The organism is Cognatazoarcus halotolerans, assembly GCF_009800965.1.
Lineage (GTDB): Bacteria > Pseudomonadota > Gammaproteobacteria > Burkholderiales > Rhodocyclaceae > Cognatazoarcus > Cognatazoarcus halotolerans.
In genome coordinates, this window is record NZ_WUAF01000019.1 from 1 (window position 1) to 56361 (window position 56361).

At 65.5% G+C, this 56361-nt stretch carries 52 protein-coding genes and 1 pseudogene (1 of these 53 only partly in view); 21 read left to right on the top strand and 32 right to left on the bottom strand.

What is annotated here, in order from left to right:
• From GQB03_RS18710 to GQB03_RS18725, 4 genes and pseudogenes are all read left to right on the top strand, one after another.
• Positions 1-181 (top strand): annotated as a pseudogene (locus tag GQB03_RS18710) (IS21 family transposase); the annotation flags it as partial.
• Complete coding sequence (gene istB / locus GQB03_RS18715) at positions 174-959, top strand: IS21-like element helper ATPase IstB (RefSeq protein WP_159692606.1); 786 nt, start codon at positions 174-176, stop codon at positions 957-959. The pseudogene GQB03_RS18710 and the gene istB, both read left to right, overlap by 8 nt.
• A gap of 13 nt (positions 960-972) precedes the next feature.
• The gene (locus GQB03_RS18720; protein ID WP_159692608.1) at positions 973-1647 is read left to right on the top strand and encodes a hypothetical protein; all 675 of its coding nucleotides are present in this window, start codon (positions 973-975) and stop codon (positions 1645-1647) included.
• The gene (locus GQB03_RS18725) at positions 1640-2362 is read left to right on the top strand and encodes a class I SAM-dependent methyltransferase (protein WP_159692610.1); all 723 of its coding nucleotides are present in this window, start codon (positions 1640-1642) and stop codon (positions 2360-2362) included. Before GQB03_RS18720 ends, GQB03_RS18725 begins: the two co-directional genes overlap by 8 nt.
• An 86-nt stretch (positions 2363-2448) precedes the next feature.
• Here GQB03_RS18725 and GQB03_RS18730 read toward each other — a convergent pair whose 3' ends face one another.
• The 13 genes from GQB03_RS18730 to GQB03_RS18790 all read right to left on the bottom strand — a co-directional run bounded on the left by GQB03_RS18730 (position 2449) and on the right by GQB03_RS18790 (position 14338).
• Positions 2449-2964, bottom strand: coding sequence for a hypothetical protein (locus GQB03_RS18730; RefSeq protein WP_200832310.1), 516 nt, complete (start codon positions 2962-2964; stop codon positions 2449-2451).
• On the bottom strand, positions 2961-3923 hold the full coding sequence (locus tag GQB03_RS18735) for a branched-chain amino acid ABC transporter permease (RefSeq protein WP_159692612.1): 963 nt from the start codon (positions 3921-3923) through the stop codon (positions 2961-2963). Before GQB03_RS18735 ends, GQB03_RS18730 begins: the two co-directional genes overlap by 4 nt.
• Positions 3924-3944: 21 nt before the next feature.
• Entirely contained in the window at positions 3945-4826 is an 882-nt protein-coding gene (locus GQB03_RS18740; protein ID WP_159692614.1) for a branched-chain amino acid ABC transporter permease, read from the bottom strand.
• A gap of 55 nt (positions 4827-4881) precedes the next feature.
• Positions 4882-6096 (bottom strand): ABC transporter substrate-binding protein, encoded by a 1215-nt coding sequence (locus tag GQB03_RS18745; RefSeq protein ID WP_159692616.1) that lies wholly within the window; start codon positions 6094-6096, stop codon positions 4882-4884.
• A 32-nt stretch (positions 6097-6128) separates the two neighbouring features.
• A complete protein-coding gene (locus GQB03_RS18750) occupies positions 6129-6851 on the bottom strand; it encodes an ABC transporter ATP-binding protein (RefSeq protein WP_159692618.1) in 723 nt (240 codons plus the stop codon).
• 12 nt (positions 6852-6863) lie between these two features.
• The gene (locus GQB03_RS18755; RefSeq protein ID WP_159692620.1) at positions 6864-7631 is read right to left on the bottom strand and encodes an ABC transporter ATP-binding protein; all 768 of its coding nucleotides are present in this window, start codon (positions 7629-7631) and stop codon (positions 6864-6866) included.
• A gap of 390 nt (positions 7632-8021) precedes the next feature.
• Positions 8022-10601, bottom strand: a complete 2580-nt coding sequence (locus tag GQB03_RS18760) for a TRAP transporter permease (RefSeq protein ID WP_159692622.1) — start codon at positions 10599-10601, stop codon at positions 8022-8024.
• Positions 10602-10734: 133 nt separating this feature from the next.
• Entirely contained in the window at positions 10735-11778 is a 1044-nt protein-coding gene (locus GQB03_RS18765) for a DUF5924 family protein (RefSeq protein WP_159692624.1), read from the bottom strand.
• Positions 11779-11864: 86 nt separating this feature from the next.
• Positions 11865-12743 (bottom strand): spermine/spermidine synthase domain-containing protein, encoded by an 879-nt coding sequence (locus GQB03_RS18770; RefSeq protein ID WP_159692626.1) that lies wholly within the window; start codon positions 12741-12743, stop codon positions 11865-11867.
• 104 nt (positions 12744-12847) lie between these two features.
• The gene (locus tag GQB03_RS18775; RefSeq protein ID WP_159692628.1) at positions 12848-13171 is read right to left on the bottom strand and encodes a hypothetical protein; all 324 of its coding nucleotides are present in this window, start codon (positions 13169-13171) and stop codon (positions 12848-12850) included.
• A 48-nt stretch (positions 13172-13219) separates the two neighbouring features.
• The gene (locus GQB03_RS18780) at positions 13220-13498 is read right to left on the bottom strand and encodes a hypothetical protein (RefSeq protein WP_159692630.1); all 279 of its coding nucleotides are present in this window, start codon (positions 13496-13498) and stop codon (positions 13220-13222) included.
• Between the two features lie 122 nt (positions 13499-13620).
• On the bottom strand, positions 13621-14043 hold the full coding sequence (locus tag GQB03_RS18785) for a hypothetical protein (RefSeq protein WP_159692632.1): 423 nt from the start codon (positions 14041-14043) through the stop codon (positions 13621-13623).
• Positions 14044-14104: 61 nt separating this feature from the next.
• Positions 14105-14338 carry a hypothetical protein gene (locus GQB03_RS18790; RefSeq protein WP_159692634.1) on the bottom strand — a complete coding sequence of 78 codons (234 nt, stop codon included), beginning with the start codon at positions 14336-14338 and terminating at the stop codon, positions 14105-14107.
• A gap of 174 nt (positions 14339-14512) precedes the next feature.
• Here GQB03_RS18790 and GQB03_RS18795 point away from each other — a divergent pair, with 174 nt between their 5' ends.
• The gene (locus GQB03_RS18795) at positions 14513-14914 is read left to right on the top strand and encodes a carboxymuconolactone decarboxylase family protein (protein WP_159692636.1); all 402 of its coding nucleotides are present in this window, start codon (positions 14513-14515) and stop codon (positions 14912-14914) included.
• Here the strand turns inward: GQB03_RS18795 and GQB03_RS18800 are convergent, their stop codons facing one another.
• Together GQB03_RS18800 and GQB03_RS18805 are read right to left on the bottom strand one after the other, a co-directional pair.
• Entirely contained in the window at positions 14915-15565 is a 651-nt protein-coding gene (locus GQB03_RS18800) for a class I SAM-dependent DNA methyltransferase (protein ID WP_159692638.1), read from the bottom strand.
• Positions 15566-15587: 22 nt separating this feature from the next.
• Positions 15588-17096, bottom strand: coding sequence for a protein adenylyltransferase SelO (locus GQB03_RS18805; RefSeq protein WP_159692640.1), 1509 nt, complete (start codon positions 17094-17096; stop codon positions 15588-15590).
• A gap of 185 nt (positions 17097-17281) precedes the next feature.
• On the opposite strand from GQB03_RS18805, the gene GQB03_RS18810 reads away from it, so the two are divergent.
• Positions 17282-17758: a tellurite resistance TerB family protein gene (locus GQB03_RS18810; protein ID WP_159692642.1), complete on the top strand. Its 477-nt coding sequence runs from the start codon at positions 17282-17284 to the stop codon at positions 17756-17758.
• A gap of 147 nt (positions 17759-17905) precedes the next feature.
• Positions 17906-18805, top strand: coding sequence for an LOG family protein (locus GQB03_RS18815; protein ID WP_159692644.1), 900 nt, complete (start codon positions 17906-17908; stop codon positions 18803-18805).
• Between the two features lie 3 nt (positions 18806-18808).
• Here the strand turns inward: GQB03_RS18815 and GQB03_RS18820 are convergent, their stop codons facing one another.
• From GQB03_RS18820 to GQB03_RS18830, 3 genes are all read right to left on the bottom strand, one after another.
• Positions 18809-20143, bottom strand: a complete 1335-nt coding sequence (locus GQB03_RS18820; RefSeq protein WP_159692646.1) for a DUF2254 domain-containing protein — start codon at positions 20141-20143, stop codon at positions 18809-18811.
• 93 nt (positions 20144-20236) lie between these two features.
• On the bottom strand, positions 20237-21088 hold the full coding sequence (gene fghA / locus GQB03_RS18825; RefSeq protein WP_159692648.1) for an S-formylglutathione hydrolase: 852 nt from the start codon (positions 21086-21088) through the stop codon (positions 20237-20239).
• Between the two features lie 8 nt (positions 21089-21096).
• Positions 21097-22215: an S-(hydroxymethyl)glutathione dehydrogenase/class III alcohol dehydrogenase gene (locus GQB03_RS18830; RefSeq protein WP_159692650.1), complete on the bottom strand. Its 1119-nt coding sequence runs from the start codon at positions 22213-22215 to the stop codon at positions 21097-21099.
• A 137-nt stretch (positions 22216-22352) separates the two neighbouring features.
• On the opposite strand from GQB03_RS18830, the gene GQB03_RS18835 reads away from it, so the two are divergent.
• Positions 22353-23264 (top strand): LysR substrate-binding domain-containing protein, encoded by a 912-nt coding sequence (locus GQB03_RS18835; RefSeq protein WP_159692652.1) that lies wholly within the window; start codon positions 22353-22355, stop codon positions 23262-23264.
• Between the two features lie 77 nt (positions 23265-23341).
• On the opposite strand, the gene GQB03_RS18840 is transcribed toward GQB03_RS18835, so the two are convergent.
• The 10 genes from GQB03_RS18840 to GQB03_RS18880 form a co-directional block, all read right to left on the bottom strand.
• Complete coding sequence (locus GQB03_RS18840) at positions 23342-23866, bottom strand: BON domain-containing protein (RefSeq protein WP_159692654.1); 525 nt, start codon at positions 23864-23866, stop codon at positions 23342-23344.
• A 37-nt stretch (positions 23867-23903) separates the two neighbouring features.
• Positions 23904-24077: a DUF1328 domain-containing protein gene (locus GQB03_RS18845; RefSeq protein ID WP_159692656.1), complete on the bottom strand. Its 174-nt coding sequence runs from the start codon at positions 24075-24077 to the stop codon at positions 23904-23906.
• Between the two features lie 191 nt (positions 24078-24268).
• The gene (locus tag GQB03_RS18850; protein ID WP_159692658.1) at positions 24269-25564 is read right to left on the bottom strand and encodes an acetyl-CoA hydrolase/transferase family protein; all 1296 of its coding nucleotides are present in this window, start codon (positions 25562-25564) and stop codon (positions 24269-24271) included.
• A gap of 112 nt (positions 25565-25676) precedes the next feature.
• On the bottom strand, positions 25677-26741 hold the full coding sequence (locus tag GQB03_RS23505; RefSeq protein ID WP_327517110.1) for a toll/interleukin-1 receptor domain-containing protein: 1065 nt from the start codon (positions 26739-26741) through the stop codon (positions 25677-25679).
• 497 nt (positions 26742-27238) lie between these two features.
• A complete protein-coding gene (locus GQB03_RS23325; RefSeq protein ID WP_235027134.1) occupies positions 27239-28141 on the bottom strand; it encodes a hypothetical protein in 903 nt (300 codons plus the stop codon).
• Between the two features lie 46 nt (positions 28142-28187).
• Positions 28188-29675, bottom strand: a complete 1488-nt coding sequence (locus GQB03_RS18860; RefSeq protein WP_235027135.1) for a c-type cytochrome — start codon at positions 29673-29675, stop codon at positions 28188-28190.
• Between the two features lie 15 nt (positions 29676-29690).
• A complete protein-coding gene (locus GQB03_RS18865; RefSeq protein ID WP_159692662.1) occupies positions 29691-31217 on the bottom strand; it encodes a c-type cytochrome in 1527 nt (508 codons plus the stop codon).
• Entirely contained in the window at positions 31214-33268 is a 2055-nt protein-coding gene (locus GQB03_RS18870) for a hypothetical protein (RefSeq protein WP_159692664.1), read from the bottom strand. Before GQB03_RS18870 ends, GQB03_RS18865 begins: the two co-directional genes overlap by 4 nt.
• 31 nt (positions 33269-33299) lie before the next feature.
• Positions 33300-34193: a hypothetical protein gene (locus tag GQB03_RS18875; RefSeq protein ID WP_159692666.1), complete on the bottom strand. Its 894-nt coding sequence runs from the start codon at positions 34191-34193 to the stop codon at positions 33300-33302.
• A 13-nt stretch (positions 34194-34206) separates the two neighbouring features.
• Positions 34207-36795: a c-type cytochrome gene (locus tag GQB03_RS18880; RefSeq protein WP_235027136.1), complete on the bottom strand. Its 2589-nt coding sequence runs from the start codon at positions 36793-36795 to the stop codon at positions 34207-34209.
• A 505-nt stretch (positions 36796-37300) separates the two neighbouring features.
• On the opposite strand from GQB03_RS18880, the gene GQB03_RS18885 reads away from it, so the two are divergent.
• Positions 37301-38119, top strand: a complete 819-nt coding sequence (locus GQB03_RS18885) for a hypothetical protein (protein WP_159692668.1) — start codon at positions 37301-37303, stop codon at positions 38117-38119.
• Positions 38120-38266: 147 nt separating this feature from the next.
• Here GQB03_RS18885 and GQB03_RS18890 read toward each other — a convergent pair whose 3' ends face one another.
• A complete protein-coding gene (locus GQB03_RS18890) occupies positions 38267-39865 on the bottom strand; it encodes a hypothetical protein (protein WP_159692670.1) in 1599 nt (532 codons plus the stop codon).
• A gap of 449 nt (positions 39866-40314) precedes the next feature.
• Positions 40315-42675 (bottom strand): toll/interleukin-1 receptor domain-containing protein, encoded by a 2361-nt coding sequence (locus GQB03_RS18895; RefSeq protein WP_159692672.1) that lies wholly within the window; start codon positions 42673-42675, stop codon positions 40315-40317.
• 178 nt (positions 42676-42853) lie between these two features.
• On the opposite strand from GQB03_RS18895, the gene GQB03_RS18900 reads away from it, so the two are divergent.
• Positions 42854-44524, top strand: coding sequence for a thiamine pyrophosphate-binding protein (locus tag GQB03_RS18900; RefSeq protein ID WP_159692674.1), 1671 nt, complete (start codon positions 42854-42856; stop codon positions 44522-44524).
• Between the two features lie 27 nt (positions 44525-44551).
• On the opposite strand, the gene paaY is transcribed toward GQB03_RS18900, so the two are convergent.
• A complete protein-coding gene (gene paaY / locus GQB03_RS18905) occupies positions 44552-45160 on the bottom strand; it encodes a phenylacetic acid degradation protein PaaY (protein WP_159692676.1) in 609 nt (202 codons plus the stop codon).
• A 113-nt stretch (positions 45161-45273) separates the two neighbouring features.
• Positions 45274-46938, bottom strand: coding sequence for a phenylacetic acid degradation protein PaaN (paaN, locus tag GQB03_RS18910; protein WP_159692678.1), 1665 nt, complete (start codon positions 46936-46938; stop codon positions 45274-45276).
• A gap of 291 nt (positions 46939-47229) precedes the next feature.
• Here paaN and paaG point away from each other — a divergent pair, with 291 nt between their 5' ends.
• The 11 genes from paaG to pcaF form a co-directional block, all read left to right on the top strand.
• A complete protein-coding gene (paaG, locus tag GQB03_RS18915; protein ID WP_159692680.1) occupies positions 47230-48036 on the top strand; it encodes a 2-(1,2-epoxy-1,2-dihydrophenyl)acetyl-CoA isomerase PaaG in 807 nt (268 codons plus the stop codon).
• A 3-nt stretch (positions 48037-48039) separates the two neighbouring features.
• Entirely contained in the window at positions 48040-49563 is a 1524-nt protein-coding gene (paaH, locus tag GQB03_RS18920) for a 3-hydroxyacyl-CoA dehydrogenase PaaH (RefSeq protein WP_159692682.1), read from the top strand.
• Positions 49556-50005 carry a hydroxyphenylacetyl-CoA thioesterase PaaI gene (gene paaI, locus GQB03_RS18925; protein ID WP_159692684.1) on the top strand — a complete coding sequence of 150 codons (450 nt, stop codon included), beginning with the start codon at positions 49556-49558 and terminating at the stop codon, positions 50003-50005. Before paaH ends, paaI begins: the two co-directional genes overlap by 8 nt.
• Before the next feature lie 77 nt (positions 50006-50082).
• Positions 50083-51405 carry a phenylacetate--CoA ligase PaaK gene (gene paaK / locus GQB03_RS18930; RefSeq protein WP_159692686.1) on the top strand — a complete coding sequence of 441 codons (1323 nt, stop codon included), beginning with the start codon at positions 50083-50085 and terminating at the stop codon, positions 51403-51405.
• A 60-nt stretch (positions 51406-51465) separates the two neighbouring features.
• Positions 51466-52461, top strand: a complete 996-nt coding sequence (paaA, locus tag GQB03_RS18935) for a 1,2-phenylacetyl-CoA epoxidase subunit PaaA (RefSeq protein ID WP_159692688.1) — start codon at positions 51466-51468, stop codon at positions 52459-52461.
• Between the two features lie 63 nt (positions 52462-52524).
• A complete protein-coding gene (paaB, locus tag GQB03_RS18940) occupies positions 52525-52812 on the top strand; it encodes a 1,2-phenylacetyl-CoA epoxidase subunit PaaB (protein WP_159692690.1) in 288 nt (95 codons plus the stop codon).
• An 11-nt stretch (positions 52813-52823) separates the two neighbouring features.
• Positions 52824-53594: a 1,2-phenylacetyl-CoA epoxidase subunit PaaC gene (gene paaC, locus GQB03_RS18945; protein ID WP_159692692.1), complete on the top strand. Its 771-nt coding sequence runs from the start codon at positions 52824-52826 to the stop codon at positions 53592-53594.
• Positions 53595-53733: 139 nt separating this feature from the next.
• A complete protein-coding gene (paaD, locus tag GQB03_RS18950; RefSeq protein WP_159692694.1) occupies positions 53734-54225 on the top strand; it encodes a 1,2-phenylacetyl-CoA epoxidase subunit PaaD in 492 nt (163 codons plus the stop codon).
• 33 nt (positions 54226-54258) lie between these two features.
• Positions 54259-55326 carry a 1,2-phenylacetyl-CoA epoxidase subunit PaaE gene (gene paaE, locus GQB03_RS18955; RefSeq protein WP_159692696.1) on the top strand — a complete coding sequence of 356 codons (1068 nt, stop codon included), beginning with the start codon at positions 54259-54261 and terminating at the stop codon, positions 55324-55326.
• 54 nt (positions 55327-55380) lie between these two features.
• On the top strand, positions 55381-56004 hold the full coding sequence (locus GQB03_RS18960) for a TetR/AcrR family transcriptional regulator (protein WP_159692698.1): 624 nt from the start codon (positions 55381-55383) through the stop codon (positions 56002-56004).
• Positions 56005-56069: 65 nt separating this feature from the next.
• On the top strand, positions 56070-56361 hold the 5' portion of the coding sequence (gene pcaF, locus GQB03_RS18965; protein WP_159692700.1) for a 3-oxoadipyl-CoA thiolase. It continues 911 nt past the right edge of the window; only the first 292 of its 1203 coding nucleotides appear in the window; it begins with the start codon at positions 56070-56072; its stop codon lies off the right edge, out of view.

The window sequence follows — 56361 nt, forward strand, 5'->3', positions numbered from 1 at the left end:
CGTCGAACTGGTGCTCGAATCTGGCCAGGTCAGCGTCGAGCACGTGCTCAACGTGATCAATCGGCTGCAGCAGGCGCCGATGCCGCAAAGCGTGGAAACCGCGCTGACGATCAAGACTGCGCCGACTGCCGATACCGGGCGCTACGACCGGCTGCGCAGGAAGGAGACCGGCCATGCGTGATCTCGTCACCGAGTTGAAGGCGCTGCGCCTGTACGGCATGGCAACGGCCTGGGGAGAATGGGTGGCGCGGGACGAAGCCGATCTGTCGCACAGCCGGCAGTGCCTCGAACAGTTGCTCGAAGCGGAACGCACGGACCGTGCGATGCGTTCGGTCCGCTACCAGATGCATGCCGCGCGCTTCCCCGTGCACCGGGATCTGGCCGGATTCGACTTTGCCCAGTCACCGGTGGAGCGCAAGCTGATCCTTGAACTGGCCGACTGCCACTTCGCCGACGAGGCCCACAATGTCGTGTTCATCGGCGGGCCTGGCACGGGCAAGTCGCACCTGGCCACGGCGATCGGCGTCTCGGGCATCACCCGCCACGGTCGGCGCGTGCGCTTCTATTCCACGGTTGATCTGGTCAATGCGCTCGAACAGGAGAAGGCCGCGGGTCGCGCCGGCCGGATGGCCCAGTCGTTCAAGAACATCGATCTGCTGATCCTGGACGAACTGGGCTACCTGCCATTCAGTCAGGCCGGTGGCGCGCTGCTCTTCCACCTGCTCTCCAAGCTCTACGAGCACACCAGCGTGCTGATTACGACCAATCTCGCCTTCGGCGAATGGGCCAGCGTATTTGTCGATGCCAAGATGACCACGGCGCTGCTCGACCGCCTCACCCACCATTGCCACATAGTCGAGACCGGGAACGACTCCTACCGCTTCCAGCACAGTACGGGCGTCGCCAAGGCGCGGATCCGTTCCCGCGAGAGCGCCCGGCACGAGCCCGTACCTGGGTAAGCACGCCGTCGCCGTGTCCGCCGCTTCGGGCTACGCCCTTCGCGGCGGACACGGCGAAACCAATTCATCTGAACACTCAGAAAAGGAGGACCCACAGGGCGCTGAAGCGATACACTTATCCACAGCTGCCGTCATGACAGGCAGCTATCGCCCCTGGTCAAAATTCAATCGGCACCCCTGGTCAAATTTGGATCGGCGCGGACATCGCAGGGCCATCGAAGCCTTGAAGGCATTCGGCGAGGTCAATTTGTTCCTGCGCGGGATGGTCCCGTTGGTGGGGTTCAAGTCCGCCATCGTCTACTACGATCGGGCTCAGAGGTTCGCGGGGGTATCAAAATACCCGCTTCGCAAGATGCTTGCTCTTGCGCTGGACGCGGTCACTTCGTTCTCGACCGTTCCGCTTCGCATGATTACTGTCACAGGGTTTCTGGTCTTCGCGGTCAGCGTGGTGATGAGTGCATGGACGCTATGGATAAAGTTGTTCACTGACCTGGCCCTACCCGGATGGACGTCGACGTTGCTCCCGATCTACTTGCTCGGAGGCGTGCAGATCCTGTGTCTCGGGGTCATCGGCGAATATCTCGGGAAGGCCTATAAAGAGGTGAAGGCACGACCCCGCTACATCATTGAAACGATGACGCGAAACGCATCCCCCATTGATCCGGGGGCGGAGTGTGAGCGTGGATAAGTCGGAGTTCGATCGGTTTGCCGAAGAGTATCGACAGATCCATGCCCGCAATATTGGACTCTCGGGCGAAAGCCCCGAGTTTTTCGCCCGATACAAAGTGCAGGATGTCGCGAATCTCGTTTGTGAGCTTGGGCTCCCCGGGCCTTCACGAATCCTTGACTTTGGAGCTGGCGTCGGGAACTCCATCCCGCACTTCAGGCAGCAGTTCCCAGAAGCCTCCATCTATTGCGCCGATGTTTCTCACGCGAGCCTGAAGATCGCGGCAGAGCGATTCGCTGGGTCAGCCGCCTTGATCCAGTTCGATGGGGAAACGCTCCCAATGCCGGCCGGCAGTTTTGAGCTGATTTTCTCGGCATGCGTGTTTCACCATATTCCCAAGTCGGGCCATGAAGGGCTGCTGCGCGAATTACTCCGGGTGTTGGCACCCGGGGGGGTGCTGATCATATTCGAACACAACCCGTTTAACCCGCTTACCCTGCATGCAGTGAACACTTGCCCGTTTGATGAGAATGCCGTGCTCTTGCGCCCCCGAGAGCTTTGCGACGCGCTCCGTCAGGGTGGATTTACGCGGGTTATTCGCCATTACAGGCTCTTCTTTCCGGGGGCGCTCCGCAGACTCAGAGCGTTTGAGCGTTTCCTGACTTGGCTGCCTCTGGGAGCCCAATATTTCGTCGCGGCGCGTAAACCGTCAGCGTCTGGGCCTGATCTGGCATAGTCGGACCCTAACCGACGATTCGGCAATGCGTGCTATCACTGGTCGGCAGCGAGATCGCGGGCAAACGCTGAGCATCGTCTTTTCAATCACTCGGCCCGAGCGTCTGCGCCATGCTCGGACAACTGGGCACCGAACCAGCGGTGAATCGCGGTGAGCAGCGCGAGGTCGGTGGTTTCGAAACGGATCTCGGCGCCGTCGGCCAGTGGCGAATACGTTACCTTGATCCGTGCGGCGCCGGCCTGCAGTTCTTTCAGGCCCGGCATGTTCTCGCCATGCAGGGTGGCCGGGTCGTTGTAGTCGCCGCGCTGGAAGGCGTGGGCCTCGTGTTGAAGATGCTGCTGGATCTTGGCGATCTGCTCGCTTGCATCCCGATCGCGCGAGAGGACTCGCTGGATGCCGCCGGTTTCGGTCATGCGGAAGACGTGAACGGTACGTGCGAGATCGAAGGGCATGACCTGCCCGCCCATGTGATGTACATGTTCCTGTCGACTCTGCGACAGCGTGCTGCCACAGCCGGCGATGGAGAGCGTGGCAAGGAGCGCCGCGCCCGCGCGTGCCGCACGGGCGTACCGGTCGGGGGCCGCGTTTCCGCGCGCCATCATTGCATGCCCGCGCGCTTGAGCAGCGCCTGGATCTCGCCGACGATCCCTCGCCGGAACAGCAGTACGCACGCCACGAAGATCGCGCCCATGATGACGGTGACCCAGGAACCCACCGATTCGGCAAGCTGGTTCTCGATGGTGACGATGGTGGCACCCCCCACGGCCGGACCAAGGATGGTGCCGAGGCCGCCGAGCAGGGTCATGAGCACGACCTCCCCCGACATGTGCCAATGCACGTCGGACAGCGAGGCGAGCTGGAAGACCAGGGTCTTGGTGGCGCCCGCGGTGCCCGACAGCGCGGCCGAGATCGCGAAGGCCAGCAGCTTGAACTTGTCCACGTCGTAACCGAGCGAGATGGCGCGGGGCTCGTTCTCGCGGATCGCCTTGAGAATCTGCCCGAAGGGTGAGTGGATGGTGCGGTAGATGATGAAGAAGCCAAGGCAGAACACCGCGTACACCGTGTAGTACATGGCCATGTTGTTGGACAGGTCGATCAGGCCGAAGAGGTGCCCGCGCGGTACGCCCTGCAGACCGTCCTCGCCGCCGGTGGCCTTTATCTGAAGCACCAGGAAGTAGACCATCTGAGCGAGTGCCAGGGTGATCATGGCGAAATAGATGCCGGTGCGGCGGATCGCCAGCGTGCCGAAGAGCCAGCCCATCAGCCCGGCCACGACGGTACCGGCAAGGATGCCAAGTTCGGGCGTGACGCCGACGTCCCGCATCATCAGGCCACAGACGTAGCCGGCCGAGCCGAGGAAGGCGGCATGGCCGAAGGACAGCAGCCCGGCAAAGCCGAGCAGCAGGTTGAAGGCCGAGGCAAAAAGCGCGAAGCACAGCACCTTCATGAGGAAGGTCGGGTAGAGCGTGAAGGGGGCGACCAGGCCGAGTACGAGCAGGGTGGTGTAGAGCACCGCGGGATTGAGCAGCGCGGACTGCGAGGCGAGGGTGGTGGGGCGCATGTACGGGTTCCTTTGTCGGGCTCAGGTCCTGCCGAAGAGGCCGGCGGGTCGTACCAGCAAGACGATGACCATGATCACGAAGACGATCACCGAGGAGGCTTCCGGGTAGAACACCTTGGTCAGGCCCTCGATCAGGCCCAGTCCGAGTCCCGTGACGATGGAGCCCATGATCGAGCCCATGCCACCGATCACCACCACCGCGAAGACGACGATGATGAGGTGCGAGCCCATCAGCGGATTGACCTGGAACACCGGGGCGGCGAGCACGCCGGCAAAGGCGGCGAGCGCGACGCCGTAGCCGTAGGTGAAGGTGATCAGCAGCGGCACGTTGATGCCAAGCGCCTGCACCATCTGCGGGTTTTCGGTGCCGGCGCGCAGGTAGGCGCCGAGCTTGGTCTTCTCGATCATGAACCAGGTGCCGAAACACACCGTCAGGGCGGCGACGATGATCCAGCCGCGATAGATCGGCAGGAACATGAAGCCCAGGCTCACGCCGCCGGCAAGCAGTTCCGGCACGTCGTAGCTCTGGCCCGAGATGCCGAACTGGTCGCGGAAGATGCCTTCGATGATCAACGCGATGCCGAAGGTCAGGAGCAGGCCGTAGAGGTGGTCCAGCTTGTAGAGCTTGCGCAGCATGGTGCGCTCGAGGAATACGCCGAAGGCGCCGACGATGATCGGCGTGGCGATCAGTGCGACCCAGTAGTTGATGCCGAACTTGGTGAGCGCGAGCCAGGCGATGAAGGCGCCCATCATGTACTGCGCACCATGGGCGAAGTTGATGATGTTGAGCAGGCCGAAGATGATCGCCAGACCCAGGCTGAGGATCGCGTAGAACGAGCCGTTGATCAGGCCGATCAGCAACTGGCTGCCGAGCAGCGCGGACGGGATTCCGAAAATTTCCATCAAGGGCTCCACGCCCGGGCTGGCAGCGCCCGCCCGGGCCTGTCAGTGGATCGACTTATTTCTTGACCAGCGGGCAGCGCGACTGGGAAAGCGGCTGGAACGCCTGGTCGGCCGGGATGGTCTGGCGGATGGTGTAGTAGTCCCACGGATACTTGGAATCCGCCGGCTTCTTGACCTGTACCAGGTACATGTCATGCACCATGCGGCCATCGGCACGGATCACGCCATTCTTGGCGAAGAAGTCGTTGATCGGGGTCTTCTTCATCGCCGCCATGACCTTGCCGGTATCGTCGGTGCCGGCCGCCTTGACCGCCTGCAGGTAGTGATAGATGGACGAGTACTGGCCGGCCTGGACCATTGTCGGCATGCGCTTCTGCTTGTCGAAGAAGCGCTTCGACCAGGCGCGGGTCTCGTCATTGCGATCCCAGTAGAAACCAGTGGTCAGATACATGCCCTGGGTCGGCTTGAGTCCGAGCGAATGTATGTCGGTGATGAACATCAGCAGGCCGGCCAGCGACTGCTTGGGCGTGATGCCGAATTCGGCCGCCTGCTTGATGGCGTTGGTGGTGTCGGCGCCGGCGTTGGCCAGGCCGATCACCTGGGCGCCCGAGGCCTGCGCCTGGAGCAGGAAGGACGAGAAGTCCGAGCCTGGGAACGGGTGGGCGACCGAGCCGAGCACCTTGCCGCCATTGGCGGTGATGACCGCGGTGGCGTCCTTTTCGAGTGCATGGCCGAAGGCATAGTCGGCAGTCAGGAAGAACCAGGTCTTGCCGCCCTGCTGGGTGACCGCCTTGGCGGTGCCGTTGGACAGCGCGTAGGTGTCATAGGTGTAGTGCACCGAGACGTCGTTGCACTGCTCGTTGGTGATCGGCGTGGAGGCGGCGCCGTTGATCAGCGCGATGCGGTCCTTTTCCTTGGCGATCTTCATGACCGCCAGTGCGGTCGAGGTGGTGACCAGTTCGGTGGCGGTGTCGACACCCTCGCGCTCGAACCATTCGCGGGCCTTGTTGGCGGCGATGTCGGCCTTGTTCTGGTGATCCGAGCTGACCATCTCGATCTTGAAGGCGGGTTTTTCCTTGGCGATGAAATCGTCGATGGCCATCTGGGTCGCGACCACCGCGCCCGAGCCGGCGAGGTCGGAATAGGTGCCCGACAGGTCGGTGAGCACGCCGATCTTGACCACGTTGCCGGAATACTGGGCCTGGACGCCGGCCGACAGCGTGACGAAGGCGGCAGCGCAGGCGACCGTCAGCAGTTTCTTGTGAGTCATGTATCTCCTCCTCGAGCGATGTGGTCCCCGGCTCAGACACCGAGGGTCTGATGCAGCCAATCCATTTTTTCCGGCAGTTCTTCCCTGGAAATGGTGGCGATGATCTCCCCGTGTTCCAGCACGTAGTGCCGGTCGGCGAGGGGTGCGGCAAAGCGGAAGTTCTGTTCGACCAGCACGATGGTGAAGCCGCGGGTCTTGAGTTCGGTGATGACCTCGCCGAGCTTCTTGACGATGACCGGGGCAAGGCCCTCGGTGATTTCGTCCAGCAACAGCAGTTTGGCGCCGGTGCGCAGCACACGGGCCATCGCCAGCATCTGCTGCTCGCCGCCCGAGAGCTTGGTGCCGGGGCTGCTGCGGCGCTCGGCGAGGTTCGGGAACATCTCGTAGATCTCGGCGATGCTCATGCCGCCGCTGGCGACCTGCGGCGGCAGCATGAGATTTTCCTCGGCGCTCAGCGAGGCGAAGATCGCGCGCTCTTCGGGAACGTAGCCGATACCGTGGCGGGCCATGCGGTGGGTCGGCTCGGCAATGATCTCCTTGCCGTTGAGCATGATCGAGCCGGTGCGCCGGCCGACCAGACCGAGAATGGACTTTAGCGTGGTGGTGCGGCCCGAGCCGTTGCGGCCCAGCAGGGTCGCGCACTCGCCGCGGCCTATCCTGAGGTCGATGCCGTGAAGGATGTGGGATTCGCCGTAGTAGGCATGCAGATCGGTGATCCGCAGCATCTCGCGATTGGGGCTGGCAGGTGTGCTCATGCTGTCGTGCGCTCAGTGGTGTGCATCGGCCATGTCGTCGGAACCGACGTAGGCTTCAAGCACCTGCGGGTTCTTGGAGACCTCGTCGTAGCTGCCTTCGGCGAGCATGCTGCCGCGCTGCAGGACGGTAATCCGGTCGCACAGGTTGGCGACAACCGAGAGGTTGTGCTCGACCATCAGGATGGTGCGATTGGCGGAGACCTTGCGGATCAGGTCCACGACCCGGGCGATATCTTCCTGGCCCATGCCCTGGGTGGGTTCGTCGAGCAGCATCATCGTCGGCTCGAGCGCCAGAGTCGTCGCGATCTCAAGCGCGCGCTTGCGTCCGTAGGGCATTTCGCCGGTGACGGTGTCGGCGAAGCCGGCCAGGTCGACATCCTCGAGCAGGGCCATGGCGCGGTCGTTGAGCACGTCGAGGCTCTTGTCCGAACGCCAGAAATGGAAGGCGGTACCGAGCTTGCGCTGCAGGCCGATGCGCACGTTTTCCATCACCGTGAGGTGGGGGAAGGTGGCCGATATCTGGAAGGAGCGCACCAGCCCGCGGCGGGCGGTGGCGGCGGGCGCCTCGTGGGTGATGTCCTTGCCCTCGAAGCGGATCGTGCCGCGGGTCGGAGGCAGAAATTTGGTAAGCAGGTTGAAGACCGTGGTCTTGCCCGCACCGTTCGGGCCGATCAGCGCATGGATGTGTCCGCGCCGGATCTTCAGATTGACGTCCGAGACGGCCGCAAAGCCCTTGAACTCTTTGGTCAGGTCGACGGTTTCGAGGATGAAGTCGCTCATTGCGGGCCCCGGATCGGATGCGTGTGGCGATATGAGGGTAAACCCTCGGTGTGTGGTGCTGCCGTTGACGGCCGTCCGGTGGTGGCGGCCGGGATTGGGGCGGATTGGCACTGCCGGGGCGGAAAGCGGACGAGCGCGCTGCGTGGCCAGAATGACGCCCTTACTGTGGGCAGGCTCTTGCCGTTTCGGCCCTTGCGCATTCGTCCCCCTCGATCCGCGTGGTCTTGTGGTGTGTTGCCGTGGGGTGTGCCGTTATCGCCGGCGTTTTCCCCGAAATCCGCAGCCGGCCTAGCGGCGGCGCCTGCGGAAGTAAGCCCATTAGGGGAGTTTTCCCGGCCTGTGCGCCATAAGGGAATACCCTTACAAGAGGCAAGTCAGGGCCGCGTCGGGTCAAGCCGGCGCGGGGGCGTACCTCAGGCGCTGCCGGCGGAGCACCCAGGCGATCAACATCAGCGCCGGCAGGAACATCCACTCCCGCGCGATCCGGTTGCCGGGGACCTCGACAGCGATGACCCGAAATCCGGCCTCTACACCGAGCTTGGCCGCCTGGCTGCCGAATTCGACGCGGGTGACGGTGAAGCCCGCCTCGCTGATGACCGTGCCGATACCATTGTCTGCAAGACGCCGGGTGGCGGTGGCCGCAGGTTTGCCCAGGGGCAGCAGGATGCCGCGCTCGACCGCGTCGCCCTCCAGCGTGGTGCCAGCGAACAGCACCCGCATGCGCGTGTCGGCCGGCGCCTCGACGATCGCCTGCTCGGCGGCGGTCCCGGTGAGCTGCGTGTAGGGCGGACTGAGCGGGTCCATGAACATGCCCGGATTGAACAGCATGAACACCGCGAGCAGCATCGCCAGCCGCTCGGTTCCGGTGCTGCGCACCAGCAGCCAGCCCTGGTTCACCGAGATGAAGGCAAAACCCGCGAGCGTCGCGCTAGCGAGGGTGATGAAGGTATGGCCAAGTCCGTCCACGCCGATCAGCAGCAGCTTTGGATTCAGCACGAACATGAAAGGCAGCAACGCCATGCGCATCGAATAGCGGAAGGCGATGATGCCGGTGCGGATCGGGTTTGCAATCGCGATGCTCGCCGCGGCGTAGGAGGCCAGCCCGACCGGCGGGGTGATATCGGCCATGAGGCCGAAATAGAAGACGAACAGGTGTGCCGCGATGAGCGGGACGAAGAGGCCGTTCTGAGCGCCGATGGCGACGATTACCGGTGCCATCAGCGATGACACCACGATGTAGTTGGCAGTGGTCGGCAGGCCCATGCCCAGTACCAGGCAGATCAGCGCCACCAGCGCCAGCATGACGATGATGTTGCCGCCCGACAGGGCCGTCACGAGTTCGGTCATGACCAGGCCGACACCGGTCAGCGTGACGGTGCCGACGATGATCCCGGCGGTGGCGGTGGCGATTGCCACGGCCACCATGTTGCGGGCGCCCGCGGCAAGCCCGTCGATGAGGTCCTGCAGGCCGCGCCGTGATGCGTCACCGATGCCGTGTTCGCCGCGAAACCAGGCCAGCAGCGGGCGCTGGGTGAGCACGATGAAGGCCAGGAAAAGCGTCGCCCAGAAGGCTGCTCGTGTCGGGGCGAGCTGCTCGACCACGAGGTTCCAGACCAAGGCACCGACCGGCAGCAGAAAATGCATGCCCGAGCGCAGTGTGGGTCCGAAAGGTGGCAGCGCGGTGATCGGCGCGTCCGCTGGCGAGACTTCGCCGGCGTGCGGCAGGCTCATGCGCAGCAGGACAACGTAGGCCGCGAGCAGCAACAGCGCCATCACCAGGAAGGAGAGCTGGGGGAGCGCCGCGTGAACCAGGCTGCCGATCACCGAAACCACGGTCAGCACCAGCGCGATGCCGAGAAAGCCGAGTGCAAAGCTGGCCATGGCTCGATGCCAGCGCCTCGAGCGCTGCCGTGGCAGGCCACGCAGGTCGGCCTTTACTGCCTCGAGGTGGACGATGTAAAGGAGGCCGAGATAGGACACCATGGCCGAGATCAGCGCGTGCTTGAGAACCTGCACATAGGGCACGCCTACGTATTCGACCATGAGGAAGGCGGCAGCCCCCATCACCGGTGGCATCACCTGACCGTTGACCGAGGCGGCGCATTCGATCGCGGCGGCCTTCTCCGCCGGGTAGCCGACCCGCTTGATCAGCGGAATCGTGAGCGGCCCGGTGGTGACCACGTTGGTGATCGACGAACCCGAGATCAGACCGGTTGCGGCCGATGCGACCACCGCGGCCTTGGCCGGACCGCCCCTCATGTGGCCGAGCAGCGCCACCGCACTGCGGATGAAGTAGCTGCCGGCACCGGCGGTTTCGAGCAGGGCGCCGAACAGCACGAAGAGGAAGATGAGGCCGGCCGAAACGCCCAGTGCCACGCCGAAGACTCCTTCGGTGGTGAGCCACATGTGGCTCATGGTGCGGCCGAACGAGGCGCCCTTGTGGGCGATCAGCTCCGGCATCCGCTCGCCGAAGAAGACATAGCCGAGCAGCACCAGCGCCATGACCACCATCGGCAGTCCGAGCACGCGCCGGGTGGCTTCGAGGAGCAGTGCGAGGCCGCATGCCGCAACCGCGATTTCGAGCCCGGTGGGATCGCCGGTATGGGCGCTTACCGAATCGTAGAAAACCGACAGATAGGCGGCGCTGAGCGCCGCCAGCACGGCGAGCACGAGGTCGATGCGCGGTGGTGGGCCGCTTGCGCCGCGTCGCGCCGGGTAGGCAAGAAAGGCGAGCAGCACCGCGAAGGCAAGATGCAGTGAGCGGACCTTCGTTTCGTTGAGGACGAGCACGCCGAAGAGTTCGGGCAGCGGCGAGGCGACCCACAACTGCAGCGCCGACCAGCCCACCGCGGCGAAAGCCAGCAGCCGCGCCATCGAGTCGCCGGCGTGTCGCAGCCCTGTCGCATTGTCCGTGGTGCGCCGGCGTGCATCGTTTGCGGCGTCGGTTCCGGTGGTGCTGGCGTCGCTCATGCGGCTTGCCCGGGGTCGGTTGTCGGTGTCCGGCGGCGATGACGGCGTGATCCAGGGGGCGGCCGCCGGCCTACGCCCGCAGTATCTTTGCGGGCATGTGGATGGGTCAAGCCGTGTTCGCCGGGTGACGTGCTCAGCGCTTCGTGGGCGCTGCCTCGTCCGTGACCCGGAAGCGCAGCGTGCCGATCAACTGGCCACCGGCCGTTACCACCCGCACTTCCCATCGACCGGCAGGGGTGTCCGGGAAATGCGTCTTGTGGGTCCATGCCCGATAGCCGGCTTCGCGACCGCCGAGAATCTCGAGGTCGATGCTGTCCACGATGGTGCCGTTGTGTATCCAGTGATGGAAAACCTGCTCGCTCAGACCGAGTGGTGCGTTGATCGCGGTGAATGCATAGACGCCCTTGTCGCGCAGCTGCGCGACGCTCAATCGCCTGACCGCCGGGCCCGGCTCGCGCGATGCTTGGTCCAGTTCGAGGCTGATCGCGCCGCGGCCGAGCCAGAGCGTTGCCGGTGGCACCGCCGAGCGTGCGAACCAGCCGCATGTTGCGAGCAGCGTCAGCAGGGCTGCGACCGCGAGGCCCCGGCGTGGGAGCTGCCGCGGAACCGTTGCAGCGAGGCTGGGGAACGAAAGCAGGGCCGCACTGACGAGCGCGATCGAGTAGCTCCGTGCGGTCGGCAGATGAACGATCAGTGGCAGCGCCACGAGTAACACCGCGAACAGCGTGAGGCTGTGGTACGCCAGGTAGAGCCAGCGTCGCGGCGCCAGTCGGTGGTAATAGAGCGGGTCGGTGATCGCGATCAGCGCAGCGATGACGAGGAGCGCGGTGAACGCGGCCTGGGTAGTGTTCCACGCGGTGGACACGATGAAGAAGGGCAGCGTGAAGAACAGGCTTTCCTGGTGGATCAGCTGCATGGCGTAATTGAGCAGGACCTGTGGCAGCGCGATCCCGAAGCGGCGTTTCAGCCGGGTGCGCAGCAGGCGCTCGAGGACCAGCCAGACCCAGCTCGCCAGCAACAGCAGCGCGATCACGCGGACCGAGCCGCGGTGACGCTCGATGAGAAAGAAGCTGGCGAGGCCCGAGACGAAACCGAACACCGCGACCGAGCCCGGATGACGCCGGAGCACTTCGGCAAGCTGGTGCCCGCGGGCAATGAGTGGGGAAAGGGGCGTCATCCGGGCCGCTGCACCGCAGTGGTGCGCAGTATTCGTCGTGACGTCGAGTGTAAGGCCGTTGCGTGGTGTCCGCGCAGCGATGTGTGCTAGCCGCCGCGCAGCGCCTCGCGCCTCGCCAGCCCGAGCTTGTCGGAACGTTCGAGCTTGTCGACGAAGGACGGAAAGTCCAGCCCGTAGCGTTCGGAGAGCTGGCGCGCGATATTTCGCAGCCGTCGCCAGTCCGGCGAAAAGGCGGGATTGCGGAAGGCAAGCAGCACATGGTTGCCATCCTCGGGAACCGACATCACGATCACCCGATCGTCGAATGCGGTCATTGCCGCACCGATGAAGCCGGCGTAGCTGCTGCGATCGCCTGCCAGGTTGACCACCAGCACGCCGCCGCCGGAGAGTCTCGCGACGACGTCCTCGAAGAATGCGTGGCCGGCGAGTTCGGGGGCGAGGCCGGTCCGGTCGAATGCATCGACCAGCAGGACGTCGATGCGGTCGCGACAGATGGCGAGATAGTCCACCCCATCCCCTTGGCGGATCTCCTGTCGATCACCGTCCGGCGGTATCGCGAAGGCTTCGCGCAGCGCGATCACGTCAGGGTCGAGTTCGACCGCCACCAATCGGGTGTGGGTGAGGTGATGGCGGCAGAACTTGAGCAAGGAGCCACCGCCGAGGCCGAGCAGGACGATGTGTTGCGGTCTCGGGACGAACAGCAGGAACAGCATCATCTTCTGCGTGTAGCGCAGATCGAGTTCGTTCGGCCGGCGCTTGAGCATCGCGCTTTGGGTGAGTCGCATGCTGAAGTGCAGGTAGCGCCGCTCGCCATCGTCGAGGACGAAAGGTTTGCGGTAGTGCCCGGCGGCGATCGCGTCGGCGAGTGCCGGGATGTCAGCCCAGGGCGGTTCGAGCAGGAGCAGATGCCCCGGCGCCGTCTCGAAAGGGCTTGGAATCTCTAGCAGCGGCGGGTTCCGGGGCATGTGGGCAGGGTGGCACGGGACGCATCGATTCTAGCGCCTCGTCAGCCGCCTGCGGCGCCTGCCGGTTCATGGGGCGCCCACACGGGACGCCCGGGCCGCCAGGGTCAGGAGAAAGCCGTGTGGCTGCGCCCGATGAGCCTGCGGGCGGTTCTCGACAGCAGACCCCAACCTGAAGCGACGAGCTCCAGCATGACGGCGTTGCGCATGGCACGGCCTTCGCGCATGTACTGCGCGGTGTCGATGCCGCCACGGACCGGGTATGCCGGCGTGGCTTCGGGTTGTGCGTCGCGCGGCTCGATCGAGGGCTTGAGGTGGGTGGCGAAGTTCCACAACGCGGCACTTCGCATCCTGCGGCCCTGCTCGAGATACTCGACGAGATCGGTCGTGTCGACCTGTCTATCTGCAGAAGGGGTGAAGTGGGTGTTCATTTCATTCATTCCGTATTCGGACGGCGGTTGGCCGTCTGCAACGGTGAGCTAATCCGTCGGGTGGGAGGTGTGCCGGGTGACGTTGCACATGAAACGACCCAGATCGAAACAGTCGGCAAGGCGGCCGGCAATCGACGGCTCGTCCTGGCGGGGCGCGGTCTCACCGCTCCGAACCGATGATCTGCCCGTGATCCGTGCGATTGCCTGGGATGCGAGTACCAGACCGTAGTCGTAGTAGTCGACCTGGTCGTCCATGGTGCTCTGCGGGCGGGTGCTGCTCTTGATCATCTGGTCCTGCTCCGAAGTGGTGCATTTCTTCAATTCCATGCCCTTTGTTGGGGCATGTGGCTCGAAGCGGACTCTAGACGCCTGGATCGGCGCCGACAAACGAGGATTTTTGTTTTACGAATTAGAAAATCTAATTCGATAGAGGCACGGTTTCGCCCGATTCAAGCCGCCAGCCACATGCCGATCAGGCCGAGAATCAGTACCGCGTGCGGAAAGGCGACGGTGGGCCGCAAGGCGCTGCGGGCGTATTCGGCAAGCAGGCCCGCCGTTCCGGGGCGTGCCGCAGCCCATTCGCTGTGCAGCTGGCAGGCGGAGGCGCCTTCACCGCCCTCGCGGATCAATGCCTCGATGCGCAGGATGCGCTCCGACAGACGGTTCTGGAAGGTCCGGAAGATTGCTTCCTGCGCCCACAGAACCGCGATCAGCAATGCCATGAAGTGTGCAAAATTACCACTCACGAACGCGATCGCGGCAAGGACGACCGCCAGCAACTTGATCCACAACAGGCCGCGCTCGTACTGCTCGTGGTTGTGCTGCAGGGTGGACCATTCCAGTTCGATCGCGGACGTGGCGTGTGAAGACATGGCTTGGGGGCTGCCGATTGGCGGACTGCGAGGATAACCGATCGGTGTGGCGGCCAGCCAGCTAGAAGCGCGTTGCATACATGTGAACGACAAGCTTCGTTTCCAGGGCCTCGCCGGCGCTTGTCCCGGGATGAGCTGCCGTGGCGCAGTGAGCGGCGTTCGGGCCGGCGGGCATGAAGAAATGCTGGGGGACGGCCATCGCGTCCAGTGCGCCCGAGAACTCGCCCGAACTGGCGCCGATCGGGAGCAGCAGCGCGGCCGAGCAGAGGCTTGCGACAAGAATGCTGGGTTTCATCGAGGGCTCCTTGATTCATTTTGCATGGTCGCAGTATGGCGCCTGTGCCGCGATGGCCGCTGTCGGGCGCGGCTCAAATTCGTGTAGGCGCAGTCCTACGCGTCGTTCGATCGGCGCTCGCCCGGGCTGGGCGACAGGGCGATAATGGCCCTTCACTACAGACAGGGGAACGCCATGGCCACCGTGCCGCCAAGCACCGAGGATGATCCGCGGGTCAAAGCCGTGTTCGACGATATCCGTGCGACCCGCAATACGGATTTCATCAACAACATGTGGCGCTATCTCGCCTTCGATCCGGCCCTGCTCGAGGCGACCTGGCGAGAGGTCAAGGCGGTCATGGCAACGCCGTCGAGCCTGGACCCGCTGACCAAGGAGATGCTCTATCTCGCGGTGTCGATCGCCAACAGCTGTACTTATTGCGTGCATTCGCACACGGCGGCCGCCGTCGCAAAGGGCATGAGTGCGGCGCAGCACGCCGAGGTACTCGCAATCGTCGGTCTCGCCGCCAAGACGAACCACCTCGCCACCGCGCTGCAGGTGCCGGTGGATGCGGCCTTCGAGCGCGGTGGCGCGTGATTATCGCGGCGGTCGCTCGCATTTGCGCCACACCGTCGCCAGCCACGGCTGCTGCGCCCGCGGCAGGCCGGTCGGGCGGTAGTAGTGGCGGATTTCCTCGAAGCCGGCCGCGGTGACGCAGGCTCGCCAGGTTTCCAGCGTGTAGAAACAGCCATAGCGCTGGCCGTTGAAGCCTTCCTGGTCGGCGCCGCGCGGATTCGAGGCGAACAGCACACCGCGTGGTTTGAGGGTCGCGTGGAGGGCGCCGAGCACCTTGCCGATTGCCTCGCGTGGCGCATGGAACAGGCTGGCGTTGGCAAACACGCCGTCGAAACGCGCCGCCGGCAACTGCAGCGCGATGAAGTTTTGGTGAAGCACTTCGCAGCCGGTCTCCCGTCGCGCCATGTCGACGAATGCCGCCGATCCGTCGAGCCCGACCGGCTGGTGGCCGCGTTCGACGAAGCGTGCGAGATCGCGCCCCGGTCCGCAGCCCAGATCGAGGATGCTGTACGGCGCCTCGCCCTCGATCGCGTCGAGCAGCGCGTCGATGTTCTGGCTGACGTCGTGGTCGCGGGTGCCTTCGCGGTAAGACTCGGCGTTGGCCTCGTAGTGGCCGATGGTCGGGGTGGTCAGCGCGAAGAGTCCGTCTTCGCGTGGGGGTGAGGTATTCATCCGATCGTTTCCGTCGACAGGTTCAGCTCGAGCAGCTCACTTCCAGTCCTTCCGCCCAGTCGGGCGGCGGCGCCGCGAAGCGCTGATGACCGGGTTGTTCGTCAAAGGGCTTCTTCAGGCACTGATGGACCGCGTGCAGTTCGCTGTAGTCTCCCTGCCGGGCGGCGCGGATCGCGGTCTCGGCGATCCAGTTGCGCAGCACGTATTTGGGGTTGACCGCGTTCATCGCGCGCTGACGCTCGGCGTCGGCGGGCGCGCCGCTGTGCAGGCGGGCGCGCCATTCGGCGAGCCAGGCGTCGCAGGCAGCGCGGTCGATGAGGAGGTCGCGTACGGGGGCATCGTCGGTGGGGGTTCGTGGCGCCGCGGGCAGCACGCCGAGATTGCGGAAGAACAGGGTGTAATCGGTGTGGTTCGCATCGAGCAGGCCGTAGAGCCGGCTGATGAGCACGTCGTCATCCTCGCGTGCGTCACCGAGACCGAGCTTGGCGCACATCAACTCGACGAAGTCGCGGTTGTAGACCTCGGCGTAGTTGCGGTCGATGGCCTCCCGCATTGCCGCCTCGTCACCGATCAGCGGCATCAGCGCGTGGCCGAGGGCGTGCAGGTTCCAGTGCGCCACGTGGGGCTGGTTACGGTAGCTGTAGCGGCCGCCCCGGTCAGTGTGGTTGCAGATGTGGCCGGCGTCGAAGGCGTCCATGAAGCCGAACGGGCCGTAGTCGAGGGTCAGCCCGAGGATCGACATGTTGTCGGTGTTCATGACCCCGTGCATGAAGCCGACCGCCTGCCAGCGCGCGGTCATCGCGGCGGTGCGGCGGCTCACCTCGGCGAGCATCGCGGCGGCCGGGTTGGCGGCGTCCCGGGCTTCGGGATAGAAGCGCTCGATCACGTAGTCGGCCAGCATGCGCAGTTCGTTCTCGCGCTGGTTGGCGGCCCAGTGCTCGAAAGAGCCGAAGCGCACGAAGCTCGGGGCGAGGCGCGCGCACACGGCCGCGGTTTCGCGTTCTTCGCGCTGTACCGGGTGGCTGGAGCCGACGATGGCCAGTGCCCGCGTGGTGGGGATGCCGAGCGCCGCCATCGCCTCGGAGCACAGGAATTCGCGGATCGATGAGCGCAGCACCGCGCGACCGTCTCCCATGCGCGAGTAGGGCGTGCGCCCGGCGCCCTTGAGCTGGATCTCCCACGGGCCACTGGCTGTCCGTACCTCGCCGAGCAGATGGGCGCGGCCGTCGCCGAGCTGGCCAGCCCAGTGGCCGAACTGGTGCCCGGAATACACCGCCGAGAGGATTTCGCTGCCGGGCAGCGTGCTGTTGCCGGCGAGCGCATCGACGAACTCCGGGCGGTCCAGCTCGCCCGCGTGGAGACCGAGCAGGGCGGCGGCCTCATCGCTGGCGATGACGAGGTGGGGATCGGGCAGGCCCCATGGCGCGAGTCGCGTATGAAATTCTTGCGGCAGGCGGGCAAAGCTGTTGTCGAAGGGCAGGGTTTCGAGGCGGTGCGGCCGGTCGGCCTGCCGTGCTTGGGAGTCGGTCATCTAAGCATTCCGTTGGGGTGGTGGAGCGCGCTCGGACGGCGCCTTTGTCTGCATTGACCATACCGCGTCATCTCGGTGCCCGAAAGTCCGTCATGGATCGGTGCGGGAACTGCTTTGGCCAGAACGGATACTATTTCATCTGGCGGCTGATTCTGGCCGTCTTGCATTTCCGGAGCCAGAAATCCATGATTCGCAGCCTTCAGCGCTTTTTCGATGCCTTTGTCGAGCCCGCTTCATCGGGCGGACAGGCCGACGGTGAGCACGCGGTTCAGGTCGCGACGGCGGCCTTGATCGTCGAGATGATGCGCATCGACGATGCGGTTTCGTCCGCCGAGCTCGAGGTCGCGGCGCGGGTGCTGCGCGAGCGATTCTCGCTCGATCAGGCCGAGACCGAGGCGCTGCTCGACGTCGCCGGCGAGCAGATGCGCGATGCGGTGGGCTACCATGACTTCACCTCGCGGCTCAACAAGGCGTTGACGCCGGCGCAGCGGGCCAAGGTGGTCGAGTACATGTGGCAGGTCGCCTTCGCCGACGGCAAGCTCGACGCGAACGAGAATCACCTGATGCGCAGGATTGGCGATCTGCTGTATGTGAGTCACGGCGACTACGTGGCTGCCAAGACCCGTGCCCGCGCAGCAGTGGCTGGCGGCTCATCTTCCTGAAATTGCGCAGTGCTTCCCGGCCGGAATCGCCGCTTGCGCATATGCTTGCGCCGATCCACGGATTTTCCCGCCCTGGTGTTTCGTAGCGGGATGCCCGATCAGCCTGCCGCCGCACGGCAGACCGAATAATTTCGAGAACACGATTCGATGACTCCCAAAAGCGATCTCAAGGCACGTAATTTCCCCTCCGCCCACGAAGAAGCCGTCGCGGTGCGTCCGGTGGCCCGTTACGAGGGACCCGAGAGTTCCTACCGGATGGCGTTTACCGACACCGAATTCCTGCTCCGAGAGGAGCTGCGCCCGGTGCGCATGCAACTCGAGCTCATGAAGCCGGAGCTGGTACAGCAGGACCAGAAGGTCGATTCCACCATCGTGCTGTTCGGTAGTGCCCGGCTCAAGCCGCGCGAGCAGGCGCAGGCACTGCTCGACGAAGCCGTGGCCGGCGGCGATGCGGCCGCGATTCGCCGTGCCAGGCGCCAGGTCGAGATGTCGCACTACTACGACGAGGCGCGCAAGCTCGGCGAGATCGTCGCCCGCGATGCCGACGCCCTGGGCGAGCCGGTGGTGCTGGTCACCGGCGGCGGGCCGGGCATCATGGAGGCCGGCAACCGGGGTGCCTTCGAGGCCGGCGGACGCAGCATGGGCATGAACATCGTGCTGCCCTTCGAGCAGGCCCCCAACCCCTACATCACGCCGGAGTTGTGCTTCCAGTTCCACTACTTTGCGATTCGCAAGATGCACTTCCTGATGCGGGCGGTGGCGCTGGTGAGCTTCCCGGGTGGTTTCGGGACGCTCGACGAGCTCTTCGAGGCGCTCACCCTCACGCAGACCAGCAAGATCCGGCGCCGTCCGATCCTGCTCTTCGGCAAGGAGTTCTGGTCGCGGCTGATCGATTTCGACGTGCTGGTCGAGGACGGCATGATCAACCCCGAAGACGTCAACATCTTCAAGTACGTCGAGACGGCCGAGGAAGCCTGGCAGGAGATCAAGCGCGCCTACGCCGAGGACGAGCCCAATACCACCGCCCGACAGACCCGGGGCGGCTGAGCGTCAGCGCCGGGCGGCGCTCCCCAGGGCGGTGATGAGCGCGAGGTAGCGGCGCTGGGCGTCGTTGCGGTCGTCCGCTTCGGGCAGGCCGCCTTCGGCGCTGTGCATGATCATGCGGGCGTGGCGTCGCAGTGCTTCACGATCGTCGAGGCGCGCGGTGAGGGGTTCGATTTCACCGAGCACCTCGAGCAGGCGGATGGTCACCGGTACGCTGCCGCGTGCGCACTGGCGGATCAGGTTGAAGGCCGCGTCGAGCGCCTCCGGAAAGCCTACGGCCGTTGCGATGAGCCGCGGCTTTCCATCCGCGTCGGTGTGTAGCGCTGGCGGTATGGCACGCTGCGCGAGCCGCGCGAGCGCAGAGCCGAGCCGGTCGATGCAGGTGATCGCGGTGAAGGGATCGTTGATGCCCGGCGACAATGCGCGCGCGGCGATCTCCACCAGTTGGTCGATGGCGAATTCGACGTCCTGGGTGGCGGTGCGCTGGGTGCCGAAGACGAGGCATCCGCGCAGCGCCTCGGCGGCGCCCTCGTCGAGCTTGTCGGCCGGCCACACCGACAACAGCAAGGCACCGCGCAGGGCATAGTCGCCGGGGCGCCGCTCGACCCTCACCAGCACGTCGACTTCACTCGCCGCGGCCACCAGCGCGTCAGTGTCGACGCCCTGCAGATAGTCGTCGCAGTTCGAGCAGATCCTGCCCGGCGCCTTGTCGAGATGAAATGCGGGGGCGGCTTCGATGGCATCGGCGGAAGCGTTCGCATGGTCGATCGGATCGGGATAGAGCGCATCCATCAGCGCACACAACTCGGCATAGATGACATCGATCAGCGTGTCGGCCTGGATGTGGGTGGCGACATGATGGATGTAGAAGATCAGCATCGCGATGCTGGCGATGGCGAGTAGCACCCCGAGGCTGACCGCGACATGCGGGACGAAGGTGGCCTGGGGGTCGTGCTGGATGGTACGCAGCACCAGCAGGCAATACAGGAAGGTGGCCAGAAAGGCGCCGAGCGCGGCCTGGTTGACCCGGTCGCGGATGAAATTGCGCAACATGCGCGGGCCGAACTGCGAGGATGCCAGCGACAGCGCCACCAGGGTGATCGAGAACACCACGCCGGCGATGGTCACCATCGAACCGGCGATGGTCGACAACACCTGGCTGGCCCCCTGGCTGTCGCCGAGGTAGCCCCAGCTCACCGGCTCTGCGCCGGCGCCGCCGAGCCGGCTGTCGACGCCGACCGCGGACCATGCCAGCGCCGCGGCGGCGATCAGCATCAGCGAGGGGACGAACCAGTAGCTGGTGCGCAGGCGATCCCAGTAGTACCGCAGTCGCAGTTTCATCCGCTGTCTCCCCGGCGCAGCATCATGCAATCGCGATGATTGCCTGTCGGCCGCGCCGGTGCAAGCGTGCGCCCGTGTGCGGGCCCGCGGCCGTCAGCGCGGATAGAGCGCGCCGGCGTGGTGACGAAGATGCTCCTCGATGAAGCTGGCGATGAAATAGTAGCTGTGGTCGTAGCCGGGTTGCATGCGCAGGGTGAGCGGATGGCCAGCTGCCGCGCAGGCCGCCTCGAGTGTCTGCGGCTTGAGCTGCTCGGTGAGGAAACCGTCCTGCTCGCCCTGGTCCACCAGCAGCGGCAGGCGTTCGGTGGCGGTGGCGACGAGCAGGCTCGCATCCCATTCGGCCCACTTGTGGCGGTCTTCGCCGAGGTAACGCGAAAAGGCCTTCTGTCCCCACGGGCAGTCGCTCGGGTGGCAGATCGGCGAGAAGGCCGACACCGCGCGGTAGCGGCCGGGGTTGCGCAGCGCGCACACCAGCGCGCCGTGTCCGCCCATCGAATGGCCGCTGATGCTGCGTAGCGTGCTGACCGGGAAATGTGCTTCCACCAGCGCCGGAAGCTCTTCGACCACGTAGTCGTACATGCGGTAGTGGCGGTTCCACGGCGCCTGCGTGGCGTTCACGTAGAAGCCCGCGCCGTGGCCGAAGTCCCAGCCGCCATCCGGGTCGCCCGGTACATCGGCGCCGCGTGGCGACGTGTCCGGGGCGACGATGGCGATACCGAGTTCGGCGGCGGCCCGCTGCGCGCCCGACTTCTGCATGAAGTTCTCGTCGGTGCAGGTGAGCCCCGACAGCCAGTACAGCACCGGTACCGGCTTCGACGCCGCCTGTGGGGGCAGGTAAATCGCAAAGACCGTCTCGGCGTTGAGCGAGGCCGAGCGGTGGCGGTAGCGCTTGTGCCAGCCGCCGAAGCTCTTGTTGCTGGCGACGAGTTCGAGCGAGGGGTCCATTGGCGGCCTCACTTATCGTAGTGGATGACGCTGCGGATGCTCTTGCCTTCGTGCATCAGCTCGAAGGCGTGGTTGATGTCGGCCAGGCCCATGGTGTGGGTGATGAAGGTGTCGAGCGGGATCTCGCCGCGCTGGGCACGCTCCACGTAGCCCGGCAATTCGGAGCGGCCGCGCACGCCGCCGAAGGCCGAGCCGCGCCACACCCGGCCGGTGACCAACTGGAAGGGACGGGTGGAGATCTCTTCGCCGGCGCCGGCGACGCCGATGATCACCGACTCGCCCCAGCCCTTGTGGCAGCACTCCAGCGCCGAGCGCATCACCTTGACGTTGCCGATGCACTCGAAGGAGTAATCGACGCCGCCGTCGGTGAGATCGACGATGACCTCCTGGATCGGTTTGTCGTAGTCCAGCGGGTTGATGCAGTCGGTGGCGCCGAGCTGCCGGGCGATCTCGAATTTCGACGGATTCACGTCGACCCCGATGATGCGTGAGGCCTTGCTCATCACCGCCCCGATGATCGCCGACAGACCGATCCCGCCGAGGCCGAACACGGCCACCGTCGCCCCTGCCTCGACCTTGGCGGTATTCATCACCGCGCCGATGCCGGTGGTGACGCCGCAGCCCAGCAGGCAGACCTTCTCGAGCGGCGCGTCCTTGCTGATCTTCGCTACCGAGATTTCGGGCAACACGGTGTATTCGGAGAAGGTCGAGGTGCCCATGTAATGGAAGATCGGCTTGCCGTCCTTGCTGAAGCGCGTTGTGCCGTCCGGCATCAGGCCCTTGCCCTGGGTGGCGCGGATCGCCTGGCAGAGGTTGGTCTTGCCCGACAGGCAGAACTTGCACTTGCCGCATTCCGGCGTATAGAGCGGGATCACGTGGTCGCCCACCGCAACCGAGGTCACGCCCTCGCCGACGGCCTCGACAATGCCACCACCCTCGTGGCCGAGGATCGCCGGGAAGATGCCTTCCGGGTCGGCGCCGGACAGGGTGAACGCGTCGGTGTGACAGACCCCGGTGGCGACGATGCGCACCAGCACTTCGCCGGCTCTGGGCGGGGCGACCTCGACTTCGGTGATTTCGAGCGGCTGGCCAGCAGCCCAGGCAACGGCGGCGCGGGATTTGATCATGGTGATCTCCATGTGAGTGGGGGCGGCAACGTCCATCTCGGACGCATCGGTGCATGGAGTGTAGTCAACTCGCTGCTGGAGGATAATCCGTGCATGGAAAAAACATTGTTGCAGTGTGGCAATAATGGGAGGCACTCATGGACCGCAGTGAGCGTTGGTTGGGCATCGAAGCCTTCGTGGCGGTTGCCGAGTGTGGCGGTTTTTCGGCGGCCGCCGAACGCCTCGGTGTCTCTTCATCGCATGTCAGCCGACAGGTGGCTGCACTCGAGGAGCGCCTGCAGACCCGGCTCTTCTACCGCAGCACGCGCCAGGTCGCGCTGACCGAGATCGGCAACACCTTTCTGCAGCATTGCCGGCAGCTGCAGGATGGTCACGACGAGGCCTTGCGCGTGGTGCAGGACATGGGCGGCGTGCCCAAGGGCCTGCTCAGGATGACTTGCGCGGTGGCCTATGGCGAACGCTTCATCGTGCCGCTGGTGAACGACTTTCTGGAGGCCCATCCGCAGGTGCGTCTCGAGATGGAGCTGACGAACTACACCCGCGACATCCTGCAGGACGGCTTTGACCTTGCCATCCGTCTGGGCCGGCTGGCGGACTCGCGCCTGGTCGGCACGCGCATCGCGCCGCGGGTGATGTACCTGTGTGCGGCGCCGGCCTATTTAGAGCGACACGGTGCGCCCCACAGTCTGTCGGAACTCGCCCATCACGACTGCCTGATCGGCACCGCCGACAGCTGGATCTTCGAAGCGGGCGGGCGCGAACAGCAACTGCGGGTGCAGGGCCGCTGGCGCTGCAACAGCGGCCAGGCGGTGCTCGATGCGGCGCTGCGCGGTTTCGGCATCTGCCAGCTGCCCGACTACTACGTGCTCGAACACCTCGCCAGCGGTGCCCTGCGCGCGCTGTTGCCGAACCATCAGCCGCCGAACACCGCGGTGTGGGCGGTCTATCCGCAGCGTCGTCATCTGGCACCCAAGGTGCAGATGCTGGTGGCGCACCTGAAGGCCGGGCTGGCTGCGCGCGGCGAATACGCCAGCACGCTCGTCGAGTGATCCCGCTGCATGGCAAGACGCCCCCGCGCGGCCGGTGGGTCCGGCCAAGCGGGGGCGTCGGGTGTGCGGGCTCGGCGTCAGTTCTTGAGGGCGAGCTTGTTATGGACGCTCTTCACGCCATTGACGTCGGCGGCGATAGCCTCTGCGTGAGTGCGCGCGGCTTCGGTGGCGGCCAGGCCGCTCAGCGTAACCTCGCCGCCGACGGTGTCCACGTTGATCTCGAGGGCCTTGAGGTCGTCGGCGGCGACCAGCTTGGCCTTCACTGCGGCGGTGATGGTGGCGTCATCGATCGCCTGGCCAGCCTGCTCCATCTTGGCACCGACCGCGTCCCCGACCTTGTCGGCTTTGTCGCTCACCGCGTCACCGATCTTCGCAGCCTTGTCGCCGACCGTATCGCCCATCTGCTCGGCCTTGTGCTGAGCGGTATCGGCGGCATCCTTCATGGCGTCCTTCGCTTCATCCATCTTCTGCTGCGATTCCGCGATGGCCTTGTCTACATGCTCGCCGACGGTCTTGTCGGAGGGCTCGCTGTCGCAGGCGGCGAGCAGCAGGCTGGCGGCGGAAAGGGTGGCGAGGGCGAGGGTCTTGTATCGTTTGCTCATTGTGGTGTTCCTTCTTGGAAGTTGTCGGGAAACGGGATCAGGTGATGCTCTTGAAGACGGTGAGGCCGAGGATCAGGAAGACCACGAACAGCAGCACCGCGATGAAGAACAGCACCTTGGCGATCGCGGCTGTTCCGGCCGCGATCCCGGTAAAACCGAAGATGCCGGCGAGTATCGAGATCACGAAGAAGATCAGTGCCCATTTGAGCATGGCTGCCTCCGTCTGTTGATTGAACGTTCATGCCGGATAGATCCGACATCCATGGTTCAACTTTAGCGGGGCGCCTCGAGAGGCTCTGTCGGACAGGCCTGTTTGGCGTGTAGGACGACAGGAGGTGCCGCAGTCGGACGACGGCGGCTGCAGCGCGGGCGCCGCCGGGTGTGGCGGCGCCCGCGCGTGGTTCACATCACCCTTATCTGCCGCGCGGCGGCGCGCAATTCGCCGCGGAAGTCAGGGTGAGCGATCGCGATCAGAGCCTCGCAGCGCTCCCTGGCTGTCTTGCCGCGCAGCTGGGCGACGCCGTATTCGGTGACCACGTAGTTGATGTCGTTCTTGCTGGTGGTGATGTGGGTGCCGGGGTTGAGGCTCGGCACAATGCGCGAAATGGTGTCGCCCTTCGCCGTCGAGGGCAGCACGATGAAGGCCTTGCCGTCGCGCGAGCGATTGGCCGCGCGCACGAAGTCCACCTGGCCGCCGGTGCCCGAATAGGGCGTCGCCCCCAGGCTTTCGGAGCCGCATTGTCCGAGCAGGTCGATCTGCAGCGTTGCATTGATGGCCACCAGCTTGTCGTTCCTGGCGGCGAGGTAAGGATCGTTGGTGAAGTCCACCGGATGCATCTCGAGCGCCGGATTGCGATCCATGAAGCTGTATAGGCGGCGGGAACCGAGTGCGAAGGTCGCGACCGTCTTGCCAGGCAGGTAGGTCTTGCGGCGGTTGGTGACCGCGCCGGATTCGATCAGGGTGAGGATGCCGTCGCCGATCATCTCGGTGTGGATGCCCAGATCGTGCTTGTGCTTGAGCTGCATGACGACCGCGTCGGGGATGCCGCCGTAGCCGATCTGCAGGGTCGAGCCGTCCTCGATCAGGTCGGCGACGTACTTGCCGATCGCTTCCTGTACCGGTCCGATGGTCGGCAGCCCGACCTCGAGCAGCGGCTCGTCCGATTCGACCAGCGCGCTGACCTGCGAGATGTGTACCCGGCAGTCGCCAAAGGCATTCGGCACGTTGGGGTTCACTTCGAGCACCACCGCGCGGGCGCGACGGATCGCCGCCATGGTGTAGTCGGGGGCGAGGGACAAGGCGAAGTAGCCGTGCTCGTCCATCGGCGAGGCCATCGAAAAGACCACGTCAGCCGGCGTGAGCCCGCGGTCGATGAGCATCGGCAGTTCGGAGAAATAGGCGGGCAGGAAGTCGATCCAGCCAGCCTGGCCACCGGGGCGCGAGGGGCCGCCGAAGAAATAGGCACTGTGGCGGATGTTGCCGACGGTTTCGGGATTGAAATAGTCGTACTTGCGCAGCGGAAGGATCTGGCTCACCACCACACCCGAGAGCGCCGGGCCACGCGCCGACAGGGCGGTCAGCAAGGCCGGCGGTTCGCCGACGCCGGTTGGTACGATCACGGTGTCTCCGTCGCGCACCAGGGCGGCCGCGTCGGCAGGGTTCATGCGTTTGTCCTGATATTCCCGGTCGAAGTTCATAGTCTCCCCTTTTAGAATCCATCCTGCGATGCAGGCTCGGCCAGCATTATAGTCGCACTCCATACTCATGCGTATGGAGAAGGTGTTCCGAGAATCCCGTGTGGATTTCGCGCTACTGTTGCACAGATCGGGAAGTGTCGCCCAGATGCGTTGCGATGGACGCTTCGAGGCGCTGCATGTCCGCGTCGAAGTGCAGATCGGTTACTTCCAGGGCATTCCGGTCCAGGAGCGCCTTCAGGCTGTCCGGGAGGGTTTCGGGAGTCGGCAGCGCAGCCCCGTCTACCAAGGTTGGGACGACGAGCAGTCCGCGCTCGAGTGCGACCTCGATCTCCTGCCGGACGATGTCCGCCGGATCGTCGAGGCGGCGCTTGCCATCCCGCATCGCGTTGAGCCAGCCGGGACCGATCACCACCACTACCGCATGGCAGCCAGCCAGCGTGGCGTCGATACGGGCTCTGAATTCATCCCCTGGAGCGATGTCCTCGATGTCGCGGAAGACCTGGTCGGCACCAAAGCGCTCGGCCAGCCTTTCCTCTATCAGGCGGGCGCTGGCGGCGGCGTCGCTACGCCGGTAGCTGATGAAAATGCCGGGGGGACGCTCGGTCATGCCTGCGCCGTGCCGGCGCCAGCGCCACAGACTCCAGCCCATGATGCCGATGAGGCCGAGATCGATGGCCAGCAGGCTGCCCGCAAGACGAGGTTCTCGTGCAAGGAGGCGGGTGAGCGGCGGATTGTCGGCCCGTCCGTCGATCGCGAGCCAGGCCGTGCCTTGCGCGTCGATGCCGATGCCGCTGCCGTCGATCGTCAAGGTGGTGGCACGCAGGGTGGGCAGCGCCGGCCCGCGGTCGCAATTGCCGCCCGCCAGTGTCGCGGCGCCCCGCCAGAAGGCACCGCGTTCCCGTGCGGAACAGGCAAACACCGCAAAGACCTTCCGGGCAGGGTTCCGTACGCCGGCTGCGCGCATCCGCAGCGCGCCCGTACCCGCATCGGAGCCCAGCCGGAAGCCGGTGAAGGGCAGACCGCGCGTGCCACCGACGACGCGCAGTCGCAGACTCTGTCCGTCAGGTACCCGCACGCTGAGCGGCAGGCCGGCCGGTACCTGCCAGCGATCGTTTCCCGCCTGCAGGCGGCGCGGCGGCGTCGCGGGATCGAATGGATCGGTGGCCGAAGCCGCCATGGTGAGCAGCAGCGCCACGCCACGCGGGCGAAGTTCGAAGTAGGGGCGGCTGCCCAGACTCTCGGTCAATTGGAAGAACTCGATGCTCGCGTTCTCGCCGACCGGCGCCTGCAACTCGATGCTCAGGAAGGTCTTGCTGTCCCCGGCGCCGTCGGCCAGCCATTCGAGCGGTCCTTCGCCGGCCGGTGGGTCGAGCCCGACACTGCGCAGCAGTGCCAGCGTTGACAGCGACAGCGAGGCTTTCTCGAAGCGCACGTCCACCGCCTCTCCGGGGCGGCCATCGAAGCGCAGCAGGCTCGTCGAGCTGTCCGGGCGCTCGATCCTGAGGATCCGGTCGGGTTGCGCATGAAGTACGGGTCTGTCGGCGAGTTCCACCGGAAACGGCAGGCGCCACAGCCACAGGTGTCCGCCCAGCGTTGCCAGCAGGACGAGGCTCCACAATGCCACGCCGGAGACGGGCAGCCGACCTGCGAGCAGGTCGTTGCGGGCGAGGGTGTTCAGGGGAGCACCGTCACGGTATCCGGCGACCAGGCGATCACCCAGTCGCCGGGCTCCGGTGCCCAGGCTCGCACCAGCAGCAGGTGGGGGCCCCGGGATACGCTTGCTGCGCTGTCCTGGCCGTTCCATGTCAGCGCCGGCTCGCGTCCGACCCAGGCATTGCGCGAAACCGACTGGCGGACCTCTTCGCTGCGCACCCTGACCATCCGGACCTCGCCGCCGCTGCGTTCGAGCCTGGCAAAGTCCACCGCCGCGCGGTTGAAGTCGGACTTGGAATGGAAGCCGTAGAAGGCCTGCTGGCCGGCACCGATGCGTACCTTCGGGGGCTCGAAAACCACTTCGTCGATGGCGACCGAGCCGACCGCCAGCGGTCCGCAGCCGAGGCCGAGCAGGCGTGGTTCGGACTGCGTCGGGCCGCTCAGTGCACGAATCGCCCGAAAACTGACGGTGCCCGCCTGGACCGACTCGCCAAAGTTGTCGGGCAGGGTGAACTGCACGAAGCCCCGGCCGTCCGCACTGCCTTCGAAGCTGCGGCGCAGCGGCGTTTCGCCGCCGACCTCGAAGCTCAACTCGAAAGCGGTTCCCGCCGGGGCCCGGTAGGCAACGACCACCGGCCAGCCACCCTTGAGTACCGCGTCGATCCGCCAGCGGAGCATCGATTGCACCGCGGGGATCTGCGGCCCCTGCTGAGCGAGTGGTGGGGACTCCGGTGTCTCTTGTGCGCTTCCGGAGTTTCGCAACGCATCGAAGATGCCGAAAAGATCGATGCCAATGCCGACGCCACCGCTGCCGGTTGGTCGTTCGACCTTGCGGTCGTCATACGCATGCGCGGGCACAGGGCCCGCCAGGGAAAGCGCGAGGGCGAAGCCGGCAAGGCAGGATGGATATGAAGTCAGGGTCATGACGTGTCCTCCGCAAAGCGTGAAGCCCCGGCTCGCTCGCGGCGTGTCACAGGGTCTTCAGGTACTCGACCAGCGCCTCCTTGTCGTGGTCGGGCAGGTGGGTGCCGAAATCGTGACCGCCGTTGCCGGCGCCTTTCTGGGTGGTGTCGTGCAGGCTGCCGACACGCTCGGCCTCGGGGCCGCTGGTGACGAAGCCGACCCGTACCGGGTCATACACGTTGTAGCCGCGGCGGAATGTCCGGGGCCGGGCGTCCGGCGCTTCCAGCAGGTCGCGCAGGGTCGGCACCGAGCCGTTGTGCAGGTAGGGCGCGCGCAGCCAGATGCCGTCGAGGAAGGCCGCCACATAGCCGGTGAGCGGCGCCTCGACGAGACCCGCCCGCTCGATGCCCATGTCGCGCACCACCTTGTTGGCTGCTGCGGCGGCGCGCTCGTTCCAGGTGTCGATGCGGTCGCGGCTGGTGCCGACCTCGGCCAGCGGTACCACTGTGCCGGTGCGCTCCGAAGCGTGGCAGCGCGCGCACTCGGCATCGAAGACTGCCTTGCCCGCATCGGCCAGCGGACGGTCGATGGCGAAGGGATAGGGCGGTGAGGGCTTGTTGGAGAGGTAATCCTGCATCCAGCGGATCTGCTTGAGGAAGGCCTCGTTGGACTTTGGCGGTGCCCCGAGCAGTCCGAGTGCCGAGTCGATGATCACCGAATAGGGGTCGGTGCTGTCGCCGGCGAAGTTCATGCGCATGCCCTTCTCGGGGTGATACTTCTTGAGGTTCCACACCGAGGGCATGTCGGTTGGGCCGAGGCTGTCGTCCATCGGCCAGCGGATCATGAAGTACTTGGTGAGATTCATCGCGTCGTCGCGGCCGCGCCCCCAGGGCGGAAAGTCCGGCCGGTACAGCCAGGCGAACTGAGTCTCGCGCTCGAGCAGGGTCTTTTTGGTGATCGGGATGATCAGGAAGCGGTAGATCAGCCGGTCGACCCACGACAGGTCGGTGACCAGGTTGATCTCGGCCATCAAGTTGTCGGCGTTGAAGCGCGGGTCGCGGGCGCAGTCGATCAGGAAGCGGAAGAAGGCCCACAGGTCGAGCGTGTGGTTGGGGCCGGCGGTGATGAACACCGGATTGCTGTCCTCGCTGACCCGGTAGCTGGCGGTGTGGCACACCGAACAGGTGTTGCCCACGCGCGGAAAGCCGACCACCTTCTTGGTGAAGCCGACCGGCAGCTCCTGCCCTTCTTCCCATGCCACGCCGAACGAGGCGTAGCCGCCCGGTCCCGGCAGCTTGTCGGGAAAGATGCGCGGCAGCACGTAGAAGATCCAGTACGGAATGCCGGCGTCGTTCTCGGCGCCGATCGAGCCGTACTTGAAGCGCATCTCCGGGTCGCTGGTGATCCACGCCGGCTGGGGCTCCTCGTGGAAGAATTTGTACCAGCCGAACACCGCGCCGCCCGCGGCGAGGAAGATGAGGGTCGCAAGCGCGGCGCGCAGCGTGCGCATGAAGCGGCTGCGGGGTGCGTTTTCTGTCGTTGTCGTAGTGCTCATTTCGGGGCCTCGCGATCAGAAGGTCTTGAGGTACTCGACGATCGCATCCTTGTCTTCGGAGGCGAGCGCGGTCCCGTATTCGGGGCCTTCATGGCCCTGGTTGCCGTTGCCCGGCAGGGTGGTGTCGTAGCGGAAGAGCGTGTGCCCGTCCCGCTCGGCGGTGTCCGAGACGAATCCGACCCGTGTCTGGTCGAGCACGTCGTCGCCGCGGTAGAACTGCGCAGGACGGTTGGCGGCGGGTTCGAGCAGGTCACGCAGGGTCGGCACCGAGCCGTTGTGCAGGTAGGGGGCGCGCAGCCAGATGCCGTCGAGCGGCATGTTGGCGTAGCCGAAGGTCTTCCTGAAGTGGGTGAAGCGGTACGGGTAGCCGGCGTAGAGCGTGGCCTGATTCACTGCGAGGTCATAGGTGTAGGAGTCGAGCCGCGCACGGTCGGTCGCGATCTGCGCGATCGGCGTGACATGGCCCACTTTCGCGCCCGAAAAATCCTGGCCGCTGGCGCCGTGGCAGCTTGCGCAGTATTCGCCATAGAGCACCTTGCCGCGCGCAGCCCGGGCTTCGTCCACCTTCCACGGCCAGGCTGGCGGGGCGGCGGTGAGCAGCCACTCCTCCACCCGCGCCACGGCCTTCAGGTCGAGCGTCGGCGGGGTCGTGCCGGTGCCAAAGGCGGCGCTCTTGTTGCGCTCCTCGGTGTGGGTATTGTTGCCATCCCAGTGCAGTTCCATGCGCTGGCCATCGTCGCGCTTCATGCGCCGCGCCTGGTTCCAGATCGACGGAAAGTCCGAGGCGCCGAGCAGTTCCTTCGGCGGCAGGCCGTGCATCGGAAAGTTGAAAAGCACCTTTGCGGAATTGAAGGTGTCGACACGGCCGGGTCCCCACTCCGGCTGGCCGAAGACGAAGTCGAAGCGACCGCGCAGCATCAGCAGGCGCTCGCGCATGATCGAGATCGCCACCGGATAGACCAGGTAGCGGTCGAGCAGGCTCAGCCCGTCGGGTTTGGCCGCGGCGATTTCGGGCACGATGAACTCGGCCGAGAATTTCGGGCTGGCCGCGCAGTTGAAGAAGAAGGATTCGAATCCGCGGATGTCGAAGCGGTGGGCCGGCATGCCGGCGATCAGCACCGGCGTTGCCTCGGGCGTGGTGCGCACCGTGCTGGTGTGGCAGACCGCGCAGTTGAGGAAGACCCGGTCGAGCCCGAGGTTGCGGCGCATCGACATGCCAACCGGCAGATCGCGGCCGGGCTCGAACAGCATGCCCACCGACTGGTAGCCCTTGCCCGGCAGGTATTGCGGGCAGACGTTCGGCAGGACCTTCCAGATCCAGTACGGGAAGCCGGATTCGCGCTCGCCCCCGGTCGAGCCGTACATGAAGTGCTGCAGCGGGTCGCTGTAGCGCACCGGCTCGTCCGCGCCGAAGCGCTGGATCGCGTAGCCGATGGCGCACACCGCAAGCACCAGCGGCAGCCACAGCAGAAAGCGGCCGAACTGGCGTAACCAGTGCAGCGTTTGAGGCGAGATCGGATTGTTGTTCTTGTCGGGACTCATCGAAGCGCTCCTGAGGCTAGCGGGACAGGACGGCAGGGCGGCAGGCTGGCGTATTGGCGGGCGAGCAGCCTTTCGGGGGAGAGCGGGGCGGGCCGGGCGGCGAGGATGTCGCTCACATGGCGGCGCATTGCGGCAAGGTCGGTGGATTCGGCAAAGCGCGCATCGGGCAGCACCGCCGCGGGTGGCATCGGCGTCTTGCTGCGGGCCGCGGCAGGCACCGACCACATCGCCAGGCGGTAGGCGATGCGCTCGGCGCAGCCACCCAGCCGTGCGCTGATGGCCGCTTCGTCGCCGGCCATGAAGGGCGGCGGAAAACGCTCCTTCGACGCATGGCACAGGCCACAGCGCCGCACGAAGGGGCGCAGCGCTTCGCTCACCCGGGCCTCGGCCGGCGCTGGCGGCGGCTCGCTGTAGGGCGGCGGATAACTGGCTGGCGTGGCCACAGGCGCGACCGGCTGGCCGAGCGCGGCGAGCAGCGCCGGCAGCAGCACCTCGCGCTGCGGCGGGCGGTCGAGCAAGGTCTTGTCGATGCGCCCGACCGCCTCGTCGAGCGCCGCGAGTTCATCGCGCAGGCCGAGCCGTGCATGGCTGAAATCCGCTTCGACATCGAGCCGCATCGGCCGCGCGCCGAAGCTGTCGCGTCGGTCGCCGTCGATCGAAAGGGTGCGGGCGGACCCCGCGGTCGCAATAAGGGGCAGGCCGTGCAGCAAGGTGCCGTCGGCAAAGGCGATGCGGTCGATGGTGCCGCCAGCGAGTCCGCCTCCTCGCACGGTGAGCCGGGCGGAGAGCGTCGTGCCTTGTCCCGTGCAGGAAAGGTCTACCCGGGCTTCGCGCCGGAGAGGATGGCAATCGAGCGCGAGTACCGCGTTGTTTGCGGTGGAGGCCGGCAGCGCCGCTTCGAGCCTTGCTGCGTCAGCCGTCGAGAAGCCATCCGCCAGCACCGCCACCAGTCGACTTATCGTGCTGGCCGCGACGGGCCAGATTTCGAGTGGCGGGCGCAGCGCGAGCGGATCGAAGGCGGCGCTGATGTCGGCGGCCTGCTCGAGCGCCGCGCCGGTCGGGGTGGGCGCGTCGGGCGCGAGGCCGGCAAAGGGCTGGCGGTTGGGCAGCTCCGGATTGCCCACCGGGATGCCGTCCGGCCAGCGCTTCTGCCACTGCTCCAGCAGCGGGCCGACCAGTTCCGCCTGCACGCCGGGCAGCTCGAGCGATGGGGCCACGCCACCGGCCAGCCGCTGGCGCAGCGCAAGTCGCAGCAGCTGGCCCCGGCAGTTGCGGCCCGCTGCCCCGGCGCCGCACGCCTGCTGCCACAGCGCAGCGGCAAGCGGCAGCAGATTGGCACGGCCGGTGGCCTGATCGATGGCATTCGGAATATCCACGCCGGCCCGCCAGGCGAGGCGGTAGAAATCATCCGCGGCGGCGCCGAGCGCTGCCGCAATGCGCGGGTTGGCGCTCGATTCATCCCACGACTGGCGCGAGAAGATCGGCGCGGCGTTCTGGTGGCAGGCGAGGCACAGCGCGCGGTTGGCGTAGCGCAGTCGCGCACTGCCGCCGGGCCGGTAGTCGTCCGCCACCTGGAACTCGAAGCGCCCGGCCGTCGGGTTGTAGCTGATGATCTCGAGTGTCTCGGCCTTCTCGTGAAAACCCAGATAGAGGCGGTCCTTGAGATAGGGCGTGGCCGGCGACGCAGCGGCTGGTGGGTCGCCGGTGACCGCGATGACAGCGCGCGGATATCGGAAATACTGACCAGGCTCGGCGGCGTGGCGTTGCAGCGAGCGGCCCAGCGGGATCAGCACTGTCGACAGGCCACCGCCGCGGCCGCCCGGGTCGAGGTCACGACGAATGCGCTCGAGCAGGCGTTGCAGCGGATAGGGCGCGCGGCTCGCGCGACCGCCATCGGTGGCTTCGGCATAGCGGTCGAACAAGGCCCGTCCCTGCGGCGGCAGATTGTCACTGTCCGCTTGAGGCTCGGTGTTTGCCCCGATCGTTGCCGCGCCGAGCAGCAGGGCAAGCCCTGCCGTCCAGTGCTGCCAGCGTGCGGGGCGCGGTTTCATGGCCGGTTTCCATGTCCGCCGGGCGTACTGATCAGCCCGCCTTGGCGACGATCGTGCGGCGCTGCTGGGTGCCGCTCCAGCAGTCCTCCTGGACCGTGCCGGTCTTCATGAAGGCTTCCTTGCCGGCCTTGTCGTGGACCTCGTTGTAGAGCACGAAATTCACCACGAAGGCGCGGTCGATGTAGGCGCGGCCGAGGTAGAGCCCCGGGCGGATCATGCGGATCTCGTCGCGCACCGCGAAACCGTCGCGCCCGGCCATCTTGTCGGGCATCGGGTGGTAGCCGGGAATCTCGTCGGTAAAGGCGTAGTCGATGATGATCGACTCGCGACGGCTGTCGAGCAGGCTCTGGCCGCAATACAGCTTGGCCGGGAAGAGCAGCCACTGGTCACGCCCGTTCACCGTGATCTTCGTGAGCGGGTTGTCCGGCGTCTCCTCTATGAGCCCCGCCTTCTTGAGGATGGACAGGTCCTCGATGCGGTTGCGGAGCACCCGCTCGTTGCGGAAGAACACCTTGCCCTTCCACAGGATCTCGCCGATCAGGTCGAGCTTCTTGCCGGCGACATTGACCAGCAGCCCCCTGAGCCCGCCGCCGGCGATCTCCGAGAGGCGCAGCTTGCCGCTCTCGCCGTTGGGAAAGAACAGGTCGCCTTCGTAGGGGCCATCCGGAATCGGGCCGGCGCTGAGCCGCGCGTAGATCTGGTCGACCCGCTCCTGGTCGAGCTTGGCGAGGTTCTTCGGGGTGATCTTGTAGAGATCCTCGACCGAGAGCGGATGCTGGTATTCGAGCTGGGCGAAGTCCGGCTTTTCGGCGTAGCCGCTGCCGTGCGGCGCGAAAGGGATCTCCGGGGCCTTTTCATCGGCATTGCTGCAGGCGAGGAGCAGCGCGGCGGCGGTGCAGCAGGTGGCGAGCGTCAGGGTTCTCATGCGGACCTCCGGCCTACAGGGTGGCGAGGAAGGCGGTCAGCGCCTTCTTGTCTGCATCGGACAGGTCTTCGCCGAAGCGGTGACCCTCGTTCTCGACCTCGGCGGTGCAGGCCGAATACACCTGCTTGACCAGGTAGGGCCGCGCCTTGAGCGCGTCGACCAGGCCGTTTGGCTTGGTCACTTTACCGACGATGGCCTTGAGATCGGCGAAGACCTTCTTGCCGGTCTCGGCGCCGAGGCGCTTCTCGAGCTCCGGGCCGAGCACCTTCGGCGCGGTCTTGGCGCGGACCAGGTCCACCACGAATTCCTTGTGCTGGAAGTTGCCCAGTGTGCCAGCGGTGACGCCGCGCCCGTCAATCTCGTGCGGGATGGTCAGCTGGAAGCCGAGCAGGGTCTCGCGATCGGTCCCGTCCCACAGCTTCGGGCCGATGCGCAGGGTCACGTCCTGGTTGAGCAGGGTGACCTTGGGGATTCGCCTGGCCGGATTGAGCAATTCGTCCATCGAGCGCTTGTAGAGCTCGAAGCGGCCGGCCACGCTCGGGTCGTACTCGAAGCAGGCCGGCTGCTTGTCGGGCGGCAGCAGGCGGATGTTGCTGGCATCGACGTAGCGCGGGCGCTGGGCGTAGAAATCGTTGGCCTTGTTGGCGGGATTGCCGCACAGCTCGGGGCCGATCGCATTGTTGTGCATGAAGGGTGCGTGAGCCCACAGGTTGAGCAGCGAGATGTTGCGGTAGTGGCCACGCCCGCCGTCGCCCGGCTCGCGGATGTTGGGGTCGGGCGGCTGGGCGCGCAGGGTCTCCGAGCCGTACTCTTCCCAGATGTGGCCGCTCATGTGGTTGGAATGCAGCGCCCGGCAGCGGTAGGTGCCGACCTCGGAGGCCGGCGTGGCCTTGTCGTTGCCCATCCAGTCCTCGCGCAGGCCGGTCTTGGCCGACACCTTCATGAAGTCGGCGTTCGGGTTGCCGGCGGTGTCGGGCTGGCTGGAGTGGCAGCGTGCGCAGTTCTGCGCGAAGAGCTCGCGGCCGCGGTTGACCGCACCGGCGCCGAACTCCCGCTCCAGGTCGGAGATCAGGTCCTGCTCGGTGTATTGGACCGAGGGCGAGATCGCGTGCAGCTGGTTCTCGCGCGCCACCCGCAGGTCGGCGTTGTGACCTTCCGGTGAGAGGAAGAAGTCGAGGATGTTGGTGAGGCGGTCCTCGATGGCGCGGAAGTTGGGGCAGTCGCGCCGGCACTGGCCGATGTTGAAGGGCGTCTGGCCGAAGCCGCGCTGGGTGGGGTCGAGCTGGCGCAGGTCGGTGAGGTGGTTCATCCAGCACTGCTCGGAGCACGAGCCGATATTGAAATACACCCGCTGGATCGCCTCCTGTGCGCCGATCGAATCCTCGCCGCCCTTGAGGATGTGGTGCACCGTCTCGGTGCCGAGGCTGCGCTTCCAGCACTTGTTGTCGCGGCCCGGCTCGCACCAGCACTTGGTCTCGTCGCTCTCACCCTCGCAGGAGCGGGTCTTGCGCCACTTGATGACCGATTCGTTGGCAAAGGTCGGCCGCTGGGCGGTGTTGATCAGGGCGTTGATGGTGCCCGGGTTGTTGATCTGGTCGGTGGGAATGGCCGAGGTGTCGGTGCTGCCGGGCCGCGCGTGGGCGAACATCTGCCATTCGAGCGTGTTGGAGGGCATGCCCGAGACCATGACTTCGGAGATGCGGGTGTACTGGTTGCCCACCAGGCCCTTGATGTTCTCCCACTTGGGATGGGCCGGGTCGGCCGGCGGGTTGAGCGGGTCGAAGGCGATATGGCAGGAGCCGCAGGCGGTGCCGATCAGGAAGGGCGGCTCGATCGCGCCGTCCTGCAAGTGCGAGCGGTCGGCCTCGCCGCTGCCGGTCGCCGAGGCGATGCGCTTGTTGTAGCCCTCCCAGCTGCCGAGGCTGCCATTCAGCTTTTCCCAGGCAGCCTTGTCGAAGCGCGGGTTGGGAAACTTGCGAATGCCCAGTGCGCCGCTTGAGGTGCCGAACTTGAGGTCGCAGGCGGACTGGCGCTGGTCGGTCGGGCCGTGGATGTCCTCGGCCTTGAGCGCCGCGTCGTGGAAGTCGCAGGCCGGGTCGCGGTAGCCGTTCTTGCCGACGTACTGCAGCAGTTCCTCGTCGCCGGGACACCAGTCGAGGCCATAGGTTTCGTCGAGACTCTTCGCCGGACAGTTCGGGTCACCCGGGGTGCAGCAACCGGGATCGTTGATCGCGCCCCAGGCCTTGAAACGATCACCGCGCTGATCGGCCCGCAGCACGCGGAACCAGTCGATCAGCACGCCGACGCGCTGCTGGAAAACATAGGTATGGAAGCGGTCGTTACCCGCCGTCGCCTTGAACCAGATCAGCCGTCCGGCGCATTCCGATTCGTTGAGGCCCTCGCGTGCGCAGGCCTCGTAGTAGGGGACGTCCTGTGCGTGAATCGCGCCGGCCGGCGCGGTGGATGTTGCCGTAGCAGGTACTGCGGTCGATGTTGCGGGGGGCGGCGTTTCGGCCGGAGCCTGCGGGGTGTTGGCGGTGACTGCCACGGCGCTCGCCAGCGCGACGGTCATGAGCAAGGTGGCGAATAGCACGCGATTCATGCGTCGTTCTCCTGCAGGTTGGCGCAGCGGAGCTACGTAAAGCGGTTGCGGGGGGCTTCCGGGCCGGGCAGCAAACACTGGGCCGTCTCTGCAGGCTGGAGGCGCCCCTCGCCTGCAGTTGAACCCGTCGCCCGCAGCAAGACGTCCATCCCGCAGCGTTAAAAACTGTGTATCAGTCTCGGTTTAGCACGGCAGGGCGTCATTACAAGGCTGCACACGGGTTTTGTGCAGTTGTTCACTTGGGAGAGGTGGATTGGATTCCCGCGGATGGCTTTGGCCTCATTTCCGGATACGCGCATTCCGATAGGTTCTCTCTTATCTGGCGGTTGGCGTCGTTCGCTGAGCTACGGATCGACCGAGGTCCAGAGTGTCGCCGGAGGCGCCTATCGGAAGGTGTCGCTGCTCCGTGAAGATAGTCATATTGCGATATGAATATCGCGCCTTCGTCTTTCGCATAAACCTATACTCGGATGAAATATTTCTTGCCTATGTCCACGGAGGACGTATGAACAAAATCAGCATTCTGCTTGCTTCGGTTGCAGCCGCACTTGTCGGCTGCGCGTCGCCTGTGCCGGTTGCGCAGAACTTCGACGCCGCTCATCAAAAGGTGGCGCGGACTGCCCATCACTGGGACATCGTGGCTGGTGACGTTGCCGCCCAGACCCTGAATGCGGTTTCGAAGGATCCCCGGCTGATGGGACGCGGCATCTACATCGCGAATTCCCGCGCGACTGCTTTCAATACGGCTTTTCGCGAATTCATGATCACGCGCCTGGTAAACGAAGGGGCGAACGTGAGCGTCTGCAAGACCGATGAGTCGTCGCCCGGATTTGCCCAGGATGCACCGGAGGTCGTGGTGACCTATGAAACGCAACTCGTGCAGCATGCGTATACGCCACCGGACTACCAGCCTGGCCGCTATACGGCCCTGGCGCTGGGCGTTCTGGTGATTCGCAACATCATTCTGGGCGGTGACGAGACGACCGGGACAATAGCGGGAGTCGCGCTCGGCGAATTTGGGGCCGGACATCTCACGCGCACCCCTGCAACCGAGATCGTCGTCACGACGACCATCGCCGAGCACAACAAGTTTGTAATGAGGCGCAGCGACGTCTATTACGTGCCGGATGAAGACGCCGCGCTTTTCAGCGCACGCGTAACACGTCGGCCGACCTGCAATGAGGATAAAGCGGTTTCAGAGCAAAGGACTGTAGATCGTGCTGACGTCGAGGCTGCTCGAGCGCAGATGTTTGCGCGTGAAATGAAGCGAGCCAATCCGAACTGGCAGGGCAGGTACACCTCTGGAAGATCCTTCGCGTATTGAGACGGGTTGTGTGGGCTTCGTCTCCATCTGACTTGGTGCGAGGCCTCCGCGCGGTTCAAGCACCCTCCTGTCAGAGGGGCAGGTCTAGAATGGTTGTCGTTCCGGCATTCTCACTTACACCCGATCCGTGATCAGATCCTTGTGCAATTATTCTAGACTTGACCCTGTGGACGCTTCAGAGGGGCCATTGTCGACATGAACGCTCACCTGACAATCCTCGGTCGGAATGAAATCGACTTGCGATGGTTTGCCGACACGAATCGTTGAGAGATGGCCCCTATAGCTCAATGCCGCGCTGCTCAGAAGAATTGTGATCTTTCCCATTTCAACACGCTGACCGAGAATGGTCAGTGGCTGCGAAAGCTCATGCTCTAATCGGACCCTTCCTGAAGCGCCGCCTCGGATTTGCTGCCTAAGAACATTCGCTTCGGAGATTGTTGCAGGCATGAGCTTGAAACTCACCGTACCGAGGTCCCGACCGCGTAAAGACTTCATGTGGCAGACAAGGAACCAGACGTCCGTAACCCTTCGAACATCTTCGGCAGGAATAGCCATGGCTCGGAAGGGTACGTCGGTGCCGACGGCCCTCAGAATGTCACGAGCCCTAGAGAGGTACGTGAGGAGCGTGAGTGTCTCATCAGCTTCTACTTCGGACATTAGATTCAGAGAACTGATGGCGGAGAACTGCCTTCCCTCGATTTCCAATGAGCTGTTCAGCGGGTGTCCGTCGACAATTGCTTGGCAGAGGCTTCGATACTTGTCGAGGAACGGCAGCTGACGGACGGAAAGGCCCTCCCAAAGTGAGAATCGCATGTCCCCGTTGATGTCGATCGTTGTACTGCCCGAAGAGAAAATCGGTACTCGATACGACAATCGGTAAAGGCCGTCAAACAGCTCTCCCGTGAAGGTAAAAGACTCCGACCCGCCGACGATCTCGCCAATGAACTCGGCAGCCGTCGGCTTTCCGGAAAAAGTATCCATCCAGATGATGCGGTGAACAGCCTTGCGTCGCAGATGAGTGTCGAGAATAATTTTCCCGGGATCGGTCACGAGCTGGTCGAAGACCGGTGTCCCCTCGACCCTAATTCCCTGAGCATTCATCTCAAGCCGTTCCCCATGCTTCTGCAGGCTGGAGAGCTTCTCCGAAAACTCCGAGACCACTTCCTTCGAAACGCGGAGTTGGCAGCTAATCGGTTCGATAGGGATGAGCGTTATTGTAATTCCTACTTGATCTGCGCTGATTCTCGCGGTGAAGCGCGGATCCATCCGCTCGATTTCCCGGATTCCAATTTGTTGTACACCGGTAACGAGCTCACCTATCGATCGTCCGGTAACGTTTGCGCCGAGGACCTTGGTCTTGAAAACGGAGAGCTCTCGTTCGGAAGGAAGTGATTTCCCGAGTTCGGTGCGAGCAACGTTTTCTGCTTGGAGCTTCCACTCGTGGAGCAGGGAGGCCGGATAGCGGATTTCATCTCGATCCACATCGTCCGCGCAGATACTGCAAAGCCATATGCCGTTGCTGATGCAGCTGCGCTGCTCGGATGTCATTGCGACATCATAGCGCGGCCCGCCAGGCGCTGCGGCCGCGATATGGGCAGCTTTCCCCACGCTGTTGAAGCCTTCCGGCGCAGCGGTAGGTCCGGCCGTGGGGACTCTGCAACCGGGGTTAGAGCAGCGCCAAGCGACTCGGGAGGCCAAGGTGCGTTTCACTTGGGCCGAAAAGTTGTCCCGGCTGTGCTTAGCCATGATGGAGTGTGCAATTGCTCTTCATGATATGCCCGTACAATTCCCTCACATCGATTCGACAATGCTGGCCGTCTGGATCGCATGGCCACCGCCAAGAGAATTTCCCCAAAACCGCAACGCCATTACCGTTCACTTCAGCCTTGAACGTCATACACGCACCGGCACTCTAGCTCGTGACCGAACATCAGTTGCGGCGATAACCCGATAATCTACTTGGAACTTTGAGGTCAAGTTTAGAACGACTGCTTTAGAGCTCGCAGCAATTCTTCAGGTTGGGGTTATTCCAATGCACTCGTGAAAATGTGTACCAACAGGGGCAGGTCTAGAATAGTTCCATTCCCGGAATGCTCACCTAGACTCAATCCATGAGCAGATCCTTGCGCAATCATTCTTGACCTGACCCAATAGACGTGCCGCATCGCCATCCTCAACGCGGTGAGCAGCAATCCCTACGAGCCTGGGTTGCAAGCTGGCGCGTATGGCCGCTCGCTCCCGACGTAGCGGCGCCATTCCTCAATCGTCAATGCACGGCCAGCGAGCGTGCAAGCCTCCCTCACCCAGGCGCCACGGTCGGTGTCGAAAATGAAATGCTCGCCCGGCTTGGAGCTGGTTCCGTCAGGGCCGACGAGCCAGCCTGTGCCGTCGGGCGCGAGGCCGACCAGGCGGGTGCCGGGTGGCAGCGCGAGCGCCGCGTCGAGCGGTTCGGCCGCCGGCAGATCCCAGAAAAGCAGCCGGTGGCCGACCTGTACCGCGAGTTGCGAACTGTCGGCGGCGAAGACCGGGCCGGCATCGATGCGTTCGCCGGGGTCGCCGGGCAGCTCCACGCCGTCCGCGACGGCCTGGCGGTCCGTACCGCGCAGGACTGTCAGTCTCGGCACTTTGCTGGACGACAGGCTGCTCAGGTCGATATCGAATGGCGAGGCCTTCGACGCCACGGTTCCGGACCAGGCGATCCAGCGGCCGTCAGGACTGCGCACTTCCTCCGGCACGATGGGCCGCGGAGGATCCTGGGGAAGGCTCGCCCCGGCCAGCCGCTGCCAGCGGCCGCGGTCAACCGGCAGTGTCACGAACAGTCGGCCGTCCGCGCCAGCGCTTACCAGCGTGCGGCCATCCGCGGCGAACGCCAGGCCGCGCACCGGACCGGCATGGCGCACCAGCAATTGTCTTGGCCACTCCGCCCCGCCCTCGCGCCACGCCCACAGCTGCACCGCGCCGTTGCCATGACCGGTGGCGATGAAGCGGCCATCGGGGGTCACCGCCATCGTTTCCATGGCACCCTGCTCGGGCACATCCTGTTCGGCGATACGCCGGCCGTCTCGCGTGTCGAATACCTCGATGCGCCCGGCACGCGAGGCCGCGAAGAGCCGCTGGCCGGCCGCGTCGAAGGCAAGTGCCGTGACCGTGCCGCTCAGTGAGGCTTCGAGCCTGGGCGCCGAGGTCCCGGGCGCGACCGCGACGGCCTGCAGCAAGCCGCGGTCGCCGCCGGCAGCCACCCAGCGACCATCGGGACTGAAGGCCACCGAGGCCAGATCGAGCGCGGACGTGTAAAGCAGGCGGGAGCTGCCGTTGGCGAGCTCGTGCAGGCGCAGGGATCCGCTCGTCGATGCCGAGACCAGTGCCGCGCCGTCCGGGCTGAAGGCGAGGCCGAGTACGAACATCGGTGTCGACTCGCCGATCTTGTCGCCGTCGGGAATCACCTGCTTCGACGCGCCAGTGTGCACCGTGATCTCGCGGCTCGATCCGGCACGTGCCCAGGTCTGGCCATCGGGCGCGAAGGCGAGGGCGTGCACGGTTCCGTAGAGATTCAGGCCGGCGACCGGTGGCACGACGGTGTCGAGTCCCGGCTTGCCGAGCTCTCCCTGAAGCACGGCGCCGCGCACGTCCGACAGCAGCAGCGCATTGCCGTCCGGTCGCAGCGCCAGGGCCTGGAACGCAGCGGTGTGCTGTTGGAGGCTGGCGAGGGGCAGGGATGCAATGGCGCCGAGCAGCGCGCCGTCGGACGCGGTGGTGGGCACGATTGCCTGTGACTGAACCGCGAGGAGCAGCGCCCGCACCGGGTCGCGCACCTGTGACGCTGTCGACTGGGCGGCGAGTTGGCGCGAGAGCGCCTGATCGCGCAGCGCTGTGGCACGGTCGCGTTCGCGGGTGGCGACGATGGCCTGCCAGGTGGCCACGGCGGTGAGCGCGGCCAGGCCCAGGCCGATTGCGCGGACCAGGGCGCGCCACAGCGTGTTGGCGCGCAGCCGGCGCGGTGCGGTCAGCAGCCGTGTGACGACAGCGTCAGTGGCGAGGCCGCGGGTCGCCACGTCGGCTTGCTCGTCGAGCCAGATGTTCCCTTCGTGGTGCAACCAGGTTTGCGCGGAGTCGGACAGCGGCTGGTCGCGGAAACTGCCGTCGAGGCAGACGGGAATCACCGGCCGCCCCGGGCAACTCGAACGAAAGGTCTCGACCTCGGTGCGCACCCAGTTCGGCGCTTCCAGCGTGCCGCGATTGACGATCACCACCAGCAGCTTCGAGCGCAGCAACGCGCGCCTCAGCGTGTCCGACAGCGGTTCGCCGGGTGGCGCCTCGTCCTCGCTGAAGAACACGCTCAGATCGGCGTCGCGCAGCCTACGGGCAAGGTCCGACGCGTAGCTCTGCGAGCCGCGCGGCGGTCCGCCGAGCGCGAAGGAGATGAACACGTCGTAGCCAAACAGCCGCGAGGCGAACGAAGCCTTCGGCGATCGAGCTGCGGGCGGGTTGGTCGACTTGGCGGTCACGCGCAGATTCTGGAGGATGCGGTTCGCTGTGCGCAATGCCAGCTTGTTCAAGCCGGGTGAGGTCTCGGCTGGTTGCTTCTCCGCAATGCCCACCGGCCCTCAATCCACGAGCGGATTCCCGGAGCCGTTATCCGGAGCTGCCAATGACCGGCCCAGGTCCGTTTGCGCGCAACTGCCTATATAGTCACCTTTTCAACCGGCTCACGAGGCCATGGAGAAAAGGACCATCATGACGACACCCTCCACCCGACGCGGTGCCCACGTACTGCTTGAAGCCCTCGAAACCGAGGGGGTCGAGTACATCTTCGGCAATCCCGGTACCACCGAACTGCCGCTCATCGACGCCCTCATCGGGCGCAAGAACATCCGCTACATCATGGGCCTGCAGGAAGCCTGCGTGGTGGCCATGGCCGACGGCTATGCCCAGGCCTCGGGCAAGCCCGGTGTGATCAACCTGCACACCGCCGGCGGCCTCGGCCACGGCATGGGCAACCTGCTCAACGCGCGCACCTCGGGCACGCCGCTGGTGGTCACCGCCGGCCAGCAGGATTCGCGTCATGCGATTGCCGATCCGCTGCTGCAGGGCGATCTCGTGGCCATCGCCACGCCGGTGTCCAAGTGGGCACTGGAAGTGACCGCGCCCGAGCAGCTCCCCATCCTCGTGCGCCGCGCGCTGCAGGATGCCGCCGCCACGCCGCCGGGGCCGGTGTTCCTGTCCCTGCCGATGAACGTGATGGAGGCCGAGAGCGATGTGGAGATTCCGCGCGTGTCGCGGGTGGATCGCCGTCCGGTGGCCGGATCGCTGCCCGAGCTGGCGCGCGAGCTGTCCGGTTACGCGCCGGGCAAGGTGGCGATCATCGCCGGCGACGAAATCTCCCAGTGCGACGCCTACCGCGAGGTGGTGGAGTTGGCCGAGCTCCTGGCGGCGCCGGTGTTCGGCTCCTCCTGGCCGGCGCACATCCCGTATCCCACCGGTCATTACCTGTGGCAGGGCAACCTGCCGACCAAGGCGGTGGGCATCGCCGAGGCCATCGCCGATTTCGACTGCATCTTCGCCCTGGGCGGCAAGTCCTTCATCACCGTGCTGTATTCCGACGCCTCCGCCATGCCCGAGGGCTGCGAGCTCTATCAGCTGTCGGTGGATGGCCGCGACCTGGGCCGCACCTATCCGACGCGGCTGTCGGTGGTGGGTGACATCCAGCTCTCGCTGGTCGAGCTCAACGAACTGCTCAAGACCGAGCTGGCCGAGCAGGAAGCCGCCTACGAGGCCAAACGCGGCGAACTCCGCGAGGCCTTCGACGCCCGCCGCAGCGCGCTCATGGCGCAGGCCGACGCGCTGCTGGACCGGTCCAGGATCCACCCGCTGGTGGCGGCCCGCGAGCTGGCCGAAGCCATTGGCGACACGCCCATCGTGGACGAGGCGCTGGCCACCGCCAGCCATGTGCGCAAGTTCCTCAACAACCACTCTACCCGGCAGTATTCCTTCCTGCGTGGTGGCGCGCTCGGCTGGGGCATGCCCGCGGCCATCGGCTTCTCGCTGGGTATCGGTCGCCAGCCGGTGGTGTCGCTGGTGGGCGATGGTGCGGCGATGTATTCGCCGCAGTCCTTGTGGACGGCCGTGAATGAAAAGCTGCCGGTGACCTTCGTGGTCATCAACAACCGCGAATACAACATCCTCAAGAACTTCATGCGCGGCCAGTCGCACTACACCTCGGCGCGCACCGGCCGGTTCATCGCCATGGATCTCAATGATCCGCCCATCGACTTCCAGGCGCTTGCCGCGTCGATGGGCATGCCATCGACGCGGATCGAAAAGGTGAGTGAGATCCGCCCGGCGGTGGCAGCGGCGATCGCCTCGGGTGTGCCGAGCCTGATTGAGGTGATGGTGGATACCGAGTAGATATCGGCGCCCGCCGTCCGTGCGGGCTCAGGCGGCGTTTTTCTTCGCGTCCACCAGCGGGATGACGCCGGCGATCTCGATGCGCTTGCGGTCGGTTTCGACTTCGGTGAGCGGGTTGCAGCGCATCAGCGTGGCGAGGCTCCGGACGGTCAGGTCCTGGTAGGTGCGGGTGCCGTCGACCTTCCAGCTCATTTCCTGTTCGGACAGTTCGCGCATCACCTTGGCGGGCATGCCGGCGGCGAGGCTGCGGGCGGGAATCTGCATGCCGGCCTTGACGAAGGCGCAGGCCGCGACGATGGACGATTCGCCGATCTCGGCGTTGTCCATGATTACCGCGTTCATGCCGATCAGCGCGTTCTTGCCGACGCGGCAGCCGTGCAGCACGGCGCCGTGGCCGACGTGACCGTCCACCTCGATGACCGTGTCGGTACCGGGAAAGCCGTGCATCACGCAGGTATCCTGGATGTTGGCGCCTTCCTCGAGGATGATGCGGCCGAAATCGCCGCGCAGGCTGGCGAGCGGCGCCACATAGCAGCGCGGGCCGATGATCACGTCGCCGATCAGCACGGCATCGGGGTGAACGAAGGCGGTGGGGTGGATGACTGGCTTGATGCCGTCGATTTCGTAGCAGGGCATGGGGCGGTGACCGGTAGGGAGTGAATCGCGATTGTAGGGGCAGCGCGATGCGGCGGCGCCGCTGAAGCGATCGGCGGGAGCCCGGCTCCGGGCCCGCCGATCGCAATGGGCGGTCAGGCAGCGTGCCAGCGGCGCTGGATCACCCGGAAGCGGTTGGCGACGAAGGCGCTGTCCGAGTAGCTTGCGTTGGCGGCCGGGTTGGCGCCGGTGCCGTGATAGTCGGAGAAGGCTGCCGACTGGTTCACGAACACGCCACCGGTGAGGTTGATCGACAAGGCCACGCCGGCACGCAGCGAGGCGTCGGTCATCGCGTCGATGACGTCCTGCTTCGTCGAATAGAGGCCGGCGGTCAGCGCGCCGTGTTCCTTGACGATACGCTCTGACAGTGCGATTGCCGAGGCGCCGTCGGCGACCTTGACCACGAAGCTGATCGGGCCGAAGCGCTCTTCCATGTAGCTCTTCTCGTCGGTCGCGTCGCAACTCAGCAGCACCGGTGTGCGCACTTCGGCCTTCGGAAACTCCGGATGCTCGAGCTTTCTGGACGCCAGCACGATGTGACCGTACTCGCCGGCCTCGGCGATGCGCGCGAGGGTGGCTTCGGACTGGATCGCGCCGAGCACCGCGGTGGCGACATTGATGTCACCAAGGAACTTGTCGATCGCGGCGCCGAGGTCGGCGGCCACCTCATCGAAGCTCTTGTGGCCCTGGTCGGTGTCGATGCCGCCGGCGGGCACGAGGATGGCCTGGGTGGTGGTGCACATCTGGCCGGAGTAGAGCGCCAGCGTGAAGGCGAGGTTGCGCAGCATCGCCTTGTACTGGTCGGTGGATTCGATGACCACGTTGTTCACGCCGGCCAGTTCGGCGTAGACGTTGGCCTGGCGGGCGTTGTCGAGGAGCCACTGGCCGAACACGTTGCTGCCGGTGAAGTCGATCGACTTGACTGCCGGATGGGTGGCGAGCGCCTGGGTCTCGGCGCGCTTTTCCACCACCGCGAGGCTGATCAGATTGGGGTCGAGGCCGGCGTCCTGCAGGACTTCGCGGGCGATCCGCACGGTGATCGCCGCGGGCAGGATGGCATTGCTGTGCGGCTTGATGATCACCGGATTGCCGGTGGCGAGCGCCGCGAACACGCCTGGATAGGTGTTCCAGGTGGGGAAAGTGCCGCAGCCGATCACCAGTGCCACACCGCGCCCGACGATCTCGAAGCGCTTGTTCATCACCAGCGGCGGGTTCTTGCCCTGGGGTTTCTCCCAGACCGCTTCGGGGAGGATGCGCGACTGCTCGTCCCAGGCGTAGGCGACTGCTTCGAGGCCGCGGTCCTGGGCATGCGGGCCGCCCGCCTGGAAGGCCATCATCCAGCCCTGGCCGGTGGTGAGCATGACTGCGTGGGCAATCTCGAAGCTGCGCTTGTTGAGGCGCTCGAGGATCTCGAGACACACACCGACGCGGCCCGCGGGGCCGATCTTCTGCCAGCCGGGCATGGCCGCCTCGGCGGCGGCGATGAGCGCCGCGGTATCGCACACCGGGTAACGTACGTTCATGTCCACGCCGTAGGGCGAGACTTCGGTGCCCGCGGTGCCGAGGCGCCCGGGCTGGTCGAGTTCGAATTCCTTGCCGAAGCAGGCCTCCACCGCGGCCTTGCCATCGTCGTTGGCGGTTTCGCCATAGACCTTGGGGCTGGGCATCTCGGGGTAAGGCGTCCAGTAACCACGGCTGCGGATGGCCTTGGTGGCGGCTTCGAGGGTGGCCTTGTGCTTTTCGAACAGGGCGTGCGTCATCGGGTTGTCTCCTGGCTTGCCGGTCTATCCGGTCGGGTTTCGAGTCTGTTTCGGGTGTTTCGCTGAGTGCTGTCTTTTTCGCAGCGAGGGCTTGTTTTTTGATCTGGATCAAGATTACTATTGATCGACCGGTCGGTCAAACAAAGCATCGATTGCCGTCACGACTGTTCCCTGGGGATTCATTTCCTACCTTGAGAACACGGACGAGACAGTCTTTGATGAGTATGTTTGCGACGGGAAGAAAACAAAAGAACGGCTTCACGATTTGTTCGCCGCCAAGGGAAGAGACAGATGACTGCAGATTTCCAGACCGTCCGGCTGGAGATCAGCGAGGGGGTTGCCACCCTCACGCTGAACCGCCCGGACCGCCTCAACAGCTTCAATGACCAGATGCACCAGGAAGTGCGCGCCGCGCTCGAATCGATCCGCAATGGCCGTGCCGATGGCAGCGTGCGGGTACTCGTGATCACCGGCGCCGGGCGCGGATTCTGTGCCGGCCAGGATCTGTCCGACCGCTCGGTGGCGGCTGGCGACGAGGCGCCCGACCTGGGCGCTTCGATCGAAAGGAATTACAAGCCGCTGGTGACGAGCCTGCGCACGCTGGACATGCCGGTGATTGCCGCGGTGAATGGCGTGGCGGCAGGCGCCGGCGCCAACCTCGCGCTGGCCTGCGACATGGTCTTCGCGGCCCGCTCGGCGAGCTTCATCCAGTCCTTCTGCAAGCTTGGCCTGATCCCCGATACCGGTGGCACCTGGATCCTGCCGCGCCTGCTCGGCCCGGCGCGGGCGATGGGGCTGGCGCTGCTCGGCGACAAGTTGCCGGCCGAGCAGGCCGAGGCCTGGGGCCTGATCTGGAAATGCGTCGATGACGAGGCCTTGATGCCCACCGTCGATGCGCTCGCGAAACAGCTTGCGGCGGGGCCGACCTTCGGCTTCGCGCAGACCAAGCGGGCGATCTGGGCAAGCTCCACCAACGACTTCCCGGCCCAGCTCGATCTCGAGCGCGACATCATGCGCGAGTGCGGTCGTTCGCACGACTATCGCGAAGGTGTTGCCGCCTTCATGGAAAAGCGCGCGCCTCGCTTCAAGGGAAACTGAGTCATGGGTGCGTTGAATCGTGACGTCAAGGTGCTGGTGATCGGCGCCGGCGCGATGGGCAGCGGCATCGCCCACGTGGCGGCGCTGGCCGGCCACGCGGTCTATCTCTACGACATGAACGCCGAAGCCGTGGCACGTGGCAAGGCGGGCATCGAGAAGGATCTGCGCTTCCTGGTCGGCAAGGGCAAGCTCGCCGAAGCCGAGTGTGTCGCCACGCTGGCGCGGGTACGGCCGGTCACCGCGCTCGCCGACGCCGGCGATGCGGGGCTCGCCATCGAGGCGATCGTCGAGCGGCTCGACGTCAAGCAGAAGCTCTTCCTCGAACTCGAGGCCCTGCTCGGCGAGGACGCGATCCTCGCGTCGAACACCTCGTCGCTGTCCATCACCGCCATGGCGGCGCCGCTGGCACGCCCCGAGCGTCTGGTGGGCCTGCACTTCTTCAATCCGGCGCCGCGCATGAAGCTGGTCGAGATCGTCTCCGGCCTGGCCACCGACAAGGCCCTGGCCGAATCCCTGCACGCCACGGCGAAGGCCTGGGGCAAGGTGCCGGTGCATGCGCGCTCGACGCCCGGCTTCATCGTCAACCGCGTGGCGCGGCCTTATTACGCTGAAGCGCAGCGGGTGCTGGCCGAGGGCGCGGCTGCGCCGGCCACGCTCGACGCGATCCTGCGCGATGGCTGCGGCTTCCCGATGGGGCCCTTCGAGCTCATGGACCTGATCGGCCACGACGTGAACTACGCGGTGACCAATTCGGTGTTCGACGCCTATTTCGGCGACAAGCGCTTCACCCCCAGCCTGATCCAGCAGGAGCTCGTCCAGGCGGGCCGCCTCGGCCGCAAGAGCGGGCGCGGCTTCTACGACTACCGCGAGGGCGCAAGCCGCCCGCAGGCCGATGACGAAGCCACGCGCAGTGCTGCCGGTACGGTCACCGTGGTGGGCGATCTCGGCGTGGCCGCGGGTCTCATCGGCCGCTTCGAGGCGGCCGGTATCAAGGTCCAGCGCGAGGCCGGCAAGGGTGCCGGTCATATCGAGGTGGGCGAGGCCCGGCTGGCGCTCTCCGATGGTCGCACCGCGACGCGCCGTGCCGACGAGGAGGCGCTTGCCAACCTGGTGCTGTTCGATCTCGCCGCCGATTACGCGAGCACCCCGCGCCTCGCCGTGGCGCTTGCCGACCAGTGCGGCAGCGGCGCCGCTCAACTGGCGATCGGGACATTGCAGAAGGCGGGGCTGGCGGTCAGCCGCATCGACGACGTCGCCGGCATGGTGGCGCTGCGCACCGTGGCGATGCTCGCCAACGAGGCGGCGGACGGTGTGCTGCAGGGTATCGGCAGCGCGCGCGACATCGACACTGCCATGCGCTACGGCACGAATTACCCCAAGGGGCCGCTGGCCTGGGCCGACGAACTCGGCATCCGGCGGGTGGCCACGGTGCTCGCCAACCTGCGCGAGCACTACGGCGAGGAGCGCTATCGCGTCTCGCCCCTGATCCAGCGAAAGGCAATCACAGGAGCCACGTTTCATGAGTGAGGCAGTACAGACGAGCGATCCCCAGGCCATCGCCGAAAAGGTGCGTGACGGCATGTTTGCCAACGATAATGCCTCGAAGGGTCTCGGCATGGTGATCGAGGCGGTGGGCCCGGGTTACGCGAGGATCAGCATGAAGGTGCGTGCCGACATGCTCAACGGCTTCGCGATCATTCATGGCGGCTTCATCACCACCTTGGCCGATTCGGCTTTCGCATTCTCGTGCAACAGCTACAACGAACAGACAGTGGCGTCCGGGATCAGCGTCGACTTCATCGCCCCCGCGCGCGAAGGCGATGTCCTCACCGCCGAAGCCACCGAGGTGGCCTTGTCGGGGCGCACCGGCGTCTATGACATCAAGGTCACCAACCAGGCGGGCGGCACCATCGCTGTGATGCGTGGCAAGAGCTATCGGCTCAAGGGCCGTGTGGTGGTGCCCCAGTAAGACAAACAGACATCGCTGCGGCCCCCAGAAAAACAACACGGGCCGGGCGGAACCAACAGGGAAGAGGAGACGAGACAATGACATTGAACCCCCCGGCGGCCGGCGAGCTCGAGCCGATCGAAAAGGCCAGCATCGACGAACTGCGCGCGCTCCAGCTCGAGCGCCTGAAGTGGAGCGTGCGCCATGCCTATGAGAACGTGCCGCATTACCGCAAGGCCTTCGACGAAAAGGGTGTGCATCCGGACGACCTGAAAACGCTCGAGGACCTGGCGAAGTTCCCGTTCACCAGCAAGCATGACCTGCGCGACAACTATCCCTTCGGCATGTTCGCGGTGCCGATGAACAAGGTCGCCCGGGTGCACGCCTCGTCCGGCACCACCGGCAAGCCGACCGTGGTCGGCTACACCCTCAAGGACATCGACACCTGGGCCAATGTGGTGGCGCGTTCGATCCGCGCCTCTGGCGGGCGGCCCGGCGACATGGTCCATGTGTCCTACGGCTACGGCCTGTTCACCGGTGGCCTCGGTGCACACTACGGCGCTGAGCGGCTCGGCTGCACGGTGGTGCCGATGTCCGGCGGCCAGACCGAAAAGCAGATCCAGGTCATCCAGGACTTCAAGCCGAACATCATCATGGTGACGCCGTCCTACATGCTCACCATCCTCGACGAAATGGAAGCCCAGGGCATCGACCCGAAGAGCACCTCGCTGCGCATCGGCATCTTCGGCGCCGAACCCTGGACGCCGGCGATGCGTACGGCGGTGGAGGCGCGTGCCGGCATCGACGCGGTCGATATCTATGGCCTGTCCGAGGTGATGGGCCCGGGCGTGGCCAACGAGTGCGTCGAGACCAAGGACGGCCCGACCATCTGGGAAGACCACTTCTATCCTGAGATCATCAACCCGGACACCGGCGAGGTCGTCGCCGATGGCGAGGAAGGCGAGCTGGTGTTCACCTCGCTCAGCAAGGAAGCGATGCCGGTGATCCGCTACCGCACCCGCGACCTCACCCGCCTGCTGCCGCCGACCGCGCGCAGCATGCGGCGCATGGCCAAGATCACCGGCCGTTCGGACGACATGCTGATCATCCGCGGGGTCAACGTCTTCCCGACGCAGATCGAAGAGCTGATCTGCCGCATGCCCAAGCTGGCACCGCAATACCTGCTGGAGGTGGACAAGAAGGGCCACATGGACAGTCTGACGGTCAGGGTCGAGATCAACCCCGAGGCCAACGTCGGGCGCCATCCGGAGCACAAGGAGGCGCTTGCCGCCGAACTGACCCACCATATCAAGGCGCTCATCGGCGTCTCCTGCAAGGTCATCGTCGGCGAGCCCTTCAGCATCGAGCGGGTTACCGTCGGCAAGGCCAAGCGGGTCGTCGATCGTCGGCCGAAAGACTAACGCATCTCGCGCGTCGGGCGATGGGGCCCGGCCACGGGTGAAATCCACGAGGAGTCCAACATGTATACACAGTCACTCAGCATCCCGGACGGCGAGAGCGGTGGTCCGCGCAAGGTCGAGAACCCCGAGTACGAGGCCGAGTTCAATGCCAAGATCGACGCCGGCGGTTTCATCGAGCCGAAGGACTGGATGCCGGAGAAGTATCGCAAGACGCTGATCCGCCAGATCAGCCAGCACGCCCACTCCGAGATCGTCGGCATGCTGCCGGAGGGCAACTGGATCACCCGCGCACCGAGCCTCAAGCGCAAGGCCATCCTGCTCGCCAAGGTGCAGGACGAGGGCGGTCACGGCCTCTACCTGTACGCAGCCGCCGAGACGCTCGGCGTGTCGCGCGACGAACTCACCGAGGCGCTGCTCTCGGGCAAGGCCAAGTACAGCTCGATCTTCAATTACCCGACCCTCAACTGGGCGGATATCGGGGTGATCGGCTGGCTGGTGGATGGCGCGGCGATCATGAACCAGATCCCGCTGTGCAAGTGCAGCTACGGGCCCTACGCGCGCGCCATGATCCGCGTGTGCAAGGAAGAGTCCTTCCACCAGCGCCAGGGCTACGACCTGCTGCTGCAGATGATGAAGGGCACGCCCGAGCAGCGCGAGATGGTGCAGGACGCGGTGAATCGCTGGTGGTTCCCGTCGATCATGATGTTCGGTCCGCATGACAGCGACAGCGTGCATACCGAGACCACCCGCTGGGGCATCAAGCGCATTTCCAATGACGATCTTCGCCAGAAGTTCGTCGATGCCACGGTCAAGCAGGCCGAGGTGCTCGGCGTGAGCCTGCCGGACCCCGAACTCAAGTGGAACGAGGCGCGCGGTCACTACGACTTCGGCGCCATCGACTGGGACGAGTTCTGGAACGTGGTCGGTGGTCACGGGCAGTGCAACGTCGATCGCCTGGCCGCGCGCAACAAGGCCTGGGAAGAGGGTGCCTGGGTACGCGAGGCAGCCGTGGCGCACGCCGAAAAGCAGGCCGCCCGCCAGCGTCAGGCAGCCTGACGGACGCATACCGGAACGGGGTGCAGGGCACCCCGCCAGACAAGAGTGAGAGGAGACAGCAAGATGGAACGCAAGGAATGGCCGTTGTGGGAAGTATTCATTCGCAGCCGTAACGGGCTGGATCACAAGCACTGCGGGAGCGTGCACGCGCCCGACGCCAAACTGGCGCTGCAGGTCGCGCGCGATGTCTATACGCGCCGCCTCGAGGGCGTCTCGATCTGGGTGGTGAAGGCCTCGGACATCGTCGCTTCCGATCCCGATGCCAAGCCCGAACTGTTCGACCCGGCCGAAGACAAGATCTACCGGCATCCGACCTTTTACCAGCTGCCCGACGAAGTCAATCACATGTGATGGTGGCCGACATGACCCAAGCAAACATCACCACACCCGAACACATCGAGTACGTGCTGCGCCTCGGCGACAACGCGCTGATCCTCGGCCAGCGCCTGTCGGAATGGTGCGGCCATGCGCCGGTGATCGAAGAGGACCTGGCGCTCACCAACATGGCGCTCGACCTCATCGGTCAGTCGCGCCTGCTGCTCACCCATGCCGCCGCACTCGAGGGCAAGGGCCGCGACGAGGACCAGATGGCCTTCCTGCGGGTCGAGCGCGAGTACCGCAACGTCACCATGATGGAAGTGCCCAACGAGGATTTCGGCCGCACCACGGTGCGCAACTTCCTCTTCAGCGCCTTCCAGGTGCTGCTGTGGGAGCGGCTTGGCGCCTCGAGCGACGCGGAACTCGCGGCGATCGCAGCGAAGAGCCTGAAGGAAGCGCGCTACCACCTCAACCACTCGGCCGAGTGGGTGATCCGCCTCGGCGACGGCACCGACGTCTCGCACGCCCGGACCCAGGCCGCACTCGACTACCTGTGGCCCTACACCGCCGAACTGTTCGCCGCCAACCCGACCGACGAGGCGGTGGCAGCAGCCGGCATCGGCCCGGCCTGGGGCGAGCTGGAGGCCGCCTGGGAGGCGATGGTGCTGCCGGTGCTGGGCGAAGCCACGCTGGTGGTGCCGGCGCGCACGCCGTTCAAGACCTACGGCAAGTTCGGCCGTCACTCCGAGCACATGGGCCATCTGCTGGCAACGATGCAGTACATGCAGCGGACTTACCCCGGAGCCACCTGGTAGTGATGGCGAGTGAATATGCCTACTGCGCGGGTTGTGGCCGGCGCTGTGATGCTCACCGTACGTTTGTACGGTTGCGCTTCTCGCACCAGCCACAGCCCGCTCGCTACGGCCTCTTCACGCGCCATTGCAGGAGCTTGAAATGCTGACTGAAAGTGAAGCCTGGAAGCTGCTCGATTCGGTGCCCGATCCGGAAGTGCCGGCGGTGTCGGTGGTCGAGCTCGGCATCATCCGCGAGCTGCGCTGCGCGCCGGACGGGATCTCGGTGGTGGTTACGCCGACCTACTCGGGCTGCCCCGCGACCGAGGTGATCGGACTGGCCATCCGCGACGCGCTGGTGGCGGCGGGGGCCGGCCGGGTGGAACTCGAGACCCGCCTCGAACCGCCCTGGACCAGTGACTGGATCGGCGAGGCCGCGCGCGAGAAGTTGCGTGCCTACGGCATCGTGCCGCCGAGCGGCAAGGCCGCGGTGGGCGGTGCGCAGCCGATCCGTTTCGTCAAGCCGACGCTGACCTGCCCGCGCTGTGGCTCGAAGAACACCGAGCGGCTGTCGGAGTTTGGCTCCACCGCCTGCAAGGCCACCTGGCGCTGCAAGAGCTGTCTTGAGCCCTTCGAATATTTCAAACCGATCTGATTCGTCCGCGAAGACGGACACCGGAGACATCGCATGACGCCGAAATTCCATTCCCTTAAAGTCGCCGAGGTAAGGCGCGAAACCGCCGACGCAATCAGCCTGCGCTTCGAGGTGCCGGCCGAACTGGCCGACGATTACCGCTTCGTGCAGGGTCAGCATCTCACCCTCAAGGCCAGCGTCGGCGGCGAGGAGCTGCGCCGCTCCTACTCGATCTGCGCCGGTGTGGATGACGGAGAACTCCGGGTCGCCATCAAGAAGATCGGCGGCGGGGTGTTCTCGAGCTGGGCCAACGAGTCGCTGAAGGCCGGCGACGCCATCGAGGTGATGACCCCGGAGGGTCGCTTCCACACCGAGCTCGATCCCGCAAACGCGCGGCACTATGTGGCCTTTGCCGCCGGCAGCGGGATCACCCCGGTGATGTCGCTGATCAAGACCACGCTCAAGACCGAGCCGAACAGCCGCTTCACGCTGATCTATGGCAATCGTCGCCAGAACAGCGTGATCTTCTCCGAGGCACTCGAGGACCTGAAAGACCGCTACATGACCCGCTTCACGCTTTATCACGTGTTTTCGCGCGAAGAGCAGGAGGTGCCCCTGTTCAATGGTCGGCTGGACCGCGCCCGGGTCGGCGCCTTCGTCGACACCCTGGTGCCGGCCGACACCATCGACGCGGCCTTCATCTGCGGGCCGGGCGCGATGATCGATGAGGTCGAGGCAGGGCTGCTGGCCAGCGGCGTGTCGGCCGAGCGCATTCATCTCGAGCGCTTCGGCGTACCGGACAGCGGACCGGCCCATCACGTCGAGGCCGGCGATGCGCCGCAGGCGAGGGTCACCGTGATCGTCGACGGGCTCAGGCGCGAGATGGATTTCCGCGCCGAGGATCCCTCGATCCTCGACGTGGCGCTGGCCGCCGGGCTCGACCTGCCGTTCTCCTGCAAGGGTGGGGTATGCTGCACCTGCCGCGCCCGGGTGCTCGAAGGCAAGGTCCGCATGGACAAGAATTTCTCGCTCGAGCAACCCGATGTGGACGACGGCTTCGTACTCACCTGCCAGGCCCATCCGCTGACCGAGCGGGTGGTCATCAGCTTCGACGATCGTTGACATGGTCGCTTGCCCGGGCGGGTGGATTCCTTCACGCGCACAGGCAAGACCGAAATGGCTAGAACCAAGGCTCCGACCCACGAACTGCAGCGCTCCAGCATCCTCGATGCGGCGGCGCAGCTCTTTGCGGAGAAGGGATTTCACAACGCGTCGATGGCCGAGCTGGCCAAGGCCTGCGGGGTGTCGAAACCGCTCCTGTACCACTATTACCGGGACAAGGAGCACATCCTTTTCGACATCGCCGACAGCTACATGGAGCGCCTGCTGGCGATCGTTGCCGAGGTCGCGGACAAGGGGCTCGACGCGGAGGCGCATTTCCGCGAGCTGGTGATGTCCTTCATGGGCGAGTACGAGCACTCGCAGAGCCAGCACATGGTGCTGGTGCAGGACGTGAAATTCCTGGAGGCGACGTATCGCCGTCAGGTGGTGGACAAGGAGCGCCAGGTGGTGGCGGCTTTCGCCAGGGCGATCGTCGCGGTGGAGCCGGGCGTGGTCAAGGCGGGGCTGGAGAAGGCGGTGGCGATGATCCTCTTCGGGATGATCAACTGGACCTTCACCTGGCTGAGTGTGGACGGACCCCTGACATACAGGGACATGGCGCCGGTGGTGGCCGGGATCTTCCTCCAGGGAGTGAAGGGTTACATCGGCGAAGACAAGACAACGAGCGCGGCAGGCTGAGTCGCCGCCCCCGTGGGGGCAAGGCGGACACGGTCTGCGGGCTTCGCTGCAACAGGAGACGGAACTTGAAGGACGTGTTCATCTGTGACGGCATCCGGACGCCGTTCGGTCGCTACGGCGGCACATTGTCGGCAGTGCGCGCCGACGATCTGGCGGCATTGCCGATCAAGGCTCTGATCGCACGCAATCCGTCGGTCGATTGGGCCGCGGTCGAAGACATCTACTACGGCTGCGCCAACCAGGCCGGCGAAGACAACCGCGACGTCGCGCGCATGGCCGGCCTGCTGGCCGGGCTGCCGATCGACGTGCCGGGGGCGACCCTCAACCGCCTGTGCGGTTCGGGCATGGACGCGGTCG

What these genes read in the sequence shown, in the direction of transcription:
- GQB03_RS18840 (WP_159692654.1), bottom strand. Translation starts at nt 23,866, where the DNA reads ATGAGCAAACGATACAAGACCCTCGCCCTCGCCACCCTTTCCGCCGCC.
- GQB03_RS18885 (WP_159692668.1), top strand. Translation starts at nt 37,301, where the DNA reads ATGAACAAAATCAGCATTCTGCTTGCTTCGGTTGCAGCCGCACTTGTC.
- GQB03_RS18745 (WP_159692616.1), bottom strand. Translation starts at nt 6,096, where the DNA reads ATGACTCACAAGAAACTGCTGACGGTCGCCTGCGCTGCCGCCTTCGTC.
- paaE (WP_159692696.1), top strand. Translation starts at nt 54,259, where the DNA reads ATGACGCCGAAATTCCATTCCCTTAAAGTCGCCGAGGTAAGGCGCGAA.
- GQB03_RS18960 (WP_159692698.1), top strand. Translation starts at nt 55,381, where the DNA reads ATGGCTAGAACCAAGGCTCCGACCCACGAACTGCAGCGCTCCAGCATC.
- fghA (WP_159692648.1), bottom strand. Translation starts at nt 21,088, where the DNA reads ATGGACCCCTCGCTCGAACTCGTCGCCAGCAACAAGAGCTTCGGCGGC.
- GQB03_RS18835 (WP_159692652.1), top strand. Translation starts at nt 22,353, where the DNA reads ATGGACCGCAGTGAGCGTTGGTTGGGCATCGAAGCCTTCGTGGCGGTT.
- paaB (WP_159692690.1), top strand. Translation starts at nt 52,525, where the DNA reads ATGGAACGCAAGGAATGGCCGTTGTGGGAAGTATTCATTCGCAGCCGT.
- istB (WP_159692606.1), top strand. Translation starts at nt 174, where the DNA reads ATGCGTGATCTCGTCACCGAGTTGAAGGCGCTGCGCCTGTACGGCATG.
- GQB03_RS18875 (WP_159692666.1), bottom strand. Translation starts at nt 34,193, where the DNA reads ATGAGAACCCTGACGCTCGCCACCTGCTGCACCGCCGCCGCGCTGCTC.
- GQB03_RS18860 (WP_235027135.1), bottom strand. Translation starts at nt 29,675, where the DNA reads ATGAGCACTACGACAACGACAGAAAACGCACCCCGCAGCCGCTTCATG.
- GQB03_RS18750 (WP_159692618.1), bottom strand. Translation starts at nt 6,851, where the DNA reads ATGAGCACACCTGCCAGCCCCAATCGCGAGATGCTGCGGATCACCGAT.
- GQB03_RS18760 (WP_159692622.1), bottom strand. Translation starts at nt 10,601, where the DNA reads ATGAGCGACGCCAGCACCACCGGAACCGACGCCGCAAACGATGCACGC.
- GQB03_RS18770 (WP_159692626.1), bottom strand. Translation starts at nt 12,743, where the DNA reads ATGCCCCGGAACCCGCCGCTGCTAGAGATTCCAAGCCCTTTCGAGACG.
- GQB03_RS18800 (WP_159692638.1), bottom strand. Translation starts at nt 15,565, where the DNA reads ATGAATACCTCACCCCCACGCGAAGACGGACTCTTCGCGCTGACCACC.
- GQB03_RS18845 (WP_159692656.1), bottom strand. Translation starts at nt 24,077, where the DNA reads ATGCTCAAATGGGCACTGATCTTCTTCGTGATCTCGATACTCGCCGGC.
- paaC (WP_159692692.1), top strand. Translation starts at nt 52,824, where the DNA reads ATGACCCAAGCAAACATCACCACACCCGAACACATCGAGTACGTGCTG.
- paaI (WP_159692684.1), top strand. Translation starts at nt 49,556, where the DNA reads ATGAGTGAGGCAGTACAGACGAGCGATCCCCAGGCCATCGCCGAAAAG.
- GQB03_RS18765 (WP_159692624.1), bottom strand. Translation starts at nt 11,778, where the DNA reads ATGACGCCCCTTTCCCCACTCATTGCCCGCGGGCACCAGCTTGCCGAA.
- GQB03_RS18850 (WP_159692658.1), bottom strand. Translation starts at nt 25,564, where the DNA reads ATGAACTTCGACCGGGAATATCAGGACAAACGCATGAACCCTGCCGAC.
- GQB03_RS18755 (WP_159692620.1), bottom strand. Translation starts at nt 7,631, where the DNA reads ATGAGCGACTTCATCCTCGAAACCGTCGACCTGACCAAAGAGTTCAAG.
- paaH (WP_159692682.1), top strand. Translation starts at nt 48,040, where the DNA reads ATGGGTGCGTTGAATCGTGACGTCAAGGTGCTGGTGATCGGCGCCGGC.
- GQB03_RS18785 (WP_159692632.1), bottom strand. Translation starts at nt 14,043, where the DNA reads ATGTCTTCACACGCCACGTCCGCGATCGAACTGGAATGGTCCACCCTG.
- GQB03_RS18730 (WP_200832310.1), bottom strand. Translation starts at nt 2,964, where the DNA reads ATGATGGCGCGCGGAAACGCGGCCCCCGACCGGTACGCCCGTGCGGCA.
- GQB03_RS18740 (WP_159692614.1), bottom strand. Translation starts at nt 4,826, where the DNA reads ATGGAAATTTTCGGAATCCCGTCCGCGCTGCTCGGCAGCCAGTTGCTG.
- GQB03_RS18865 (WP_159692662.1), bottom strand. Translation starts at nt 31,217, where the DNA reads ATGAGTCCCGACAAGAACAACAATCCGATCTCGCCTCAAACGCTGCAC.
- paaY (WP_159692676.1), bottom strand. Translation starts at nt 45,160, where the DNA reads ATGCCCTGCTACGAAATCGACGGCATCAAGCCAGTCATCCACCCCACC.
- GQB03_RS23325 (WP_235027134.1), bottom strand. Translation starts at nt 28,141, where the DNA reads ATGACCCTGACTTCATATCCATCCTGCCTTGCCGGCTTCGCCCTCGCG.
- GQB03_RS18820 (WP_159692646.1), bottom strand. Translation starts at nt 20,143, where the DNA reads ATGAAACTGCGACTGCGGTACTACTGGGATCGCCTGCGCACCAGCTAC.
- GQB03_RS18890 (WP_159692670.1), bottom strand. Translation starts at nt 39,865, where the DNA reads ATGGCTAAGCACAGCCGGGACAACTTTTCGGCCCAAGTGAAACGCACC.
- GQB03_RS18805 (WP_159692640.1), bottom strand. Translation starts at nt 17,096, where the DNA reads ATGACCGACTCCCAAGCACGGCAGGCCGACCGGCCGCACCGCCTCGAA.
- GQB03_RS18780 (WP_159692630.1), bottom strand. Translation starts at nt 13,498, where the DNA reads ATGGAATTGAAGAAATGCACCACTTCGGAGCAGGACCAGATGATCAAG.
- paaG (WP_159692680.1), top strand. Translation starts at nt 47,230, where the DNA reads ATGACTGCAGATTTCCAGACCGTCCGGCTGGAGATCAGCGAGGGGGTT.
- GQB03_RS18795 (WP_159692636.1), top strand. Translation starts at nt 14,513, where the DNA reads ATGGCCACCGTGCCGCCAAGCACCGAGGATGATCCGCGGGTCAAAGCC.
- paaA (WP_159692688.1), top strand. Translation starts at nt 51,466, where the DNA reads ATGTATACACAGTCACTCAGCATCCCGGACGGCGAGAGCGGTGGTCCG.
- GQB03_RS18900 (WP_159692674.1), top strand. Translation starts at nt 42,854, where the DNA reads ATGACGACACCCTCCACCCGACGCGGTGCCCACGTACTGCTTGAAGCC.
- GQB03_RS18735 (WP_159692612.1), bottom strand. Translation starts at nt 3,923, where the DNA reads ATGCGCCCCACCACCCTCGCCTCGCAGTCCGCGCTGCTCAATCCCGCG.
- paaD (WP_159692694.1), top strand. Translation starts at nt 53,734, where the DNA reads ATGCTGACTGAAAGTGAAGCCTGGAAGCTGCTCGATTCGGTGCCCGAT.
- GQB03_RS18810 (WP_159692642.1), top strand. Translation starts at nt 17,282, where the DNA reads ATGATTCGCAGCCTTCAGCGCTTTTTCGATGCCTTTGTCGAGCCCGCT.
- GQB03_RS18880 (WP_235027136.1), bottom strand. Translation starts at nt 36,795, where the DNA reads ATGAATCGCGTGCTATTCGCCACCTTGCTCATGACCGTCGCGCTGGCG.
- GQB03_RS18815 (WP_159692644.1), top strand. Translation starts at nt 17,906, where the DNA reads ATGACTCCCAAAAGCGATCTCAAGGCACGTAATTTCCCCTCCGCCCAC.
- paaK (WP_159692686.1), top strand. Translation starts at nt 50,083, where the DNA reads ATGACATTGAACCCCCCGGCGGCCGGCGAGCTCGAGCCGATCGAAAAG.
- GQB03_RS18790 (WP_159692634.1), bottom strand. Translation starts at nt 14,338, where the DNA reads ATGAAACCCAGCATTCTTGTCGCAAGCCTCTGCTCGGCCGCGCTGCTG.
- paaN (WP_159692678.1), bottom strand. Translation starts at nt 46,938, where the DNA reads ATGACGCACGCCCTGTTCGAAAAGCACAAGGCCACCCTCGAAGCCGCC.
- GQB03_RS18775 (WP_159692628.1), bottom strand. Translation starts at nt 13,171, where the DNA reads ATGAACACCCACTTCACCCCTTCTGCAGATAGACAGGTCGACACGACC.
- GQB03_RS18870 (WP_159692664.1), bottom strand. Translation starts at nt 33,268, where the DNA reads ATGAAACCGCGCCCCGCACGCTGGCAGCACTGGACGGCAGGGCTTGCC.
- GQB03_RS23505 (WP_327517110.1), bottom strand. Translation starts at nt 26,741, where the DNA reads ATGGCGGCTTCGGCCACCGATCCATTCGATCCCGCGACGCCGCCGCGC.
- GQB03_RS18830 (WP_159692650.1), bottom strand. Translation starts at nt 22,215, where the DNA reads ATGATCAAATCCCGCGCCGCCGTTGCCTGGGCTGCTGGCCAGCCGCTC.